The sequence below is a fragment of the Kitasatospora sp. NPDC049285 genome (genome assembly GCF_040678815.1).
Lineage (GTDB): Bacteria > Actinomycetota > Actinomycetes > Streptomycetales > Streptomycetaceae > Kitasatospora.
The window spans coordinates 1-45,221 of record NZ_JBFAQR010000061.1; the positions used below are offsets into that span (position 1 = coordinate 1).

Here is a 45,221-nt window from a genome sequence, read left to right on the forward strand (position 1 = left end):
TGGAGGCGGCCCGGTACGCTTTCGGGCGTCAGTGGCCGGGGGTGGCCCCCGGGCTGGTCGGCCTGGCGGCGGTGCCGTCGGTGCTGGACTGACTCCCTCGCCCCGGATGGACCCCCGCATGCCCGAACGCCTGACGCCGCCCGCCCGTGGATCCGCCCGGGACCGGTGGGATCCCGGGGCGCGGTCGGGGTCGACGGTGCTGGCGGCGGGCGCGGTGCTGTGGGTGCCCGGGCCGCTGCGCAAGGACGGCAAGGGGCGGAAGAAGCCGCGGATCGCGCTGGTGCACCGGCCCAAGTACGACGACTGGAGCCTGCCGAAGGGGAAGTTGGATCCGGGGGAGGGCTGGCGGGCGGCGGCGCTGCGCGAGGTGCGCGAGGAGACCGGGATGAGCTGCGTGCTCGGTCCTGAGCTGCCGACCCAGCACTACCTGGCGCAGGGCCGGCCGAAGGAGGTCCGGTACTGGGCGGCGGTGCCGACCGGCGGGGCGTTCCGGCCGAACCGGGAGGTGGACCGGTTGGAGTGGCTGCCGCCGCGCAAGGCGCGTGAGCGGCTGACCCACCCGCGGGACGAGGTGCTGATCGACGCCCTGCTGGCGGTCCTGCTGGGCTGAGTGATCTGCCCGCGTTCCGGCCGTGACGCAACCGTTACTACCGACCTCAGTTTCCTGACATCCGTCCGAGGTTCACTCCCCGTTCATTTGCGACCGGCTGACGCGTCACCTGCCCTGCTTAACTTCGGGACTACCGGAGGGCCGTAAGGGCCCCGGACCACAGCAAATCCGGATCAGGTCTGATCCGGCATTGCCTCAGAAAGGGACACCCTGTGAACCGCTCCAAGGCCCTCGCCATCGGTGCCGTGGCGCTCGCCTCCACCCTGTCGCTCGCCGCCTGTGGTACGGACGACAACTCCAACAAGAGCTCGGGCGGCGCCTCGGGTTCGGCCAGCGCCGCCGCCATCGCGTGTGCCGACAAGGGTGGCCAGCTGCTGGGCGCCGGTTCGACCGCCCAGGGCCCCGCGATCGACGTCTGGAAGGCCGCTTACAGCGCCGCCTGCTCCAGCGCGACCCTGACCTACAGCGGCGGCGGTTCGGGTGCCGGTGTCACCCAGTTCAACCAGGGCAAGGTCGCCTTCGCGGGCTCCGACGCCGCCCTGAAGCAGTCCGAGATCGACAGCTCGAAGCAGGTCTGCACCGGCGGTCAGGGCATCGACCTGCCGATGGTCGGCGGCCTGATCTCGATCGTCTTCAACGTCCAGGGTGTCGACAAGCTCGTCCTCGACGGCCCGACCCTGGCGAAGATCTTCGACTCGCAGATCACCAAGTGGAACGACCCGGCGATCGCCGCCCTCAACGCGGGTGTCAACCTCCCCGCCGCGGACATCCAGGCCATCCACCGCTCGGACGACTCGGGCACCACCGCCAACCTGACCGCGTACCTCGCGAAGGCCGGCGCCGGTGCCTGGAAGTACCCGGCCGCCAAGACCTGGGCGGGCCAGGGCGGCCAGTCCGCGAACGGCTCCGCCGGTGTCGCGGCCCAGGTCAAGCAGGTCCCGAACTCGATCTCCTACGTCGAGCTCTCCTTCGCCCAGACCAACAAGCTGACCAGCGCCGCCATCAACACCGGCGCCTCCAAGCCGGTCGAGGCGACCGCGGCCAACGCCGCCACCACCCTGGCCAACGCCAAGGTCGTCGGCACCGGTGCGGACCTGGCGCTGAGCATCGACTACGCGACCAAGGACGAGGGCGCCTACCCGCTCACCCTGGTCACCTACGAGATCGTCTGCGACAAGGGCAACAAGGCCGACAGCCTGCCGGTCCTGAAGTCCTTCCTGCAGTACACCGTGAGCGACGCCGGCCAGCAGGCCATCGGCGCCACCGGCTACGTCCCGCTGCCGAAGGACCTGGCCGCCAAGGTGAAGACCCAGGTCGACGCCCTCGCCTGAGGCTGAGTGACGACCGGCCGGGCGGCCCCCACTGGAGGGGGGAGGGGCCGCTCGGCCGGACCATTCGTCCGTCTTTCCGTACCACCCACCAAGAACGTCCGGGGCACCGCCGCCATGGTGCCGCCCTCCGCGGGGCTGCACCGCCAGACCGGAGTAAACGATCATGACTTCTGCCACCCCCGCCGAGGCGCGGGGACGGACCCGCCGACGCCGAGGCGACAGCCGCCGCGGCGACGCCGTGTTCTTCAACTTCTCCCGGGGCTCGGGCATCCTGCTGCTGGTCATCATGGCCGCCATCGCGGGCTTCCTGGCCTACCGCTCGGTCATCGCCATCAGCAAGGACGAGGCCAACTTCTTCACCACCTTCGAGTGGCTGCCGGACGCCACCAAGCCGGTCTTCGGCATCGCGGTGCTGACCTTCGGCACCCTGGTGAGCGCGTTCATCGCGATGGTCATCGCGGTCCCGATCGCGGTCGGCATCGCGCTGTTCATCTCGCACTACGCGCCGCGCCGGATCGCCCAGCCGTTCGCCTACCTGGTCGACCTGCTGGCCGCCGTCCCCTCGATCGTCTACGGCCTGTGGGGCGTCCTCTTCCTGGTCCCGCACATGAACGGCCTGGCCAGCTGGATGGACCAGTACCTCGGCTGGACGTACATCTTCAGCCAGAGCAGCTCCGGCGTGCCGCCGCGCACCCTGTTCACCGTCGGCATCCTGCTGGCGATCATGGTGCTGCCGATCATCACCGCGGTCTCCCGCGAGGTGTTCCGGCAGGTCCCGCGGATGCACGAGGAGGCGGCGCTCGCGCTCGGCGCGACCCGCTGGGAGATGATCCGCACCGCGGTGCTGCCGTTCGGCCGCCCGGGCATCATCTCGGCCTCGATGCTGGGCCTGGGCCGCGCCCTCGGTGAGACCATCGCGGTCGCCACCGTGCTGTCCACCAACAGCAAGCTGTCGCTGCACCTGCTGGACCCGGGCGGCGGTACCTTCGCCCAGAACATCGCCCTGAAGTTCAACGAGGCCCAGCCGCTCGGCCGGGACGCCCTGATGGCCTCCGGTCTCGTCCTGTTCGTGATCACCCTGCTGGTGAACGGCGCGGCCCGCATGATCATCGCCCGCCGCAAGGAGTACTCGGGGGCCGCCGCGTGAGCGCCATCTCCACCGTCACCGACGCCACGCCGCCGCAGCTCAGCCACCGGCTGACCGCGGCCCGGCTGCCGCGCTGGGCGCCGGCCGCCGTCGCGGCCGTCTCGATCGCCCTCGGCTGCGCCATCGGCGCGCTGGGCGGCCTGAAGAGCCACCTGCAGTGGGGCCTGATCTCCGCGCTGCTCTTCCTGCTGATCGGCTACCTGGCCTCCGCCCAGGTCGAGGGCCGCCGCCAGGCCAAGGACCGCTTCGCCACCTCGCTGGTGTGGGTCGCGTTCATCTGCGCGGTCGTCCCGCTGGTGTCGCTGACCCTCTACACGGTCCAGCAGGGCATCAAGGCGATCAACATCAACTTCCTGACCCACTCGATGAAGGGCGTGGTCGCCACCACCACTCCGGACGGTGGCATCTACCACGCGATCATCGGCACCATCGAGCAGGTGCTGCTGGCGACCCTGATCGCCGCGCCGATCGGCCTGCTCACCGCCGTCTACCTGGTGGAGTACGGCCGCGGCCGGCTCGCCAAGGCGGTCACCTTCTTCGTCGACGTCATGACGGGCATCCCGTCCGTCGTGGCCGGCCTCTTCGTCCTGTCGCTCTGGAACATCGCCCTCGGGTTCGAGTACTCCGGCTTCTCCGGCAGCCTCGCGCTGGCGATCCTGATGATGCCGGTCGTGGTCCGCTCCACCGAGGAGATGCTCAAGCTCGTCCCGAACGAGCTCCGCGAAGCCTCGTACGCGCTCGGTGTGCCGAGGTGGAAGACGATCCTGCGGATCGTGCTCCCCACGGCCGTGGGTGGTATCACCACCGGTGTGATGCTGGCGGTCGCCCGCATCACCGGTGAGACCGCTCCCGTGTTGATGCTGGTGTTCGGCGCCGACTTCATCAACTCCGACCCGTTCAACGGACCGCAGCAGTCCCTGCCGCTGTACATCTGGCAGCAGTACTCGATGGTCAACAACGACTACGGCTACACGCGTGCCTGGGGTGCCGCGCTGGTGCTGATCGCCTTCGTGATGGGGCTCAACCTCATCGCGCGGGGCATCGCCCGCTGGCGTTCGCCCAAGGCCGGGCACTGACACCGACTGACGTACGAGAAGACACGGAAGAAGAGAAAGATCATGGCCAAGCGCATCGACGTCAGCGGACTGTCGGCCTACTACGGCTCCACCAAGGCCATCGAGGACATCTCGATGACCGTCGAGCCCCGCTCGGTGACCGCCTTCATCGGCCCCTCCGGCTGCGGCAAGTCCACCTTCCTGCGCACCCTGAACCGGATGCACGAGGTGATCCCCGGCGCCCGGGTCGAGGGCAAGGTGATGCTGGACGACGAGAACCTGTACGGCAGCAACGTCGACCCGGTGGCGGTCCGCCGCTCCGTCGGCATGGTGTTCCAGCGCCCCAACCCCTTCCCCACCATGTCGATCTACGACAACGTGGTGGCCGGCCTGAAGCTGGCCGGCGTGAAGAAGAAGTCCGTGCTGGACGGCGTGGTGGAGCGCTCGCTCCGCGGTGCCAACCTGTGGAACGAGGTCAAGGACCGGCTGAACAAGCCCGGCGCCGGCCTCTCCGGCGGTCAGCAGCAGCGTCTGTGCATCGCCCGCGCCACCGCGGTCGAGCCCGAGGTGCTGCTGATGGACGAGCCCTGCTCGGCCCTCGACCCGATCTCCACCCTCGCCATCGAGGACCTGATCGGTGAGCTGAAGGCGCAGTACACCATCGTGATCGTCACCCACAACATGCAGCAGGCGGCCCGCGTCTCCGACCGCACCGCCTTCTTCAACCTGGCGGGCGTCGGCCAGCCGGGCAAGCTGATCGAGCTGGACGACACCCAGCGGATCTTCTCCAACCCGTCGGTCCAGGCCACCGAGGACTACATCTCCGGCCGCTTCGGCTGATCGGACCGCCACCCAGGATCTGCTTCGCGGTGCTGCATGGCGGTGCCGCCGCGGAGCAACAGAAGGGCCCGCCCCCGTGCTGTGGGGGCGGGCCCTTCGCCTTCCCGCGTCCTACCCGGTGATCCCACCGGGTGCACCACCCGCTCGTTCCATCCGGGCTGACGCCGGGTCAGAGGAAGATCAGGTGGACGATTCCGTACATCCCGGCGGCCACCAGGGCGGCGGCCGGCATGGTGATGAACCAGCCGAGCACGATGTTCTTCGCGACACCCCAGCGCACCGCGCGGATCCGCTTGGTGGCGCCCACGCCCATGATCGCCGAGGTGATCACGTGGGTGGTGGAGATCGGGGCGGCGTAGACGAACGAGGTGACGTACATGACCGTCGAGGCGGTGGCCTCGGCGGCGAAGCCCTGCGGCGGGTCCAGCTCGATGATCTTGCGCCCCAGGGTGCGCATGATCCGCCAGCCGCCCGCGTAGGTGCCCAGCGACAGCATGGTCGCGCAGGAGAGCTTCACCCAGATCGGGATGTCGTTGCCGGTCTGGTGGCCGGAGATCACCAGCGCCATGACCACGATGCCCATGGTCTTCTGGGCGTCCTGCAGACCGTGCGCCAGCGCCATCGCGGCGGCCGAAGCGGTCTGCGCCACCCGGAAGTTGCGCTTGGCCTTGTGCGGGTTGGTCCGCCGGAAGATCCACAGGATCGCCAGCATCACCAGGAAACCGCCGGCCAGGCCGACGATCGGCGAGACGAACATCGGGATGATGATCTTGTCGATCACGCCGTGCCAGATCACCCCGGTGCCGGCCGCCAGCGCCGCGCCGACCAGGCCGCCGAACAGCGCGTGCGAGGACGAGGAGGGCAGGCCGAAGTACCAGGTGACCAGGTTCCACGCGATCGCGCCGACCAGGCCGGCGAACAGGATCGCCATCCCCTGCGAGCCGGACGGGGTCTCGATGATGCCCTTGGAGACGGTCTTGGCCACCCCGCTGCCGAGGAACGCGCCCGCCAGGTTCATCACCGCGGCCATCGCCAGCGCCGCCCGCGGGGTGAGCGCCCGGGTGGAGACCGAGGTGGCGATGGCGTTCGCCGAGTCGTGGAAGCCGTTGGTGTAGGTGAAGAAGAAAGCCACGCCGATGACGACGATCAGTGCTGCCATGTCCACGGAGGTCAGGACTCCTTGACCGCGATGGTCTCCACCGTGTTGGCCACGTGCTCGAACGCGTCGGCGGCCTCCTCCAGGACGTCGACCACCTGCTTCAGCTTCAGCACCTCGATCGCGTCGTACTGGCCGGAGAACAGGTGCGCCAGCAGCTTGCGGTGGATCTGGTCCGCCTGGTTCTCCAGCCGGTTGATCTCGATCCAGTACTCGGTCAGGTTGGACATCGACCGCAGGTGCGGCATCGCCTCCGCGGTCAGCTCGGCGGCCCGCGCCAGTACCTCGATCTGCTGCTCGATCCCCTTCGGGAGGGTCTCGATGTCGTACAGCACGACCAGGTCGACGGCCTCCTCCATGAAGTCCATGATGTCGTCCAGCGAGGACGCCAGCGCGTAGATGTCCTCGCGGTCGAACGGCGTGATGAACGAGGAGTTCAGCTGGTGGAAGATCGCATGGGTGGTGTCGTCCCCGGCGTGCTCGGCGGCGCGCATGCGCTCGACGATCTCCGCGCGGGTGGACACGTCTGATCCCAGCAGCTCGAGCAGGAGCTTCGATCCCACGACCAGGTTCTCCGCGGCGGCGGCGAACATGTCGTAGAAACTCGTCTCCTTCGGGGTCAGGCTAAAACGCACGGAGCTCTCCGATGTGCGGGGGCTGGACTGAACGATGCTAGGCGCACGCTGTTCGGGAAGAGGAAACGGGGTCTTGACGCGCCCTAAGTGTCGCCCACCGTGGGCCCGTTTGCGCCTGCCCTGCACGGGGATCTGTGACCTGACGCCCGGACGGCGGAACACCGGACCCCGGCGGCGTGTTGGAGAATGGGCCCGAGAAGCGAGGCCTGGAGGGCGGACCGGATGACCACCATCGACACCCCGAGCAGCGAGACGGCTCCGGCGTGCCACGGGGCGCAGGAACCCCAGGGACCGCACGGCTACAGCGCGGAGAAGGAGGCGCACCTCAAGCGGCTGCGCCGGATCGAGGGCCAGATCCGCGGCCTGCAGCGGATGGTCGACGAGGACGTCTACTGCATCGACATCCTCACCCAGGTGTCCGCCTCGACCAAGGCGCTGCAGTCCTTCGCCCTGTCCCTGCTGGAGGAGCACCTGCGGCACTGCGTGGCCGCCGCGGCGGAACAGGGCGGCGACGAACTCGACGACAAGGTGGCCGAGGCGACCGCGGCGATCGCCCGCCTGCTGCGCACCTGACCGGCCGGGCCCCGCACCTGACGGTCGGGGCCGCGGGACTGACGGATGGTCAGTCCGGCTGCTCGGGGCCGTCCTCGGGGGGCTCCGCCGGGCGGTGCTCCAGCAGCACCTGGTCGATCTGCTCGGCGGCCAGCCGGTCCGCGTCGCTCGCCGAGGCGGCGATCATCAGCTCGCCGGCCAGGTCGATCTCGTCCAGCGCGGTGCGGTCGTGGCCGCCGGTCTGGCTCTCCCCGGACGACATCTGCCCTCCACCCCTTCCCGCGCCCCGTCCGTCGCCGGGACACCGGCCCGGCCCGTCCAGCCTAGGCAGCGGTGAGCCGCGCCACATGGCACGGACGGGTCATCTCTGCCGCCCGAAACGGGTGGGCCGGGCCGCCCGCGGTCACTTCGGCGGGGCGGCCGCCTTCATCGAGTAGATCTCGGAGGCGGCGGGCTCGGCGGCCTCCACCGGCTTGCCGAAGTCGTGGAGGGTGAGCGTGGAGACCACCTTGACCTGGTCCTTCGGCGCCTTGGAACCGGCAACCCCGGCGAAGCCGAAGGTCTCCACCACCTTGTGCATCCGGCCCTGGGCGTCCAGCCACACCTCGAACGGCACCTCCTTGACCGTGAAGGTCTGCGCGGCCATCCGCAGGCCGTCCGCGCCGCGGCCGCCGGTCGCGTCGGCGGCCGCGGCGAGGTCCAGGGTGCCCTTGTAGTGCTTGAGCTCCACGCCTTCGACGGTCTCGGCGCCCACCAGCTCGGCGTGCTGCGCGCCGCGCAGCGCGCCGGCCGCGGTGGCCGGGTCGGTGGCGCCGCTGCTGACCAGGTTGCCGTCGGGGAGCTGGCGGACGTCCAGCTTGACCCACTTGCCCTCGGGGATCTTCGCGCCGGAGTTCTGCAGGTAGACGGTGCCGGGCAGGACCACCTCGGTGATCTTGCCGGTGGTGGCGGCGCCGGGCGGGACGTCCACCTCCAGGCGGCCGAGCCGCTTCACGTAGTCGTAGCCGCCGCTGCCGTTGAACACGGCCTTCTTGTCGGCGGACTCGGTGACCAGCTCGGTGACCGCGTGCGCCGAGCCGGTCCGGCCGGTGATGTCGGCGGTGGAGCGGACCGCGGTGAGCGGGTCGGCCGACAACTGGTCGGCGGAGCTCCCGCCGCCCTGCTGGGAGCCGGCCGAACAGGCGGTCAGCACGGCGGCGAGCAACGCCGCGGCGGCGGCCTGGTTGAGCTTCGTCACTTCTCCACTACCCCCTCGGGCCCCGGTGACCCGGCAAGCAGCTGCCCCGGATGGGCAGAGCTCTTGTCCGGCAAACGAGTTGGGGCCGCGGAGGTTACGGCGCCCGGTGGCCGGACGTGTTCACCGTCCGTTCCGCCGGGCGGGTTACCGTGAAGGAGTGGCAGACCAGCGGCCGGAGGCGAGCGACGCGGCGGCGTCGGCTCACCGGGCTGAAGTGGTGGAGCGCGGATCGTTCAGCTTCGCCGAGTGCAGCTGCGGTTGGTTCGCGCCCGGCCGCCGCTCGCGGGACAAGTCGCGGCGGGACGCCGCCGAGCACCTGGCCGAGCATCGGCCGGGCTGACCCCTCCTCCGTCCGACGGGCCGTCAGGCGGCCAGGTCGGAGTCCCGGTTCGAGTCGCCGCGCCGGCGCAGCGGGCTGCCGGAGGACCGGGCGGTGCGCCGGGCGGCCCGGCCGACGGGGCGTCGGCCCTCGGCGGGGGCGGCGGCGACCAGCAGCGGGCGCAGCGCGGTGCGGCCGGCCGCGTGGCAGAGCGGGACCAGCACGGCCATCGCGATCGGGGCGAGCAGCAACACCACGGCGGTGGCCAGCGCGTAGCCGCCGAGCACGTCGGTCGGGTAGTGCACGCCGACGAACAGCCGGCAGAAGCCCTGCAGCACGGCGAGCGCGCCGGCCGCGACGCCGAGCCGGCGGTCGACCAGCAGCAGGGCGACGGCGACCGCCATCGACATCGCCGAGTGGTCGCTGACGAAGGACAGGGTGCCCTCCTTGCCGCCCACCAGGACGTCCAGCTCGGGGTGGTCGACGAACGGGCGGGGCCGCGAGACGATCGCGGAGACCGGGAGGTTGGCGAGTTCGGTGAGCGCGACGCCGAGCGGCGCCCAGAGCACCGCGGCGATCGCGGTGGGCGCGTCCGGCCGGCGGCGGGCGGTCAGCCAGGCGGCCAGCCAGAGCGCGGTCAGGCCGAGCAGGACGCCGTACTCGCCGGTCCAGGCGAGCAGCGAGTCCAGCCAGGGCGGCGCCTCGGCGGCGAGGCCGTTGACGGCCTTCAGCAGCCCGAAGTCGGGGTCGCTCGGGTCGGCGAGCAGCACGGGCACGCCGCACCTCCCTGTCGGTGTCCGCGAGTGTCCCGGTGAGTGTGCTTCCGGGTGCGGACGACCGGCAGCCAGCTCAGACAACTCCATCAGCGGCTTCGAGGTTTCCGATGAAACGCGCTGTTATGGAAACTTGACTGACCGTCCACCCCGCATGCACATGCCGAGCCGACGGTTCGTCAGGCCTTCGCCGGTGCTTGACTCGAGGTGATGGTGCCGTCGTTCAGGTTCCGGGTCGGCAGCGCGGCGGCGCCGTCCGGGGTGACCCGGGTCGCGCCGATGTAGTCCTTCTGGTCGATGGTGTCGTAGCGGACCTTGGCGCCGGTGTGCGGGGCGTCGATCATGTAGCCGCCGCCGACGTAGATGCCGACGTGGTGGATGGTGCGCGGGTCCTCCAGGTCGTTGGCGAAGAACACCAGGTCCCCGGGCCGGAGTTGGTCGCGGGCCGGGTGCTGGCCGGCGTACCACTGGTCGTTGGCCACCCGGGGCAGCTCGATGCCCACCGACTCGTACGCCGCCTGGGTCAGGCCGGAGCAGTCGAACCGCCCGCTCTCCCAGGCCTGCCCGGTGCCGCCCCACAGGTAGTCGGTGCCGAGCTTGCTCTGCGCGAAGTAGATCGCCCCCGCGGCCTGCTTGGACAGCGCCGGCTGCGCGCCCGCGCTCACCGGGGCGGTGAAGGACTTGGCCAGCGACTGGATGGAGCGCACGTACCCCTGGGTCTCGCGGTACGGGGGGACGCCGTTGTTGCTTATCACCGCGTACGGGCCGGCGTTGTAGGCGGCCAGCATGTTGGCCTGCCGGTCGCCCGGCACCTTGGCGACGTCCCGGGCCAGCGCGCAGTCGTAGGTCGCCGCGGAGGCGATCGCGTCGGAGGCGTTCCAGATGTCCTGCCGGCCGTCGCCGTCCCCGTCGGTGCCGTAGACGGCCCAGGTGCCCTCGAGGAACTGGGCCATCCCGTAGGCCTTCGCCGGGCTCTTCGCCGTCGGGTCGAATCCGCTCTCCTGGTACAGCTGCGCGGCGAGCATCGGCGGCGAGATCTCCGGGCAGAGTTTCCCCCACCGCTCGATCAGCGGCCGATAGGACGCGGGCACCGTTCCGCCGGACAGCGCGAGGTCGTTGGAGGCGCGTCCGGGAATCCCACTGGCCGCATACGTCCCGACCGTCACCACGCCGACGAAGCCGAGCGAGACGACCGTTGCCGCGGCGGCCGCGAGCCGAGCCTTGCGGAGTACCATCAGCACCATCCCGACGGGGCGTCAGCGGCCGTGTCCTGTTGCGTTATTGCCCGGTCCAATCATCACAGATACCAACGGACCGCAGTATCCTCGAACCACCGGACATCCTGGCTCAGATGACCGGGGCGCCACGAGCGATCCGCGAGAAACGGCCAAGTCGACGCCAGATCTGGCCAAGAATGGGACCTGCCCCTTCGCTCGACCGTGGTCCGGGGCCTTGAATTTTCCTGAGCGGGCGGTGAGATGGGATGAACCTGAGCGTGGACAGCAAGGTGATCGGGTACCTGGCGGAGGATCCGCCGAAGAAAGCCAACATCGACACCATCATCGGCGGCATCGCGCCGGACTGGGGCCCGTTCGCCTCGCTCGGCTCCTCGGCCCGCGTGATGGTCCAGGTCGTGATGGCCGTCGCCATCCTGGTCTGCCTCGCCCTCGCCATCTGGGGCGCCGCCAAGCAGCGGATCGGCGCCACCGCCATGCGTGACACCTTCAGCGCCGAACAGGGCAAGGGACTGATCATCGCCGGGCTGACCGGCGTGTTCATCATCGGTTCGCTCGGAACCCTGTTCACCATTGTCTACGGCATGGCGATCTGACGATCGGACAACTCCCGTAGCCTCCGCAGGCGTCCCGCCAGCCGCACGCCCGGACGCCTCCCACCACCACGCCGCCAGACCGTGAACCCTCCCCCCGGCCATCGGGCGGGGGGACCCCCTCGCCACCGCGCGCCCCGCGCGGTGGCGCCGCACCAGGAGGGCCGCCGTGCCGTTGTCCGACGACCAGCCGCACACCCGTACGCGGCTACCGGTCGCCGAACAGACCCCCGCCGCGGGCGGGCGGCAGGCCCGGCCCCTGCGGACCCTGCTCACCGTCATCGCCGTGGTCACCCTGCTGGTCGTCGCCATCGCCGTCGCCAACCGGAACAAGCCCGACCCGGTGCGGGGCGGCGGCGCCGCGTCCGGCGACCACGCCACCCCAAGCGCCCCCGCCGCCGACCGCACCGCCGCGAGCGGCCAGCAGCCCGTCACCACCACCGCGAACGGCATCGCCACCGGCTACCCCCACACCGACCAGGGGGCGCAGTCGGCCGCCGCCAACTACGCCGTCGCGCTCGGCTCCGCCGACATGTTCCGCACCGACACCCGCCACACCATCCTCACCACCCTCGCCGACCCCACCGCCCTCCCCACCCTCCAGTCCCGCCTGGACCAGGCGTTCTCGGCGGAGACGGTGGCCCGGTTCGGCCTGGACGCGCAGGGCCACCCCCCGAAGGGGCAGACCTTCGTCAGCCGGATCGTCCCGGTCGGCAGCCGGACCACCAACGGCGCCGACACCGCCACCAAGGTCGAGGTCTGGTGCACCGGGCTGTACGGGCTGGCCGGTGACGCCTCCACCAACCCGGTCACCCAGGACTGGTACACGCTCACCGTCACCATGCGCTGGACCGGCAGCGACTGGAAGCTCACCGACTACTCCCGCGCCGCGGGCCCCGCCCCCCTCCCGGGCGACCAGCAGGCGGCCACCGCGAAAGAGATCGCCGATGCCGTCCAGCAGTTCGGAGGGTTCCGCTATGCCCGCTGATGCGTCCAGACTCCGGTTCCTGCGCCGGGCCGGAGCGCTCGGCACCGCGCTGAGCGGTCTTCAACTCACCGCGCTGCTGGCCGCGCAGCGGGTCTTCGCCGCGCCGTCGCCGAGCCCGAGTCCCAGTCCGAGCGTCTCCAAGTGCGCGGGCCAGGACGCGACCGTCCTCGGCGCGGACAAGCTCTGCGCTCCCCCCGGTACCACCGTCATCCCCGGGGGGGATTCGGTGGGGTCGGTGGCGGATCCTTTGGGGTCGTTGGCCAAGGGGTGTGCGACGGCGGCGGCTTGGGTGGTGCGGAAGCTTTCGGGGGCGATCGACGGGACGACGCAGGTGGACTTCACCAATGCGGCGTTCCTGCAGCAGTACGCGGTGGTGTTCGCGGTGTCGACGGTGGTCACGTTGGTGCTGTGGCTGCTGGCGGTGACGAAGCGGGCGGTGCGAGGGGCGCCGTTGGGGCAGGCGTTCGGCGAGGCGGTCGGGTTCCTGTGGTTGACGGTGATCGCCTCGGCGTTCACGCCGTTGATCCTGTACACGGTGGTGAGCGTCACCGACGGGCTGACCGAGGCGATCTCGGTCGGGACGAAGTCGGACACCGGGACGTACCTGGGCGCGTTCGCGGACACCCTGGAGAAGGGGAGCCTGGGCGGCGGGCCGCTGATCCTGATCATCGTGTCGCTGGTGGCGGTGCTGGCCGCGGCGGTGCTGTGGATCGAGCTGGTGATCCGGGCGGCGATGCTGTACGTCGGGGCGCTGCTGGGGACGGCGGTGTACGCGGGGCTGGTGGACAAGCAGCTGTGGAAGCACGTGCGCCGGTGGGCGGCGATGATGCTGGCGGTGGACCTGGCGAAGCCGATCATCGTGATCATCCTGGGGCTGGCGAGCGCGGTGGCGACGGGGGCGGGGGCGGACGACGACTTCGCGCGGGTGCTGAGCGGGTTGGCGATCCTGTTCCTGTCGATCTTCGCGAGCGCGACGGTGTACCGGTTCGTGCCGGGCTTCGGGGACGAGCTGATGGCGATGCGGCGGGCCCGGTCGAGTGCGGTGCAGGCCGGCAGCGCGATGATCAACGGTCCGGCGAACTTCGTGAAGCAGGGCATCTCGACGCACGGCTCGCGCGGTGGCGCGCAGACCGCGAACGCCTCGCCGGGGGCGGGCGGCGGCGGGGTGGCGCCGGGGATCGCGGCCCACGCGGCGCGTCCGGCGAACTCCGGTCGGGCGGCGGGGCCGCCCGCGCAGGCTCCGGCCCAGGCTCCGGTCAACAACCCGAAGGGAGGGTGACGGGTAGATGAGCAGCGATCAGCTCGGCCAGTACGGTGCCCAGTACGCCCAGCCGTACGTCCATCAGCGCCGCAGTTACCTGATCGGCAAGGCGCGGCCGAACGCGCCGATCGGGCGCAACCGGGAGACCGGCGAGATCGTGCTGATCATCGCGGGTGCGGGCCTCGGCATGCTGTGGGGGCTGGCCCTGCCGATCCTGCCGCTGCGGATCGCCGGACTGGTGGGCTTCCCGCTGCTGGCGATCATGGCGGTGTACGTGCCGTACCGGCGGCGGACGTTCTACAAGTGGGTGGAGATCAACCGGACCTTCCGGCGGACGGTGCGCAGCGGCCGGGCGGTGTGGCGGCCGGACGTGCACGAGGCCGGGACCAGGCTGGACGGGCGCGAGGTGGAGGTCGGGCCGCCGCCGGGGGTGGGGCGGCTGCGCTGGCTGACCGCGCCGTTCGGGCCGGACGAGGTCGCGGTGCTGATGCACCTGGAGCGGCGTACGGTGACCGCGGCGATCGAGATCGAGGGCCCGGGCGTGGGCCTGCGCGACTCGGAGGACCAGGAGGCGCTGGTCGACCGGTTCGGCACGCTGCTGAAGCACGTCGCCAACGGGGACGGCTTCGTGACGCGGCTGCAGATCCTGGCCCGGACGCTGCCGGCCGACCCGGACGCGCACGCCAAGGACGTGGAGCGGCGCGGTGACCACCACGCGCCGCGCTGGCTGCAGGACAGCTACGACCAGTTGCAGTCGATGGTGTCGACCTCCTCGGAGCAGCACCGGGCGTACCTGGTGGCGTGCATGCACTACACCCGGGACCTGGCGTCCGAGGCGCACGCGATGGGGCGCACCGCGTACGGGTCGCGGGAGGCGCGGGCGGACCGGGACGACGTCGGTCTGGCCACCGTGATGGCCCGTGAGCTGACGGACATCTGCGCCCGGTTGGCGGAGGCGGACATCCGGGTGCGGCAGCCGCTGGGGCAGGCCAGGCTGGCGTCGCTGATCCACTCGATGTACGACCCGGACCACCCGATCGACCACCTCCAGGCGATGAGCCGGCGCAACGCCTGGCCGGCCGAACTGGACGCCACCCACCCGCAGTTCCTGCAGGCGAAGACCCGGGAGGCGGAGACCCGCGACCCGTGGTGCCACGCCACCGCGTGGATCAAGGAGTGGCCGCTGACCCCGGTCGGGGTGAACTTCCTGGCGCCGCTGCTGGTGCACACCCCGGACGTGATCCGGACGGTGGCGGTGACGATGGACCTGGAGCCGACCGACGTGGCGATCGAGCGGATGCTCACCGAGAAGACCAACGACGAGGCGGAGGCCAGCCGGGCGGCGAAGATGAACCGCACGGTGGACCCGCGCGACCTGGCGCACACCGGCCGGGTGGACCAGCGCGGCGACGACCTGGCGTCCGGCGCGGCCGGGGTGAACCTGGTCGGCTACCTGACGGTCTCCTCGCGCAATCCGGAGGCGCTGGCCCGGGACAAGCGGACCATCCGGGCGTCGGCGGGCAAGAGCTACCTGAAGCTGGAGTGGTGCGACCGCGAGCACCACCGGGCGTTCGCCAACACCCTGCCGTTCGCCACCGGCATCCGCCGCTGACGCCGCTGATCCCCGGAGGCCCGTCGATGCTCGGCAAGCTCACCGATTCCTTCACCAGCACCCTGTTCGGCCGGGTGGAGACCACCCGGTTGCCGGTGCGCACCTCCAGCGGGCAGGCGCAGGCGGTCTACCTGCCGACCGCGGCGCCGGGCCTGGGCGACTCCGGGGTGATCATCGGCCGCGAGGTGTACAGCGGCAAGGGCTACGTCTACGACCCGTTCCAGCTGTACGGCCAGCAGCTGCCGGCCCCGCACTGGTTGGTGCTGGGGGAGTCCGGCAACGGCAAGTCGGCGCTGGAGAAGACGTACGTGCTGCGGCAGTTGAGGTTCCGCGACCGGCAGGTCGTGGTGCTGGACGCGCAGGGCGAGGACGGCGTCGGCGAGTGGAACCTGATCGCGAACGCGCTGGGCATAAAGTCGATCCGGCTGGACCCGATGGCGGCCCGGGACGGCGGGGTGAAGCTCAACCCGCTGGACCCGGCGATCACCACCACCGGGCAGCTGTCGCTGCTGCGCACCATCATCGAGGTGGCGATGGGCCGCCCGCTGGAGGAGCGGGCCGGCTTCGCGCTGAAGGCCGCGCACGCGTACGTGCACGGCACGGTGAAGGACCGTCAGCCGGTGCTGAACGACATCATCGACACGCTGCGCAGCCCCGACCTGTCGGCGGTGGAGTCGCTGGGCGTGGAGGTCGGCGAGGTGCAGTCCTGGGGCCTGGACGTGGCGCTGGTGCTGGACCGGCTGGTCGACGGCGACCTGCGCGGGATGTTCGACGGCCCGACCACGGCCGGCATCGACCTGGACGCGCCGCTGATCGTCTTCGACCTCTCGCACATCGACCGCAACTCGATCGCGATGCCGATCCTGATGGCGATCGTCGGGGTGTGGCTGGAGCACACCTGGCTGCGGCCGGACCGGGTGAAGCGGATCTTCCTGGTCGAGGAGGCCTGGCACATCATCAACAGCCCGTTCGTGGCGCAGCTGTTCCAGCGGCTGCTGAAGTTCGGGCGCCGGCTGGGCCTGTCGTTCGTGGCGGTGGTGCACCACCTGTCGGACGTGGTGGACGGGGCGGCGGCGAAGGAGGCGTCGGCGATCCTGAAGATGGCCTCCACCCGCACCATCTACATGCAGAAGGCCGAGGAGGCGAGGTCCACCGGCCGGGTGCTGGGCCTGCCGCGCTGGGCGGTGGAGATCATCCCGACGCTGTCGCCGGGCATCGCGGTGTGGGACGTCAACGGCAACGTGCAGGTGGTCAAGCACATCATCACCGAGACCGAGCGCCCGCTGGTGTACACCGACCGCGCGATGACCGAGGACGCGGTCGCCGAGCGGGAGCGGGCCGACCAGCAACTGGCCGCCCAGCCGAGGATCTGACGGGCCGTCGGAGAGGCGTCCGTCAGCCGGTGGACGCCCGTCCTTTACCCCGGAGTTCCTGACAGCTACGCGCGTTGACCCTAAGCTGCCTCCAGACAACGCCAGGCCGCCTTCTGCCGCGGCCCCCGACGGTGCAGGGGACAGCCATGCCCATTTCCGGTTCCACCGGCCGCCGCAGGACCGCGCTCGCGGTCGCCGCTGCCGCCGCCCTGTTCGGCACGATGGCCCTCCCGGCCACCGCCGAGGCGCACGGCCACGGCCACGACAAGCCGGCCTACGAGGACCTCCAGCTCCTCGCCATCAACGACCTGCACGGCAACCTGGAGCCCCCGGCCGGCTCCTCCGGCAACATCAACGAGATCGACCCGGCCACCGGCAAGACCGTCGCCACCCCGGCCGGCGGCGTCGAGTACCTGGCCACCGCGCTGCGCCAGGCCCGCGAGGGCCACCGCAACAGCGTCACGGTGGCGGCCGGCGACATCATCGGCGCCAGCCCGCTGATCTCCGGCCTGTTCCACGACGAGCCGACCATCGAGGCGATGAACAAGATCGGCCTCGACGTCAGCTCGGTGGGCAACCACGAGTTCGACGAGGGCTCGGCCGAGCTGCTGCGCATGCAGAAGGGCGGCTGCCACCCGGTCGACGGCTGCTACGAGGAGGGCCGCGAGTTCGAGGGCGCCGACTTCCGCTACCTGTCGGCCAACGTGACCAGCGAGAAGACCGGCAAGCCGCTGCTCAAGCCGTACTGGGTGAAGAACGTCCACGGCGTGAAGGTCGGCTTCATCGGCGTGACCCTGGAGGGCACCCCGAACATCGTCACCGCCGAGGGCGTCAAGGGCCTCAAGTTCGCCAACGAGGTCGAGACGATCAACAAGTACACCGCCGAGCTGAAGCACCAGGGCGTCAACTCGGTGGTCGCGCTGATCCACGAGGGCGGCTACCCGGCCAGCAACGTCTACAACTACGACTGCGGCGCGGGCGGCTCCGGCATCTCCGGCCCGATCGTGGACATCGCCAAGCGGATCGACCCCGCGGTCGGCGCGATCGTCACCGGCCACACCCACAACGCCTACGCGTGCATGATCCCGGACCCGAACGGCGTCCCGCGCTCGGTCACCAGTGCCGCCTCCTTCGGCCGGCTCTACACCGAGATCGACCTCAAGCTGGACAAGCACAACGGCACCATCGTCCGCCCGTCGGTCACCGCCGCCAACCACGTGGTGCGCCGCACCGTGGACAAGGCCCCGGACATGACCCAGCTGATCGACCACTACCGCACGCTCTCCGCGCCGATCGCCAACCGCGCGGTCGGCTACATCTCCGCCGACATCAACGGCCGCGGCTCCACCGCGCTGGAGAAGCCGCTCGGCGACGTCATCGCCGACGCCCAGCTGGCCGGCCTGGCCCCGGCCGACAAGGGCGGCGCGCAGGTCGCCTTCATGAACCCCGGCGGCATCCGCTCCGACCTGGTCTTCAAGGCCAGCGGCAGTGAGGGCGACGGCGTGGTGACCTACGGCGAGGCGTTCACCGTCCAGCCGTTCACCAACATGATGCAGGTCAAGACGCTCACCGGCGCCCAGCTGGTGCAGCTGCTCCAGCAGCAGGTCAGCGGCCTCAACGACGCCGCCCCGAAGATCCTGCAGCCCTCCGCCAACCTGGCCTACACGCTCGACATGAGCAAGACCGGCGCGGCCCGCGTGGTCGTCGACTCGATCAAGCTGAACGGCGCCGCGATCGACCCGGCCGCCTCCTACCGGGTCGCCGCCAACGAGTTCCTGGCGGGCGGCGGCGACGGCTTCCCGGCCTTCGCCGCGGGCACGAACAAGCTGGTCGGCGCCTCCGACCTGGACCTGTTCACCGCCTACCTCGGCAGCCACAGCTCGGTCACCAGCCCGCTGACCGTCCCGGCCCAGACCCGGATCAAGGTCCTCGGCAACGGCACCGACGTCGACTGACGCACCGTCACCACCCGGAGGGCGGGGCGCCGCACGGCGCCCCGCCCTCCGGCGTCCCCGGCCTCACTTCACTGCACGGCGCCCGGCTGCCCCGGCAGCACCAGGACCGCCTGGGCGCCCGGGCCGCCGTCGGTGGCCGGGCCGAGCGAGACCTGGCCGCCGGAGTCCTGGACGGTCTGCGCCACGATCGACAACCCCAGCCCGGAGCCCGGCAGCTGACGGGACGACGGGGAGCGCCAGAACCGGTCGAAGACGTACGGCAGCTCCTCCGCCGGGATGCCCGGGCCGTGGTCCCGCACCGTCAGCCGGCCGTGCCGCAGCGACACCTCGATGGTGCCGGCCGGCGGCGAGTACTTCACCGCGTTGTCCAGCAGGTTGATCACCGCCCGCTCCAGCGCCGCCGGGTCGCCGTGCACGTACCAGGGACGCACGTCGGTGGCGAAGACCAGGCCCGGGCCGCGCAGCCGTCCGCGCTCCAGCGCCCGCTCCACCGTCTCGTGGAACGGCACCACGGTGCGCACCGCCTCCGGGTTCGGGGTGTCCGGCCGGGACAGCTGCAGCAGGTCGCCGATCAGCACCGTCAGCTCCTGCATCTGCGCCTTCATGTTGCCCAGCATCCGGGCCCTGGTCTCCGGCGGCAGCGCCCGGCCCTGCGCGTCGGAGCGGATCAGCAGGTCGACGTTGGTGCGCAGCGAGGTCAGCGGGGTGCGCAGCTCGTGCCCGGCGTCGGCGATCAGCCGGGTCTGCCGCTCGCGCGAGTTCGCCAGCGCGGTCGACATCGAGTTGAACGAGGTCGACAGCCGGGCGATCTCGTCGCTCCCGTGCACCGGGATCGTGGTGCCGACCTCCTCCGTCCGCGCGATGTGCTCCACCGCGTCGGTCAGCTGGTCGACCGGCTTGAGCGCCGACCGCGCCACCACCCGCCCGGCCACCCCCGCCCCGATCACCCCGAGCCCGGCGACACCGGCCATCAGCAGCGCGAGGCTGTTGAGCGAGTTCTGCATTCCGCCGGTGGGCAGCGCGGTGAGCAGCACGGCGGTCTGCTCGACGCCCTGCACCCGCACCGTGGTGTTGGTCTGGCGCACCAGGGCCGAGTCGCCGTTCAGGTAGCTGCCGTCGCGGTAGGCCACGTGCTTGCTGTCGGTGCTCGGCGGAAGGTCGCTCGCCACCACGTTGATGCCCCGGCTGGCGTCGCCGAGGAAGCAGACGGTGCCGTCGTTCAGCAGGATCTGGAAGTCGTACTTCTGTGGGCCGAAACGGTCGCCGAAGGCCCCGGCGGGCACGGTGGCCAGGGCCCCGGCGGTGGTGCTGCCGCAGTACAGTGCGGGGTTGCGGGCGGGCCCGAGCGGACCCGTCCTGGGCGCCTGGTCGAGGCTGTCGTGCACCTCCTGGTAGAGCTTCTCGCGTACCAGCAGCCAACTGGCGATCGACACCACCGCGATGGCGACGGCGACGGCGGCGGCGGTGAGCATGGCCAGCCGGCTGCGCAGCGATCGGCTGCGGAACCAGCCGGTGAGCCGGCGCAGGAGCTTCACGCCGCCGCGCCGGTCGCGGTGCGCAGCGCGTAGCCGACGCCGCGGACGGTCTGGATGATGCGGGGCATGCCGCCCTGCTCGGTCTTGCGGCGCAGGTACATCACGTAGACGTCGAGGGAGTTGGAGGACGGCTCGAAGTCGAAGCCCCAGACCGCCTTGAGGATCTGCTCGCGGGTCAGCACCTGGCGCGGGTGGGCGAGGAACATCTCCAGCAGCATGAACTCGGTGCGGGTGAGTTCGATCGGCTTGCCCGCCCGGGTGACCTCGCGGGTGGCGGTGTTCATCCGCAGGTCGGCGAAGGCCAGCACCTCGCCGCCGTCCTCGTCGGCGGCGGTGCGCGCGGCGGCCTCGGTGGCCAGCGCGTTGCGGCGCAGCAGGGCGCGGACCCGGGCGAGCAGCTCGTCGAGCTCGAAGGGCTTGGCGAGGTAGTCGTCGGCGCCGACGTCCAGGCCGGTGACCCGGTCGCCGACCGCGTCGCGGGCGGTGAGCATCAGCACCGGGACGGAGTCGCCGCGCGAGCGCATCCGGCGGACCGCGGTGAGGCCGTCCATCCGCGGCATCATGATGTCCAGCAGCACCAGGTCGGGGTGCTCGCGCTCGACCGCGGTGAGGGCCTCGAAGCCGTCGGTGGCGGTGGTGACCTGGTAGCCCTCGAAGGCGAGGCTGGATTCCAGAGCGTCGCGCAGTGCGGGCTCGTCGTCGACCACGAGGACGCGGGCGCCGGCGCCCTGGGCCTCGGCGGGAGTGCGGTCGTCGGCGGGGGGAGTCATCGGCGCGGGCCCTTTCTGAGTCCGGTGCGGTCGAGGCCATTCTCCGTCCGGCGGACGGATTCGGCGGGGTACTGCGGGGCTTGCCGTGCCTACAGGGTCCTGCCGGCCTGCATCTGCGGGAGCACCTGCTTGACGGAGTCGATCGGGATGGCGAAGCCGAGGCCGACGCTGCCGGCGTCGGAGCTGCCGGTGGAGGTGGAGCCGCTGGCCGAGTACATCGCCGAGTTGAGGCCGATCACCTGGCCGGAGGCGTTGATCAGCGGGCCGCCGGAGTTGCCGGGGTTGAGCGCGGCGTCGGTCTGCAGCGCCTGGTAGGTGGCGGTGTCGGAGCCGGACGCGGTGCCGGAGCCGCGGCTGCCGGGCAGGTTGGGGAAGCCGAAGCCGCCGTTGCCGCTGGTGGTGCCCTCGTCCACCTGGACGGAGACCTTGCGGTCCTTGGCGGAGATGATCCCGGAGGTGACGGTGCCGGTCAGGCCCTCCGGGTTGCCGATGGCCACCACCGAGTCGCCGACCGCGACCGCGGAGGAGGAGCCGAGCACGGCGGGGGTGAGGCCGCTGACCCCGGAGGCGGTGATCACGGCGGTGTCCAGGGACTTGTCGGTGCCGGTCACGGTGGCCGACGCGGTCTTTCCGTTCTGGAAGGCCACGGTCATCTGACCGCCCGTCACCGCGCCTGCGATGACGTGGTAGTTGGTGAGGATCTGGCCGTCCGCGGTGAGGACCACGCCGGTGCCGGTCGCGGTGCCGGAGGAGGTCTTCACGGTGATCTGCACGACGGACGGGGAGAGCGCGGCGGCGATCGCCGAGACGTTGGCGGTTCCGTCGGAGTTGGCCGACACCGGGCGCACCAGGGTGCTGGAGGCGCTGCTGGAGCCGCTCTTGGCCTCGGCGAGCACGCCGCCGGTGACGCCGCCGAGCAGCGCGGCCGCGGCGGCCACGGTGGTGACCAGGGCGAGGCGGCTCTTCAGCAGGGTGCGGCGGCCGCGGTGGCCGGTGGGGGGCTGCTCGGAGGCGCCGGGCGGCTGCTCCGCGGCGGACGCCGGGTCGGCGAAGGCCGCGGGGAGGGCGCCGGCCGGTTCGGGCGCGGGCGGCAGGTACGGGTGGACGGGCGGCTGCGGCGGGGGCCAGCCCGCGCCGCCGTCCTGGTGGGCTTCGTGGGTGCTGCGGTGCTGGTCGCTCATGACGACCAAGTTCCGCCCGCTTCATGAACGTGCGATGAGAGGGCGGTATGAGCTCTCCGAGAAGCCTGTCAGGTTCTCATAAAGCCTGGTCAGGCCGGAGACGGCGGGCCGTCTCCGGTGCAGCCGCAGGAACGCCGCACGACCAGCCGGGACGGGAACTGGCGGACCCGTTCGGTGTCGCTGCCGGGCACCATCAGCGAGTCGTCCAGCACCAGGTCGACGGCGGCCCGGGCCATCGCGTCCCGGTCGGAGGCGACGGTGGTCAGCGGCGGGTCGGCGAAGGCCGCCTCGGGGATGTCGTCGAAGCCGGCCACCGCGAGGTCGTGCCCGACCCGCAGGCCCAGCTCGCGGGCGGCCCGCAGCACGCCGATCGCCTGGTCGTCGGTGGAGCAGAAGATGGCCGGCGGGCGCCGGTCGGAGGAGAGCAGCTCCAGGGCGACCTGGTAGGCGCCGTAGCGGTGGAACGGGGCGTCCACCAGGTGCGGCTCGGTCGGCAGGCCGTGCGCGGACATCGCGAGCTCCCAGCCGGCCACGTGGTCGATCACCGGGTCGCCGGGGGCGGGCGACTCCACCGGGCCGCCGAAGCAGACCACGTACGGGTGCCCGTGCACCTCCAGCAGGTGACGGACCGCCAGCTCGGAGCCGCCCACGTCGTCGGTGACCACCGCGACGTCGTCGATCGCCTCGGGGCGGCGGTGCAGCAGCACCACCTTGGCGCCCTCCATGGCGGCGAACTCCTCGGCGGCGCGCTGCGAGGGGCCCTGGCTGACCAGGATCAGGCCGGAGACCCGCATGCCCAGGAAGGCGCGGACGTAGTGCACCTCGCGGTCGTCCACGTAGTCGGAGTTGCCGATCAGCACGAGCTTGCCGCGCTCGGAGGCGGCACGTTCCACGGCGTGCGCCATCTCGGCGAAGAACGGCTGCCGGGCGTCCGGGACGACCATGCCGACCAGGTTGGTGCGCCGCGAGGCCATCGCCTGGGCGACGCTGTTCGGCCGGTAGCCGAGCTGCTCGATCGCGGCCAGCACTTTTTCCCGGGTGGCCGGGGCGACCGGCCGGGGTCCGTTGTTGATCACATAGCTGACGACCGCGGTCGAGGTCCCAGCCAGTCGGGCTACATCGTCGCGCGTCACCTTGGCCACGGAGGGAGTCTACGCGGGTGGCCTGACGCTCGGAGCGGGGGTGACACCCCGGGTGGTGCGGCAATTCGGGCCGATCCGGTCAAGCCGGGCGGGCGGCACCCCGCCCGGCTCCGAATCAGCGGTCCTGCGTCATCCCGGCCCGCGGCTGGTCGGCCGCGCGCTCGCCCTTGTCGCCCTTCTCCGGCACCACGAACCGGTAGCCGACGTTGCGGACGGTGCCGATCAGCTGCTCGTTCTCGACGCCGAGCTTGGCCCGCAGCCGTCGCACGTGGACGTCCACGGTGCGGGTGCCGCCGAAGTAGTCGTAGCCCCACACCTCCTGGAGCAGCTGGGCGCGGGTGAAGACCCGGCCCGGGTGCTGGGCGAGGTACTTCAGCAGCTCGAACTCCTTGAAGGTGAGGTCGAGGACGCGGCCCTTGAGCTTGGCGGAGTAGGTGGCCTCGTCGACCGACAGGTCGCCGTTGCGGATCTCCATCGGGCTGTCGTCGCTGGCCACCTGGAGCCGGCCGGTGGCGAGCCGCAGCCGGGCCTCGACCTCGGCCGGGCCGGCGGTGTCGAGCAGGACGTCGTCGATGCCCCACTCGGCGGTGACGGCGGCCAGGCCGCCCTCGGTGACCACCAGGATCAGCGGGCAGCCGATGCCGGTGGAGCGCAGCAGTTGGCACAGGCTGCGGATCTGCGGCAGGTCACGGCGGCCGTCGACCAGGATCACGTCGGCGCTGGGGGTGTCGACCAGGGCGGACCCCTCGGCGGGGGCCACCCGGACGCTGTGCAGGAGCAGGCCGAGAGCGGGCAGCACTTCGGCGGAGGGTTGCAGCGCGTTGGTCAGCAGGAGCAGAGAACTCATACCCGGTAGTCCCCTTTCCGGGTCGTCGCGGTCACGGCCGTCGTCCGGACGGCGGCCGCGGGGCAGGGTGGTGGGAGCGCCGCAGCTCCGGCGGGGGCGTCGGTGGGCGCGGCGGCGGCGGTGTCCGACCCGGGGTCCCGCAACCCCGGGTCCACCGCTACTGCCTCGCCCATCGGCGTACCCTCCGGTCTGTCCCGCCGGGCCGACACCTCGTCGTGCGGCCGGCGGCGGGGGCGTTCCGGCGCTCCGGTGCGGGTGGGGCACCGATTCGCAAGAACGTCCGTACTGGCGTCCTGAAAGCACAAAAGGACCCGGGGGCGACTCTGCCCGGATCCCTCTTGAGGATCGAGAATAGCCGACCGGCCGCGGCTTAGGGAGAGGCGCGGGCGGGGCGCGTGAGTCGGTACGCCGTTTCGGGGGCGTGAGATGCGGCACCCCGCGCGCCCGCCGCGGCCTGGGATGTTTGCCTCGGGGTGGGGGGCGCGGGCGATGATGGGGGCCGCACCGGCCGCACCGTACGTGTACACCTGTTTCGGGTGGGCCGGCCGGCACCGGGCCGGCCGCCGTACCGGGCGAGGACGACGAGAGGGGTTGCCGTGACCGCGACCGCCGATGCCCGTACCGCGCCGCAGTCACCCGCGCGGGTGAGCGGGACGATCCGCTACTGGGCTGCCGCCAAGTCCGCCGCCGGGGTGGCCGAGGAGCCGTACCTGGCCGGCACGCTGGCCGAGGCGCTGGCCGCCGTGCGCGCCGCGCACACCGGACGGCCGGAGCTGCTGCGGGTGCTGACGATGAGTTCGTTCCTGGTCGACGGCGATCCGGTGGGCGCCCGGGACCACGCCGCGGTGGCCCTCACCGCGGGCGGCTCGGTGGAGGTGCTGCCCCCGTTCGCCGGGGGCTGATCCGCCGCCGCGGTGAAGGCGTCCGTCAACTCGGCCACCGGAACCGGCACATGCGTGCGATCGTCCTATCTGCGGACAGTCAGGGCTCCGGCACCGGAAGGCTCAGGGGAGAGTGCGATGCGTGGCGCGGTGAAGCTGCTGATCGGTCTCGGGGTGGTGGGCGCGCTGCTGGTCGGCGCGGACCGGCTGGCCGTCGGGGTGGCCGAGGACCAGGCCGCGGACGCGGTGGTCTCCTCCGGCTGGATGACCACCAAGCCGGAGGTGACCATCGACGACGTCCCCTTCCTCACCCACGCGGTGGCCGGCGAGCTCGACAAGGTGCGGCTCAGCTCGGATGGGATGACCGTCACCGACGGCCGGGAGCGGGTCACCGTGCACTCGTTCCAGGCCGAGCTGTCCGGGGTGAAGTTCTCCGACTCCTACCGCAGCGTCACGGTCGGCAGCGGCGGCGCCCGGGGCCTGGTCAGCTACGCCGACCTGGCGAAGTTCGTAAGCGGCGGCCAGCTGCTCGGCCTGGAGTACGGCGGGCCGGGCAAGGTGAAGGCCGCGATGCCCGGCGGCGCGATCGAGGGCGACCTGCACGCCGAGAACAACGCCGTGGTCGTGGACAACCTCCAACTCACCGGCATGGCCTCCCTGTTGAAGGGCGTCGCACAGGACAGACTGAAGCCGCAGCGACTCCAGCTGACCGGCCTGCCGAGCGGCCTGACGCTCTCCGCGGCGAGCCCGCAGCCGGACGGAGTGCGGCTGGAGTTCGCCCTCTCCAAGGGCACCCGGCTCGGCAGCTGACCCGCCGGACGGCCGTCCGCTTGGCGAGACGGCCTGTCCATCGCCGCCGCCGAAACGGCCCCGCGAGCCCGCTCGGCCGGTCCCCGTACGGGCGGCGGCCCGATCGGCCTACGACGGAAAGCGGCCGAATCCCAGTATCCGGATGATCGGGTCTCACTATTCGACACGCTGATGACAGCGGGGTCGCGGAGTCCCTAGCATCGTCGTCATGAAGCGACAGGCGGACCTCACGAAGCGGCGGGCGGTAGACCACTGCCGCGTGTCGAGCTGCCTCTGTCGCATGCGCTGACCGGACAATTCCGACCGGTAGTGCCCGCGTGTCCGCCCGCTGGAGCGGGTCTCAGCCGCACCGGTACGTCGGACGCGACGCGATCACACCTCTGATTCACCCCCGGCCCAGCCGTATCCCATGCCGTCCCACCATGCGGACAGGCGTGCGGACGGGCGGGTCCGGGCGCCTCCCCGAATCCCCGCAGTACCCACAGCCCCTTCCGCCAACCGCCCCCGGATGGAGAACACCCCATGAGCCGCAGCGACGTCCTGGTCGACGCCGACTGGGTCCAGGCCCGCCTGGACGAGCCGAAGGTCGTCATCGTCGAGGTCGACGAAGACACCGCCGCCTACGACAAGAACCACATCCGCAACGCGGTCCGGATCGACTGGAAGAAGGACCTCCAGGACCCGGTCCGCCGCGACTTCATCGACCAGGCCGGCTTCGAGGCGCTGCTGTCCGCCAAGGGCATCGCCAACGACGACACCGTGGTGCTGTACGGCGGCAACAACAACTGGTTCGCCTCCTACGCCTACTGGTACTTCAAGCTGTACGGCCACGGCGACGTCCGCCTGCTGGACGGCGGCCGCAAGAAGTGGGAGCTGGACTCCCGCGAGCTGGTCGTCGAGCAGCCCGAGCGTGCCGCGACCCAGTACACCGCGCAGCCGGCCGACTCCTCGATCCGCGCCTTCCGCGACGACGTGGTGAACGCGATCGGCACCCTGAACCTGGTCGACGTCCGCTCGCCCGACGAGTTCTCCGGCAAGCTGCTCGCCCCGGCGCACCTCCCGCAGGAGCAGTCGCAGCGCCCGGGCCACGTGCCGAGCGCGAAGAACATCCCGTGGGCGAAGAACGCCAACGACGACGGCACCTTCAAGAGCGACGAGGAGCTGACGGCGCTCTACCAGGCCGAGGGCGTGGACCTGGCGGTCGACACCATCGCCTACTGCCGGATCGGCGAGCGCTCCGCGCTCACCTGGTTCGTCCTGCACGAGCTGCTCGGCCAGCAGAACGTCAAGAACTACGACGGCTCCTGGACCGAGTACGGCAGCCTGGTCGGCGTGCCGATCGAGCTCGGCAACTGAGCCCCGGCTCGCGCTAAGCAAGGGAAGAGGAAGACAGACATGTGCGGTGCGAAGGCCGGCGGCCCGGACCTGGCAGGAGTTGACGTGGCGAACGAGACGATCATTCAGGGGTCCGTGACCCGGGGCGACGAGCCGGTCAACGGCTACGTGCGGCTCCTGGACGAGAACGGCGAGTTCACGGCCGAGGTGCCCACCTCGGCGACCGGGCAGTTCCGGTTCTTCGCCCGCCCGGGCAAGTGGACCCTGCGGGCCCTGGTGCCCGGCGCCACCGTGGACCGCCAGGTGGTCGCCACCCAGGGCGAGTTCACCGAGGTCGCGATCGCGGTCTGATCCGCGGCGACCCGCAGTGCCACCGGGGCCCCGGCCGTCTCCACGGCCGGGGCCCCGCGGCATACGCTGGAGGGGTGCAGGCACACCGGCGGCATGTGCGGTACTTCGTGATGATGGGCGTCTGCCTGGGGCTGTTCGTCCTCGCGTGGGGAGTGGTGCGCTTCTTCTCGGTGGGCGCGGCGATCGGGCTGTGCGTGGTCGCCATGGTGATCCCGCCGCTGGCCGCGATCCTGGCCAACCGGCGGGACCGGGACGACGACTGGTGGAACGACCCGCGCTGGGACGACCCCCGCTGGGAGCAGCCCGGCCACGACCGCGACCGCCCGGACCGGGAGGGACCGGACCGCGGGCGGCCCGACCGGGACGACGAGCGGGACGGCGGATGGGGCTGACTGGCCGTCAGTACACCAGCGCCTTGGCCTCGTCCGCCATCACCTCGGAGAGGAAGACCTGCGCGCCGGCGATCCGCACCCCGTCGATGACGTCCGCCTGGCCGATGTCGCGGCGCGCCGCGCACTGGGTGCACAGCGTCACGGTGCCCGCCGCGAGGATCGCCTCCAGCAGGTCGGGCAGCGGCGCGGAGTGCGGCAGTTCGAACTCGGCGGCCCGGCCCGGCAGCGCGAACCACGCGGATTCGCCGGTGAGCCAGAGCGAGACCTCGACGCCGCTGGCGACGGCGACCGACGCCACCGTGAACGCCTGCGAGCAGCGCTCCGGCGCGTCCGCCCCGGCGGTGACCTTGATGACCAGCTTCTTCGACATGCCCCAGAGACTACGGGCGCGGGGGCCGCCGGATAGACTCCACCGCGTAGTCACACCCCGTCGACGCCGCCAATGGGAGCGCCCCGTGTCCGGTCTTGAGATCGCCTTCGACAGCCTGCTGGCTCTGATGGCCGTGCTGATCACCTGGTTCGCCATCTTCTCCGTCATGAAGCTCTACCAGGGCCAGCGCTGACACTGCCGTACGGTTGATCCGGTAACCGCCCGACGACAGCAGCCAGGACCATGATCGAGATTCCTTCCGACCTCCACCAGGACGTCGTCCCGCTCGCCTTCCTCCTCGGCACCTGGGAGGGCGCGGGCGTCCACGACTTCCCCGGTGCGGAGAAGTGCAACTTCGGCCAGGAGATCGTCTTCCGCCACGACGGCCGGCCGTTCCTCGAGTTCCGCTCCCGCACCTGGGTGCTGGACGAGCAGGGCGAGAAGGTCCGCCCGCTGGAGATGGAGCACGCCTTCTGGCGGGTGACCAGCAACCAGCACGGCACCAGCGGTGAGCGCGAGATCGAGGTCTCCTCGGTCCGCGACGACGGCACCGTGGAGATCTGGTACGGCAAGCTGCACGACGGCAAGCCGCAGATCGACCTGGCCACCGACGCGGTCGCCCGGATCGAGGGCGCGGCCCCGTACAGCGGCGGCAAGCGGCTCTACGGCCTGGTCAAGGACGAGCTGCTGTGGGTCGGCGAGAAGGCCGCCCCCGAGGTGCCGCTGCGGCCGTACATGTCGGGTCAGCTGAAGAAGGTGCTCAACCCGGCGCAGCTGATCAAGGACGTCAACGACCTCCCGGACGACGGCATCGCCTTCTTCCGCTGAGCGCAGCAGGGACCTTCGGGTGGGGGCCGACCGGTCGGTCGGTCCCTACACTTGTCGGCACGACGTCGAACCGGGCAGGGACACCACCGTGGCGAACAGCGACACCACCGACTGGAAGGCCGACCTGCGCGAGCGCGGGTACCGCCTGACCCCGCAGCGCCAGCTGGTGCTGGAGGCCGTCGACGTGCTCGACCACGCCACCCCGGACGAGATCCTGGCGCAGGTCCGCAAGACCGCCAGCGGCGTCAACATCTCCACCGTCTACCGGACCTTGGAGCTGCTCGAGGAACTCGGCCTGGTCTCGCACGCCCACCTCGGCCACGGCGCCCCGACCTACCACCTGGCGGGCCGGCACACCCACCTGCACCTGGTCTGCCGCGACTGCGACAAGGTCACCGAGACCGACACCGCGATCGCCGCGCCGCTCATCGACAGCCTGCGCGACGAGCACGGATTCGACACCGACCTGAAGCATTTCGCCATCTTCGGCCGCTGTGCCGACTGCACCGCCAAGTCGGAGCGGGACCGGTCGTAAGCTGGCCGGTATGAAGAGCCCGCTGCTTGACCTGCCCGGCGCCGTTGCGGCCGAAGGACCCGACGAGGGCGTCGCCGCCCACTACGGCGACCTGTTCCGCGAGCAGCGCGCGCTGGCGGCGGGCCGCGGCTTCACCGACCTGTCGCACCGCGGCGTGGTCACCGTCAGCGGTCCGGACCGGCTGACCTGGCTGCACGCGCTGCTCACCCAGCACGTCAGCGAACTCCCGGCCGGCCGCGCCACCGAGGCGCTGGTGCTCTCCCCGCACGGGCACGTGGAGCACGCGCTCTACCTGGTCGACGACGGCGCCACCACCTGGATCCACGTCGAGCCGGGCACCGCGCCCGCGCTGGTGCGGTACCTGGAGTCGATGAAGTTCTGGAGCCAGGTCGAGATCGCCGACGCCACCGCCGACTACGCGGTGCTCTTCCTGCCGGCCGGCTCGACCGCCTCCGCCGAGGGGGCCGCGGCCGTCCGGGAACTCCCGTGGGGGCGCGACCTGTTCGTGCCGCGCGCGGAACTCGCCGCGGTGGCCGCGGAGTTCGGCCCGGCCGCGGGGATCTGGGCGTACGAGGCGCTGCGCATCGAGGGGCACCGGCCGCGGCTCGGCTTCGAGACCGACCACCGGACCATCCCGCACGAGGTGGACTGGCTGGACAGCGCGGTGCACCTGAACAAGGGCTGCTACCGCGGCCAGGAGACCGTCGCCCGGGTGCACAACCTGGGCCGCCCGCCGCGCCGGCTGGTCTTCCTGCACCTGGACGGCACCGAGGAGAAGCTGCCCGCGCACGGCGCCGAGGTCCGGGTGGAGGGCCAGGACCGCCCGGTCGGCTTCGTCACCTCCGCGGCCCGGCACCACGAGCTCGGCCCGATCGCGCTGGCCCTGGTGAAGCGCAACACCCCGGTGGACGCGGTGCTGCTGGCCGACGGTGTGCCCGGCAGCCAGGACGTCATCGTCCCGGCCTGACCGGGCCGCTGACGGGGGCTCAGACCTCCAGCAGCACGGTGAACGGGCCGTCGTTGACCAGCGACACCTTCATGTCCGCGCCGAACCGGCCGGTCTCCACCTTGGCGCCGAGCGCCCGCAGCTCGGCCACCACCGCGTCCACCAGCGGCTCGGCGACCGGGCCGGGCGCGGCGGCGTTCCAGGTGGGGCGGCGGCCCTTGCGGGCGTCGCCGTAGAGCGTGAACTGGCTGATCACCAGCAGCGGGGCGCCCAGTTCGGAGCAGGACCGCTCGGGCTCGCCGGGGAACAGCCGCAGCGTCCACAGCTTGCGGGCCAGCTGCGCGGCCCGCTCCGCGGTGTCCTCGTGGGTGACCCCGACCAGGACGCACAGCCCCGGGCCCTCGATCGCCCCGACCGTCTCGCCGTCCACCACCACGGCCGCCTCGGCGACCCGCTGCACCACTGCTCGCATGCCGCCATTGTGCCCGCAGCCCCCCACCGGGGGCGCACGGCCTCCGCTTGCGCGCGGGGGTCGCGCGTGGAGCGCCCCGATCCGTGCAGGTGAACCCGGCGCACGGATTCGTCGTACTAGCCACGGCCTTACGCCATGCGGCCGTTCGGGTACTCGGGCGTGCGGCCGAAGGTCCCGGGGTGGCACGCTGTCGGACGGCGCGGGCCGGCGACGCCCCCCAGGGGGCATCCGCCGTCCCGGCGAACCGCGTCACCCGCACGAGTGGCGTCGCCCGCAGGGGGGAACCCTGGGTGGCGTGCGTCCGTGCTACCGGGCGGGCACTGGGGACTACGGCAGGTGGTTGGGTTGATGGACGTGAGCGGTACCGCGGTCGACGGCCTGCCCGGCCTCGCGCTGGAGGAACTGCGGGTCCGGCGCCGGGACGCCCTGGAGCAGGAGGCCGACCTGTCCTACCTGCGCCGCCTGCTGCACGGCCGGCTGGACATCCTGCGCGCCGAGCTGGACCGCCGCGAGGTGCCGCTGGCCGGCGCCAGCGAGGCGCAGTGCGCGCTGCTGGAGCGGCTGCCCGCGATCCTCGCCGACGCCCCGTCCGCGACGCCCCGTCCGGCCCGGCACGTCACCCTCGGCCCGCCGCGCGGCGAGCGCTACCAGCAGGAGGCGGACGCCCTGATGGGCGACGTCCGGCTGGCGGACCTGGCCGCGCACGCGACCGCCGACCTGCTGGCCGCGATCGAGCGCCTGGCCGAGCACGAGCGGGAGGTCTCCGGCCGCCGCCAGGCGCAGCAGCGCACCGCCGACGACTGCGGCGCGGAGATCACCCGCAGGTACCGTGAAGGGGAGGCCCGGGTCGACGACCTGCTCAGCGGAGGCTGAGCGGCAGGACGCGGCAGGGGCCCACCCACCCTCACCGCACGTCGTCCTGGAGTCCCCCCGTGTCGCAGTTCGCCCTGCCCGCCCTCGCCGAGGTCATACGCTCCGGCTTCACCGAGGGCCGCCACCGCGGCTCACTGGTCCTGCTCGGCGCCGACGGCGGCGTCGAGTTCGCCCTCGGCCGTCCCGAGGACCCGGTCTTCCCGCGCTCCACCGCCAAGCCCTTCCAGGCCGTCGCCACCCTGCGGGCCGGACTGGGGCTGCGCGGCGAGCAGCTGGCGCTGGCCGCCTCCAGCCACTCCGCAGAACCGTTCCACCGCGCCGCGGTACGGAGGATCCTGGCCGACGCCGGGCTCACCGAGGCCGCCCTGCAGACCCCCGCCGACCTGCCGCTGGACCAGGTCGAGGCGGAGGAGCTGCTGCGCTCCGGCGGGGAGCGCGCCCCGATCATGATGGACTGCTCCGGCAAGCACGCCGGCTGGCTGGCCGCCTGCGCCGCCAACGGCTGGGACCTGGACGGCTACCTGGACGCCGAGCACCCGATCCAGCGGCTGGCCCGCACCGCGCTGGAGGAGGCCGTCGGCGAGCGCGCCGCGCACACCGGCACCGACGGCTGCGGCGCCCCGCTGCTGGCCGTCTCGCTGACCGGCCTGGCCCGCGGCTACCGCGCGCTGGTGCTGGCCGGGTCCGACACCCCGCAGCGGCAGGTCGCCGACGCGATGCGCGCCCACCCCGAGTACGTGGCCGGCACCCGCCGCGCCGACACCTGGCTGATGCGCGCGGTGCCCGGCGCGCTCTCCAAGATGGGCGCGGAGGCGGTCCAGGTGGTCGCCCTCGCCGACGGCCGGGCCCTCGCCTTCAAGATCGAGGACGGTGCGGAGCGCGCCCGCGGCCCGGTGCTGGCCGCCGCGCTGGCCCGGCTCGGCGTCGACGACCCGGTGCTGGAGCGGATCGGCAGCGCCCCGCTGCACGGCGGCGGCGAGGTGGTCGGCGCGGTCCGCGCGGCGTTCTGACGCCCCGTCGGACGCGGCCGGGATGCCCGCGCGGGCGGTTCGGTGCACGGTGGACGGCGGGGGAGTGCCCAACCCACCGCCGCACAGGGAGAAGTCGCCATGACCGACCACGTCTACCGGGTCACCGAGATCGTCGGGTCCTCGCAGGAAGGTGTGGACGCCGCCATCCGCAACGGCGTCGCCCGCGCCGGCCGCACGCTGCGCAACCTGGACTGGTTCGAGGTGGTCCAGGTCCGCGGCCATCTCAAGGACGGGGAGATCGAGCACTACCAGGTCGGCCTGAAGGTCGGCTTCCGGCTCGACGACGAGGACTGAGGCCCCCGGGGCCCGTTCGACAACGCAGGGGCGGGAGTCCGGTCCGGACTCCCGCCCCTGGTGTGCACGGGGGGACGACGGATCAGTGGCCGCCCTGGTCCTGGAGGCGCTTGATCGAGGCCTCGATCTCGGCCTCGGCCTCGGCCCGGCCGACCCAGTCGGCGCCCTGGACGGACTTGCCGGGCTCCAGGTCCTTGTAGACCTCGAAGAAGTGCTGGATCTCCAGGCGGTCGAACTCCGACACGTGCTGGATGTCCTGCAGGTGCTCCCAGCGCGGGTCGGTCGCCGGGACGCACAGCAGCTTGTCGTCGCCGCCGGCCTCGTCGGTCATGTGGAACATGCCGATGGCGCGGCACTTGATCAGGCAGCCGGGGAAGGTCGGCTCCTCCAGGATCACCAGCGCGTCCAGCGGGTCGCCGTCGTCCGCGAGGGTGCCCTCGACGTAGCCGTAGTCGGCCGGGTAGCGGGTCGAGGTGAAGAGCATGCGGTCCAGACGGAGGCGACCGGTCTCATGGTCGACCTCGTACTTGTTGCGCGAGCCCTTCGGGATCTCGATCAGGACGTCGAACTCCAACGGTTCCTCCAAGGGTTGGGACTGACAGAATCCAAGTGTCTCCTACGGCAAGGTGTGCTCAGGAAAGGGGCCGGTCGGTGAGATCAGGGGCAGGGGCGGGACGCGGACGCAGAGCCGCGCTCGCGGGTGTGCTGGGGGTCGCGCTGGCGGCCGGCGGGCTGACCGTCGCCGATCCGGCGCTGGCGCAGCCCTCACCGGGGCCCAGCCGCTCGGACGGGCACGCCAAGAAGGCCGGGGACGGCGACTCCCAGGGCGGCAAGGGCGGCGGCGGCAACGGGCACGGCGACGGGCAGTCGAACCACCGGAACGCCCGGCGCCGCGCGGTGCCGCTGAAGGGCCCGGTGCTGAGCGCCGGGGACGGCGCGGACAGCAAGGCGCCGAGCGGCGCCGGGCTGCAGTCCGCGCTCGGCGCGACCGTGCAGGACAAGTCGCTGGGCGCGCTCAGCTTCGCCGTCGCCGACTCCGCCACCGGCCAGTTCCTGTTCGGCTCGCAGGAGACCAGCCCGGCCACCCCGGCCTCCACCACCAAGCTCGCCACCTCGGTCGCCGCGCTCGCGCTGCTGCCCGCCGACCACCGGATCGCCACCACCGTGGTGCGCGGCGCCAACCCCGGCGAGATCACCCTGGTCGGCGGCGGCGACCCGACGATCACCGCGCTCCCCGCCGACCAGGTCAGGGTCGGCGGCGCCCCGGTCGACCCGGACAGCGCGCCCGCCTCGATGGCCGAGCTCGCGCACCGCACCGCCCAGGCCCTGAAGGCGGCCGGCACCACCTCGGTGAAGCTGTCGTACGACACCTCGCTGTACACGGGTCCGCTGCTGCACAAGGACCACGACGCGATGAACATCGCCGCGGTCACCCCGCTGATGGTCGACGAGGGCCGGATCGACCCGCGCTCGCCCGACGAGGCCCCGGCCCGGGTGTTCGACCCGGCCGGGCAGGCCGCCGACTCCTTCGCCGCGTTCCTGAAGGCCGAGGGCATCACCGTCCAGGCCAAGCCCGCGCAGGCGACCGCCCCGGCCGGCGCCGCCGAACTGGCCCGGGTGGAGTCGCCGACCATCCAGCGCCTGGTGGAGCGGCTGCTCACCACCTCCGACAACACCCTGGCCGAGGCGGTGGCCCGGCAGACCGCGATCGCCGCCAAGCAGCCCGCCAGCTTCGACGGCGGCGTCGCCGCGGTCACCGGCGCGCTGACCAAGCTCGGCGTGCCGCTGGCCGGCGTGGTGCTCACGGACGGAAGCGGCCTGGCCAAGGCCAACCTGATCCCGCCGATCACCCTGGTCAAGCTGCTCGCGGCGGCCGCCTCCCCGGACCACCCGGAGCTGCGCCCGGTGATCACCGGCCTGCCGATCGCCGGGTTCACCGGCACCCTGGTCAACCGCTTCGGCGCCAAGTCCGGCGCCGCCGAGGCGGCCGGCATCGTGCGCGCCAAGACCGGCACCCTGCAGGGCGTCAACACGCTGGCCGGCACCGTGGTCGACGCGGACGGCCGGGTGCTGGCGTTCGCGCTGATGACCAAGACCACCGCCGACCCGAACACCGCCCGGGCCGCGGTCGACCGGATCGTGGCCCGGATCGCGGCCTGCGGCTGCGGGTGAGCCGGCGATGATCCGGCCGGTCCGGTTCCCTCCCCCGCGCGGGGACGAGCACGTACGGTGAGGGCATGACGAGCGCGAGCGGCGGTGCGGAGATGGTCGACTGGGAACTCGCGGTCGCGACGGCGACCCGGTTGGCCAGATCCGGGCCCCAGATCGGCCGCGAGGAGGCCCGCACGGCCGTCGCCGAGCTGCGCCGGCACGCGGTCGAGGCCGAGCGGCACGTGCGCGCGTACACGCAGCTGGCGTCGACCGGGCTGGCCGACGGCCCGGGTACGCCGGTGCTGGTGGTGGACCGGCCCGGCTGGGTGCGGGCCAACGTGGCGGGTTTCCGCACCGTGGTCCGGCCGCTGGTGGCCAAGCTCGCCGCCCGTCGCAGCGAGGGGCAGACCGCGGCGGTGTTCGGCGCCCTCGGCGCCAAGGCCACCGGGGTCGAGCTCGGCGCGGTGCTGGCGATCCTCTCCGGCAAGGTGCTGGGGCAGTACGAGACCTTCGCGCCGGCCGAGCTGCCGAGCGCCCCCGACAGCCCGGCCGGCCTGTTCGACCAGCCCCGCCGCGGCCTGACCACCCCGCCGGGGCGGCTGCTGCTGGTCGCGCCGAACATCGTCCAGGTCGAGCGGGAACTGGACGTCGACCCGCACGACTTCCGGCTGTGGGTGTGCCTGCACGAGGAGACCCACCGCACCCAGTTCACCGCGGTGCCCTGGCTGCGCGACCACATCCAGTCCGAGGTGCAGGACTTCCTGCTGCAGACCGACGTCGACCCGGCCGCGGTGCTGGAGCGGCTGCGGGACGCCCTCGGCGGCATCCCCGGCCTCGGCCCGCGCGGCAACGGCTCGGCCGGCGGCGGCCTGACCGAGCTGGTGCAGACCCCCGCCCAGCGGGAGATCCTGGCCCGGCTCACCGCGGTGATGTCGCTGCTGGAGGGCCACGCGGACGTGGTGATGGACGGTGTGGGACCCGCGGTGGTGCCCTCGGTGGCGGAGATCCGGGAGAAGTTCCAGCGCCGCCGCGACCGCGGCAGCGGCCGGCTCGACCTGGCGCTGCGCCGGCTGCTCGGGATGGACGCCAAGCTGCGGCAGTACCAGGACGGCGCGGTGTTCGTGCGCGGCGTGGTGGAGCGGGTCGGGATGACCGGCTTCAACCGGGTGTGGACCTCCCCGAACACGCTGCCCACCAAGGACGAGATCCACGACCCGGCGGCCTGGGTGGCCCGGGTGGTGGGCTGACGGGGCGCACCACCCGCTCGCACGGCCGACTCGTACACCTGGCGGCAGGCGTAACGTTTCTTCATTCACCCGTACGTGGGACGGTGGATACGCCGTTGGCGCGGGTGTCGTGGCCGGTCGCCGGAGTCTGCGACCATCTGTGAGCGCCTGGTGACCGAGAGCTGACAGGCGGTCCCGTACTTCCCTCCGCCAAGGAGAGCACACCCATGGGCCCACACCCCGCTGTCGCGGCGATACGCCTCGCCGTCCGCCGCACCCTCGCCGAACTCGCCGCCGAAGCGGGCGTCACCCCCGGCGGCCCGGTCCGCGCCCGCGGCGTGTCCGCCGCCGTCGCGGCCGCGCCGATGCCCGCGCTGGCGGGCACCGCCGCCGCGCCGACCACGCTGATCGGCAACGCCCGCCGCCACCCCTCCGGGCTGCCCCGCACCCCCGCCGCGCCGGGCTCCCCGCTGGTGCTGGTCGCGGTCTCGGGCGGGGCCGACTCGATGGCGCTGGCCACCGCGACCGCCTTCGAGGCCCCCAAGCTCGGCCTGCGGGTCGGCGCGGTCACCGTCGACCACGGCCTGCAGGACGGCTCCGCCGAACGCGCCGAGCAGGTCGCCGTCCGGCTGCGCGAACTCGGCCTCGACCCGGTGGAGGCCGTCCCGGTGCTGGTCGGCCGCGAGGGCGGCCCGGAGAACGCCGCCCGGGAGGCCCGCTACGCCGCGCTGGACGCCGCCGCCGAGCGGTACGGGGCGCTGGCGGTGCTGCTCGGCCACACCCGCGACGACCAGGCGGAGACCGTGCTGCTGGGCCTGGCCCGCGGCTCCGGCGCCCGCTCGCTGGCCGGGATGCCCGCGCAGAAGGGCCGCTACCGGCGCCCGCTGCTGGAGCTCGACCGGGCCGCCACCCGGCAGGCGTGCACCGCGCAGGCCATCCCGGTGTGGGACGACCCGCACAACACCGACCCCGCCTACACCCGTTCCCGGGTCCGCCACGAGGTGCTGCCGGTGCTGGAGAAGCACCTCGGCGGCGGCGTGGTGGAGGCCCTGGCCCGCACCGCCCGGCTGTTCCGCGACGACGCCGACGCCCTCGACCAGTGGGCCGCCCTGGCCGAGCGCGACCTCCGAACGGCCGAGGGCGCCCTGGACGTCGGCAAGCTCGCCGAACTGCCCCCCGCGGTCCGCCGCCGCGTGCTGCGCCGGGCCGCGCTGCGCGCGGGCTGCCCGGCCGGCGACCTGTTCGCCCGGCACCTGGAGAGCGTGGACCTGCTGGTCACCGGCTGGCGCGGCCAGGGGCCGCTGCACCTACCCGGGGGCGTCGAAGCCGTCCGCCGGTGTGGCACGCTGGTGTTTCGGCGGCAGGGCGACTGAGCACGAACCGGTCGTACCGCCGCCGCCGAACCCGACTCCGAGCGTTTGAGGACGTATCCCCGGTGGACCAGAACGACATGGGCGCAGACCTCGCGAAGGTGCTCATCAGCAAGGACGAGATCGACGCCAAGCTGGTGGAGCTGGCCGCGCGGATCGACCAGGACTACGCCGGGAAGGACCTCCTGCTGGTCGGCGTCCTGAAGGGCGCCGTGATGGTGATGGCCGACCTGGCCCGGGCCCTGCACAGCCAGGTGACCATGGACTGGATGGCGGTCTCCTCGTACGGCATGGGCACCAAGTCCTCCGGCGTGGTGCGGATCCTCAAGGACCTGGACACCGACATCGCCGGCAAGGACGTGCTGATCGTCGAGGACATCATCGACTCCGGCCTGACCCTGTCCTGGCTGCTGGGCAACCTGGGCTCGCGCGGCCCGGCCTCGCTGAAGGTGTGCACCCTGCTGCGCAAGCCGGACGCCGCCAAGGTGGAGATCGACGTGGAGTACGTCGGCTTCGACATCCCCAACGAGTTCGTGGTCGGCTACGGCCTGGACTACGCCGAGAAGCTGCGCAACCTGCCGTTCATCGGCACGCTCGCGCCGCACGTCTACGGCGGCTGAACCGTTCGGGCGACGGGTGGGAACAGTGCCCTGTTCCCACCCGTTGTGCGGGGGTAGGAAAATAGACCGCACCGTAGTGGCCCCGCCGCAAGCGGGGGTGCCTGCGGTACGGTCCAATCAACCGCTCGTCTTACGAGCACATACCGGATGCGCCGAGGCCCACAGCCGTACAGCGCCCGTTGAATGGCAGGAGGGACGGGGCGGCGACGCCCCGCATGGATGGACGTCAAGCGATACTTCCGTGCGCCGATCATGTGGGTCGTGCTGGCCGCCCTCGCCGTGTTCGCACTGATGCAGCTCGTCTCGGATTCGAGCGGCTACAAGACTGCGGACACCGGGCAGATCGTCAGCGCGATCGACAACAACCAGGTGAAGTCGGCGCAGCTCACCACTGGTGACTCGAACCTGATCAAGATCCAGCTGCAGGACGGCCAGAAGCTGAAGGCGGGGGGCAACGGCAAGTCGCCCTCCGGCACCCGCTTCCAGGCCTCCTACACCGGCGACGGCTCGGCCACCCAGCTGTCCCAGAAGCTGCAGGACAAGTACGCCGCCGGGCAGATCAGCGACGGTTACACCGTCAGCCCCGAGAAGCAGTCGACCTTCGTCAGCCTGCTGTTCTCGATGCTGCCGATCGTGATCATCGTCGTGGTCTTCCTGTTCCTGATGAACCAGATGCAGGGCGGCGGCTCCCGGGTCATGCAGTTCGGCAAGTCCAAGGCCAAGCTGCTCACCAAGGACACCCCGAAGACCACCTTCGCGGACGTCGCGGGCGCCGACGAGGCGGTCGAGGAGCTCCACGAGATCAAGGAGTTCCTGCAGGAGCCGGCCAAGTTCCAGGCGGTCGGCGCCAAGATCCCCAAGGGCGTGCTGCTGTACGGCCCGCCCGGCACCGGCAAGACCCTGCTGGCCCGCGCCGTCGCGGGCGAGGCGGGCGTGCCGTTCTACTCGATCTCCGGTTCCGACTTCGTCGAGATGTTCGTCGGCGTCGGCGCCAGCCGGGTCCGCGACCTGTTCGAGCAGGCCAAGGCCAACGCCCCGGCGATCATCTTCGTCGACGAGATCGACGCCGTCGGCCGGCACCGCGGTGCGGGCCTCGGCGGCGGCCACGACGAGCGCGAGCAGACCCTCAACCAGCTGCTGGTCGAGATGGACGGCTTCGACGTCAAGGGCGGCGTCATCCTGATCGCCGCCACCAACCGCCCCGACATCCTGGACCCGGCGCTGCTGCGCCCCGGCCGCTTCGACCGCCAGATCGCGGTCGACCGTCCGGACCTCCAGGGCCGCCTGGACATCCTCAAGGTGCACCAGAAGGGCAAGCCGATCGCGCCCGACGTCGACCTCTCCGCGGTCGCCAAGCGCACCCCCGGCTTCACCGGCGCCGACCTGTCGAACGTGCTGAACGAGGCGGCGCTGCTCACCGCGCGCTCCGAGAGGAAGCTGATCGACAACCAGATGCTGGACGAGGCGATCGACCGCGTCGTGGCCGGTCCGCAGAAGCGTTCGCGGATCATGTCCGACAAGGAGAAGAAGATCACCGCGTACCACGAGGGCGGCCACGCCCTGGTCGCGGCGGCCTGCAACTACTCCGACCCGGTGCACAAGATCACCATCCTGTCCCGGGGCCGCGCCCTCGGTTACACGATGGTGCTGCCGGACGAGGACAAGTACTCGACCACCCGCAACGAGATGCTCGACCAGCTCGCCTACATGCTGGGCGGCCGGGCGGCGGAGGAACTGGTCTTCCACGACCCGACCACCGGCGCCTCGAACGACATCGAGAAGGCCACCGGCACCGCCCGGGCGATGGTCACCCAGTACGGCATGAGCGAGCGCCTCGGCGCGATCAAGTTCGGCTCCTCCGACTCCGAGCCCTTCCTGGGCCGCGAGATGGGCCACCAGCGCGACTACTCGGAAGAGGTCGCCGGGCTGGTGGACGAGGAGGTCAAGAAGCTGATCGAGACGGCGCACAACGAGGCCTGGGAGATCCTGGTCGAGAACCGCGACGTGCTCGACAACCTGGTCCTCGAACTGCTGGAGAAGGAGACGCTGAACAAGGAGCAGATCGCCGAGATCTTCACTCCGGTCATCAAGCGTCCCCCGCGTCCGGCGTGGACCGGCTCGGCCCGCCGCACCCCGTCCACCCGGCCGCCGGTGCAGTCGCCGAAGGAGCTGGCGCTGACCAACGGCGCCGCGCCGAGCTCGGTGGACCCGGTCGACGTGGTCAAGCTGCCGCCGGTCGACGGCGGCCAGGTCGAGAGCTGATCGTTCGACCACCTGTTCGGAATGGATGCCGCGTTTCCCGGGTTTGTACCCTGGAGGCGCGGCATTCGTGCTGCACGGACCTTTGATCCCGACTGACGAGCAGCGAGGCACGCATGATCGACCCGGTGACGCTCGACGGTGAGTCGACCGTCGGCACCTTCGACCAGAAGCGGGCCGAGAACGCCGTCCGCGAACTGCTGCTCGCGGTCGGCGAGGACCCGGACCGCGAGGGGCTGCTGGAGACCCCGGCCCGGGTGGCCCGCGCCTACAAGGAGATATTCGCGGGCCTGTGGCAGGAGCCGGAGGACGTCCTCACCACCACCTTCGACCTCGGCCACGACGAGATGGTGCTGGTCAAGGACATCGAGGTGTTCTCGACCTGCGAGCACCACCTGGTGCCGTTCCGCGGCGTGGCCCACGTCGGCTACATCCCGTCCACCAGCGGCAAGATCACCGGCCTGTCCAAGCTGGCCCGGCTGGTCGACGTGTTCGCCCGCCGCCCGCAGGTGCAGGAGCGGCTGACCAGCCAGGTCGCCGACTCGCTGATGCGGATCCTGGAGCCGCGCGGGGCGATCGTGGTGATCGAGTGCGAGCACATGTGCATGTCGATGCGGGGCATCCGCAAGCCGGGCGCGAAGACGCTGACCTCCGCGGTCCGCGGCCAGCTGCGCGACCCCGCCACCCGCGCCGAGGCGATGAGCCTGATCATCGGGCGCTAGGCGTCGTCCGAAGGGCGCGCCCCAGGCAGGCGGCCGGGCCGTCAGCTGCGCGGTTCGCGGTCCTGCGGCGGTGCGAGGTGGTCGCTGAGCCACTCCAGGGCGGCTGGCAGCTCGCGGCGCCAGGTCTCGAAGGAGTGGCCGCCGTCGGGCAGCAGCAGCGAGTCGACCTGGAACTCCGGGTGCGCGGCGGCGACCTGCCGGGCGGTGGCGAGGAACTGCTCGGTGGCCGGGTAGTCGTCCTCGGTCCTGGTGGAGACCACCAGCAGGCCGACCCGCGGCGCGGGCAGGTTCTTCAGCCGCCAGCCCAGGTCGGACTGCCGGGCGGCGGCGGCGTCGCCGCGGAACAGGTCGCCGTCGGTCCACCGGTCGTCGGGCACGGTGTAGTCGGCGTGCAGGCCGGCCGCGCTCTCGTACGAGCCGGGGTAGCGCATGGCCAGCCGCAGGGCGCAGCTGCCGCCGGTGGAGTAGCCGAGCACGCCCCAGGAGCCGGCCGCCCGGCCGACCCGGTAGGCGGAGCGCACCGCGGTGGGGATGTCCTTGGCGAACCAGGTCTCGGTCTTCGGGCCGCCGGGGACGTCCACGCACTCGGTGTCGCGGGGCGGGGCGACGGTGGGGCGGGCCATCACGATGACGGTGGGGGCGAGCCGGCCGGTGCGCTGGAGGTCGGCGGCGGCCTGCGGCAGCTTCAGGCTGTCGAGCAGGTGCAGCGAGGGGCCGGGGTAGCCGGCCAGGGCGAGGATCACGGGGAAGCGCTCGCGGGCGTAGCGGGGGTTGAAGTACTCGGGCGGCAGGTAGACGAAGACCTGGTCGGACAGGCCGGACTCGGGGCCGGTGATCCGCACCGAGTCGACCCGGCCGACCTCCTCCGGCTTGCCGGGCGGCAGCACGTCCGGCACGGCCTCCAGGCCGCCCTCGGCGGTGGGCTGGACCAGCGCGGTGTGGTCGGGCGCCGCGCCGGGGGAGTGGGCGGCCAGGGCGAGCGGGGCGCCGCCGGGGCGCAGCAGGTCGTTCCAGGAGGTGTAGAAGCCGTAGCTGTTGTTGACCGACAGCAACAGCACGGAGAGCACCGCGAGTTGGGTGACCGTCAGCAGGGCCAGCCGGCCCAGGACGGGGAGCGGGCGCTGGCGGGCCAGCCGGGGCCACAGCCAGAGGGTGGCGACCAGTCCGGCGGTGGCCGCCGCGATCAGCGTGTACACCAGTGCCCGGCTGGTGAGCTCCATGCCCGGTCCCTCCTCGACGGCCGCCCGGCAGAGGATCATCGTCATCTGACGAACCGTCGGTAGCCACCCGTAGTACTCTGACCGGGCGTCGGAAACCAGTGCGAACCAGCGCCTGTGCCGACCGCAACCGAGGCTCTAGAATGCGGCGTCCATCATGTGGGACGTCCGGCCCGAGTGGCTCTTGAACGTTCTATGGACGCCCCTTGACGTGCGGATTGCCAGACAAAGGAACAGTCATGAAGGTCCATCACGGCCCCGCTCGCGGGGTGCGCGGCCAGTGCCCGGGTGCCTCTAGGCTGAGCTTTTATGAGCGTAACCGTGCCCGCTGAGACGACGTCCGAGGAGCCCCGTCCCAGGGGTCTGCGAGCGCTGCGCAGCCAGGCGGCCGCGGTGCCGCGGCCGTGGCTGCCCGGCGTGGTCGGGTACGCCACGATGCTGATCGGTCTGATCGACATCGCCTGCGCGATCTTCCCCAAGCTGCGGTTCACCCGGATGCACAACTGGGCGGGCCAACTCCCGGGCGGCACCACGTCGTTGGCCGCCGCCGGGACGCTGATGGTGGGCATGCTGCTGGTGCTGCTGGCGCACGCCCTGCGCCGCCGCAAGCGCCGCGCCTGGCGGGCGGTGTGCGTGCTGCTGCCGATCGGCGCCGCGCTGCACCTGCTGCGCTGGCACCAGGTCGGGCAGGCCGTGATCTCGCTGGCGCTGCTCGTGGTGATGGTGGTCCACCAGCGCGAGTTCTACGCCAAGGCCGACCCGCGCACCCGCTGGCGCGCCGTGGTCAACTTCCTGGTCCTCGGCACCGTCTCGGTGCTGCTGGGCCTGCTGATCGTCTCGATGCGCTGGAAGGCCGAGGTCGGCGACCCGTCGCTGTTCGCGCGCCTGGAGCACGTCGGCTACGGCCTGTTCGGGTTCGAAGGACCGATCCACTACACCTCCGACCGGATCGGCGATCTGGTCGCCTACTCGCTCGGCGCGCTCGGCCTGGTGACCGCGTTCACCACCGCCTACCTGGCGCTGCGCCCCGAGAAGCCCGAGCCGTTCCTCACCCCCGAGGACGAGCTGAAGGTGCGTGACCTGCTGGCCCGGCACGGCCGCCGCGACTCGCTCGGCTACTTCGCGCTGCGCCGCGACAAGTCGGTGCTCTTCTCGCCCTCCGGCAAGGCGGCGATCTCCTACCGGGTGGTCTCCGGCGTGATGCTCGCCTCCGGCGACCCGGTCGGCGACGTGGAGGCCTGGCCCGGCGCGATCAAGGTCTTCATGGCGATGGCCCGTGAGCACGCCTGGGTGCCCGCCGTGATGGGCTGCTCCGAGGTCGGCGGCGAGGTGTGGACCCGGGAGGCCGGGCTGGACGCGCTGGAGCTCGGCGACGAGGCGATCGTCGACACCGCCTCCTTCTCGCTCTCCGGCCGCGCGATGCGCAACGTCCGCCAGATGGTCAAGCGGATCGAGCGCAACGGCTACTCCTGCAAGGTCCGCCGGGTCGGCGACCTGACGCTGGAGGAGAAGCGGCAGATCGGCGACGCCGCCGCCCGCTGGCGCGGCACCGACACCGAGCGCGGCTTCTCGATGGCGCTGGGCCGCTTCGGCGACGTCGGCGACGACGAGTGCGTGGTGGTCACCGCGCACAAGGCCGACGAGCCCGCCGCCGACGGCGCGCCCGCGGCCGCCGGGAGCGACCTCAAGGCGGTGCTGCACTTCGTGCCGTGGGGATCGGACGGCATCTCGCTGGAGCTGATGCGGCGCGACCGCGAGGCCGACCCGGGCCTCAACGAGCTGCTCATCGTGGCGGCGCTGCAGGAGGTCGGCGCGATGGGCGTGCGCCGGGTGTCGCTGAACTTCGCGATGTTCCGCTCCGCGCTGGCCCGCGGCGAGCGGATCGGCGCCGGACCGGTGCTGCGCGCCTGGCGCGGCCTGCTGGTCTTCCTGTCCCGGTGGTTCCAGATCGAGTCGCTGTACAAGTTCAACGCCAAGTTCCAGCCCAGCTGGGAGCCCCGCTTCCTGGTCTACAAGCAGACCCGCGACCTGCCGCGGATCGGCTTCGCCGCGATGCAGGCCGAGGCCTTCATCACCCTCGGCATGCCCCGCCTGGGCCGCAAGCGCCAGCGGCAGGGCCTGATGCCCGAGCCCGCGGCGCAGCTGCACGAGGCGGCCTGAGCGGGCGTCCGATAATGGGCGTATGAGCGAGCACCTTCCCGGCCTTCCCGTCCTCGACCGTTGTGCGGTGATGGGGGTGGTCAACGTCACACCCGACTCGTTCTCGGACGGGGGGCTGTGGCTGGATCCGGCGAAGGCGGTCGCACACGGACTGGACCTGGTGGCCCGCGGGGCGGACCTGGTCGACGTCGGCGGCGAGTCGACGCGGCCGGGCGCCCAGCGGGTCACCGA

47 protein-coding genes are annotated in these 45,221 nt (G+C 72.0%); 32 read left to right on the forward strand and 15 right to left on the reverse strand.

Going from position 1 to position 45,221, the window contains the following annotated elements; translation table 11 throughout:
- Window positions 1-118 precede the first annotated feature (118 nt).
- The 5 genes from AB0K51_RS28535 to pstB all read left to right on the forward strand — a co-directional run bounded on the left by AB0K51_RS28535 (window position 119) and on the right by pstB (window position 4,983).
- Window positions 119-610 carry an NUDIX hydrolase gene (locus AB0K51_RS28535; protein ID WP_363460036.1) on the forward strand — a complete coding sequence of 164 codons (492 nt, stop codon included), beginning with the start codon at window positions 119-121 and terminating at the stop codon, window positions 608-610.
- A 212-nt stretch (window positions 611-822) separates the two neighbouring features.
- Entirely contained in the window at window positions 823-1,941 is a 1,119-nt protein-coding gene (gene pstS / locus AB0K51_RS28540; RefSeq protein WP_363460037.1) for a phosphate ABC transporter substrate-binding protein PstS, read from the forward strand.
- A 163-nt stretch (window positions 1,942-2,104) separates the two neighbouring features.
- Entirely contained in the window at window positions 2,105-3,088 is a 984-nt protein-coding gene (pstC, locus tag AB0K51_RS28545; RefSeq protein ID WP_363460038.1) for a phosphate ABC transporter permease subunit PstC, read from the forward strand.
- Between the two features lie 5 nt (window positions 3,089-3,093).
- Window positions 3,094-4,164, forward strand: coding sequence for a phosphate ABC transporter permease PstA (pstA, locus tag AB0K51_RS28550; RefSeq protein ID WP_363460090.1), 1,071 nt, complete (start codon window positions 3,094-3,096; stop codon window positions 4,162-4,164).
- A 42-nt stretch (window positions 4,165-4,206) separates the two neighbouring features.
- Window positions 4,207-4,983 (forward strand): phosphate ABC transporter ATP-binding protein PstB, encoded by a 777-nt coding sequence (gene pstB, locus AB0K51_RS28555; protein ID WP_363460039.1) that lies wholly within the window; start codon window positions 4,207-4,209, stop codon window positions 4,981-4,983.
- A gap of 169 nt (window positions 4,984-5,152) precedes the next feature.
- On the opposite strand, the gene AB0K51_RS28560 is transcribed toward pstB, so the two are convergent.
- Both AB0K51_RS28560 and AB0K51_RS28565 read right to left on the reverse strand, forming a co-directional pair.
- A complete protein-coding gene (locus tag AB0K51_RS28560; RefSeq protein ID WP_363460040.1) occupies window positions 5,153-6,148 on the reverse strand; it encodes an inorganic phosphate transporter in 996 nt (331 codons plus the stop codon).
- Window positions 6,149-6,153: 5 nt separating this feature from the next.
- Window positions 6,154-6,774 (reverse strand): DUF47 family protein, encoded by a 621-nt coding sequence (locus AB0K51_RS28565; RefSeq protein WP_363460041.1) that lies wholly within the window; start codon window positions 6,772-6,774, stop codon window positions 6,154-6,156.
- A gap of 222 nt (window positions 6,775-6,996) precedes the next feature.
- Here AB0K51_RS28565 and AB0K51_RS28570 point away from each other — a divergent pair, with 222 nt between their 5' ends.
- Window positions 6,997-7,347 (forward strand): metal-sensitive transcriptional regulator, encoded by a 351-nt coding sequence (locus AB0K51_RS28570; RefSeq protein ID WP_363460042.1) that lies wholly within the window; start codon window positions 6,997-6,999, stop codon window positions 7,345-7,347.
- Between the two features lie 49 nt (window positions 7,348-7,396).
- Here the strand turns inward: AB0K51_RS28570 and AB0K51_RS28575 are convergent, their stop codons facing one another.
- Both AB0K51_RS28575 and AB0K51_RS28580 read right to left on the reverse strand, forming a co-directional pair.
- Window positions 7,397-7,588 (reverse strand): hypothetical protein, encoded by a 192-nt coding sequence (locus AB0K51_RS28575; protein ID WP_363460043.1) that lies wholly within the window; start codon window positions 7,586-7,588, stop codon window positions 7,397-7,399.
- Between the two features lie 141 nt (window positions 7,589-7,729).
- Window positions 7,730-8,563, reverse strand: a complete 834-nt coding sequence (locus AB0K51_RS28580; protein WP_363460044.1) for a hypothetical protein — start codon at window positions 8,561-8,563, stop codon at window positions 7,730-7,732.
- A 157-nt stretch (window positions 8,564-8,720) separates the two neighbouring features.
- Here AB0K51_RS28580 and AB0K51_RS28585 point away from each other — a divergent pair, with 157 nt between their 5' ends.
- On the forward strand, window positions 8,721-8,903 hold the full coding sequence (locus tag AB0K51_RS28585) for a hypothetical protein (protein ID WP_363460096.1): 183 nt from the start codon (window positions 8,721-8,723) through the stop codon (window positions 8,901-8,903).
- Between the two features lie 23 nt (window positions 8,904-8,926).
- On the opposite strand, the gene AB0K51_RS28590 is transcribed toward AB0K51_RS28585, so the two are convergent.
- Window positions 8,927-9,658, reverse strand: coding sequence for a phosphatase PAP2 family protein (locus AB0K51_RS28590; RefSeq protein WP_363460045.1), 732 nt, complete (start codon window positions 9,656-9,658; stop codon window positions 8,927-8,929).
- A 176-nt stretch (window positions 9,659-9,834) separates the two neighbouring features.
- Complete coding sequence (locus tag AB0K51_RS28595; RefSeq protein ID WP_363460046.1) at window positions 9,835-10,890, reverse strand: bifunctional lytic transglycosylase/C40 family peptidase; 1,056 nt, start codon at window positions 10,888-10,890, stop codon at window positions 9,835-9,837.
- A 248-nt stretch (window positions 10,891-11,138) separates the two neighbouring features.
- Here AB0K51_RS28595 and AB0K51_RS28600 point away from each other — a divergent pair, with 248 nt between their 5' ends.
- The 6 genes from AB0K51_RS28600 (at window position 11,139) to AB0K51_RS28625 (ending at window position 18,672) form a co-directional block, all read left to right on the forward strand.
- Entirely contained in the window at window positions 11,139-11,486 is a 348-nt protein-coding gene (locus AB0K51_RS28600) for a hypothetical protein (protein WP_363460047.1), read from the forward strand.
- 166 nt (window positions 11,487-11,652) lie between these two features.
- Window positions 11,653-12,471, forward strand: a complete 819-nt coding sequence (locus AB0K51_RS28605; RefSeq protein ID WP_363460048.1) for a hypothetical protein — start codon at window positions 11,653-11,655, stop codon at window positions 12,469-12,471.
- Window positions 12,461-13,750: a hypothetical protein gene (locus AB0K51_RS28610; protein ID WP_363460049.1), complete on the forward strand. Its 1,290-nt coding sequence runs from the start codon at window positions 12,461-12,463 to the stop codon at window positions 13,748-13,750. Before AB0K51_RS28605 ends, AB0K51_RS28610 begins: the two co-directional genes overlap by 11 nt.
- A 7-nt stretch (window positions 13,751-13,757) precedes the next feature.
- Window positions 13,758-15,344 carry an SCO6880 family protein gene (locus AB0K51_RS28615; protein WP_363460050.1) on the forward strand — a complete coding sequence of 529 codons (1,587 nt, stop codon included), beginning with the start codon at window positions 13,758-13,760 and terminating at the stop codon, window positions 15,342-15,344.
- A 26-nt stretch (window positions 15,345-15,370) separates the two neighbouring features.
- Complete coding sequence (locus AB0K51_RS28620; RefSeq protein ID WP_363460051.1) at window positions 15,371-16,717, forward strand: ATP-binding protein; 1,347 nt, start codon at window positions 15,371-15,373, stop codon at window positions 16,715-16,717.
- A 221-nt stretch (window positions 16,718-16,938) separates the two neighbouring features.
- A complete protein-coding gene (locus AB0K51_RS28625; RefSeq protein ID WP_363460092.1) occupies window positions 16,939-18,672 on the forward strand; it encodes a bifunctional metallophosphatase/5'-nucleotidase in 1,734 nt (577 codons plus the stop codon).
- A 68-nt stretch (window positions 18,673-18,740) separates the two neighbouring features.
- On the opposite strand, the gene AB0K51_RS28630 is transcribed toward AB0K51_RS28625, so the two are convergent.
- The 5 genes from AB0K51_RS28630 to AB0K51_RS28650 all read right to left on the reverse strand — a co-directional run bounded on the left by AB0K51_RS28630 (window position 18,741) and on the right by AB0K51_RS28650 (window position 24,147).
- On the reverse strand, window positions 18,741-20,207 hold the full coding sequence (locus AB0K51_RS28630) for a HAMP domain-containing sensor histidine kinase (protein ID WP_363460052.1): 1,467 nt from the start codon (window positions 20,205-20,207) through the stop codon (window positions 18,741-18,743).
- The gene (locus AB0K51_RS28635; protein WP_363460053.1) at window positions 20,204-20,977 is read right to left on the reverse strand and encodes a response regulator transcription factor; all 774 of its coding nucleotides are present in this window, start codon (window positions 20,975-20,977) and stop codon (window positions 20,204-20,206) included. The genes AB0K51_RS28630 and AB0K51_RS28635 overlap by 4 nt, the downstream gene beginning before the upstream one ends.
- Window positions 20,978-21,066: 89 nt before the next feature.
- The gene (locus AB0K51_RS28640; RefSeq protein WP_363460054.1) at window positions 21,067-22,158 is read right to left on the reverse strand and encodes a trypsin-like peptidase domain-containing protein; all 1,092 of its coding nucleotides are present in this window, start codon (window positions 22,156-22,158) and stop codon (window positions 21,067-21,069) included.
- Window positions 22,159-22,247: 89 nt separating this feature from the next.
- Window positions 22,248-23,300 (reverse strand): LacI family DNA-binding transcriptional regulator, encoded by a 1,053-nt coding sequence (locus AB0K51_RS28645; RefSeq protein WP_363460055.1) that lies wholly within the window; start codon window positions 23,298-23,300, stop codon window positions 22,248-22,250.
- Between the two features lie 115 nt (window positions 23,301-23,415).
- On the reverse strand, window positions 23,416-24,147 hold the full coding sequence (locus tag AB0K51_RS28650; protein ID WP_363460056.1) for a response regulator transcription factor: 732 nt from the start codon (window positions 24,145-24,147) through the stop codon (window positions 23,416-23,418).
- A gap of 656 nt (window positions 24,148-24,803) precedes the next feature.
- On the opposite strand from AB0K51_RS28650, the gene AB0K51_RS28655 reads away from it, so the two are divergent.
- The 5 genes from AB0K51_RS28655 (at window position 24,804) to AB0K51_RS28675 (ending at window position 27,916) form a co-directional block, all read left to right on the forward strand.
- Complete coding sequence (locus AB0K51_RS28655; RefSeq protein WP_363460094.1) at window positions 24,804-25,049, forward strand: MoaD/ThiS family protein; 246 nt, start codon at window positions 24,804-24,806, stop codon at window positions 25,047-25,049.
- A gap of 117 nt (window positions 25,050-25,166) precedes the next feature.
- Window positions 25,167-25,838 (forward strand): DUF2993 domain-containing protein, encoded by a 672-nt coding sequence (locus tag AB0K51_RS28660; RefSeq protein ID WP_363460058.1) that lies wholly within the window; start codon window positions 25,167-25,169, stop codon window positions 25,836-25,838.
- 522 nt (window positions 25,839-26,360) lie between these two features.
- Entirely contained in the window at window positions 26,361-27,194 is an 834-nt protein-coding gene (locus AB0K51_RS28665; protein ID WP_363460059.1) for a sulfurtransferase, read from the forward strand.
- A gap of 39 nt (window positions 27,195-27,233) precedes the next feature.
- The gene (locus tag AB0K51_RS28670; protein ID WP_363460061.1) at window positions 27,234-27,524 is read left to right on the forward strand and encodes a DUF1416 domain-containing protein; all 291 of its coding nucleotides are present in this window, start codon (window positions 27,234-27,236) and stop codon (window positions 27,522-27,524) included.
- A gap of 74 nt (window positions 27,525-27,598) precedes the next feature.
- Window positions 27,599-27,916, forward strand: coding sequence for a DUF3099 domain-containing protein (locus AB0K51_RS28675; RefSeq protein ID WP_363460062.1), 318 nt, complete (start codon window positions 27,599-27,601; stop codon window positions 27,914-27,916).
- 7 nt (window positions 27,917-27,923) lie between these two features.
- Here the strand turns inward: AB0K51_RS28675 and AB0K51_RS28680 are convergent, their stop codons facing one another.
- A complete protein-coding gene (locus AB0K51_RS28680; RefSeq protein WP_363460063.1) occupies window positions 27,924-28,286 on the reverse strand; it encodes a DsrE family protein in 363 nt (120 codons plus the stop codon).
- Window positions 28,287-28,529: 243 nt separating this feature from the next.
- On the opposite strand from AB0K51_RS28680, the gene AB0K51_RS28685 reads away from it, so the two are divergent.
- From AB0K51_RS28685 to AB0K51_RS28695, 3 genes are all read left to right on the forward strand, one after another.
- The gene (locus tag AB0K51_RS28685) at window positions 28,530-29,114 is read left to right on the forward strand and encodes an FABP family protein (protein WP_363460064.1); all 585 of its coding nucleotides are present in this window, start codon (window positions 28,530-28,532) and stop codon (window positions 29,112-29,114) included.
- A gap of 88 nt (window positions 29,115-29,202) precedes the next feature.
- Complete coding sequence (locus tag AB0K51_RS28690) at window positions 29,203-29,649, forward strand: Fur family transcriptional regulator (protein ID WP_363460065.1); 447 nt, start codon at window positions 29,203-29,205, stop codon at window positions 29,647-29,649.
- Window positions 29,650-29,659: 10 nt separating this feature from the next.
- Window positions 29,660-30,616 carry a glycine cleavage T C-terminal barrel domain-containing protein gene (locus AB0K51_RS28695; RefSeq protein WP_363460066.1) on the forward strand — a complete coding sequence of 319 codons (957 nt, stop codon included), beginning with the start codon at window positions 29,660-29,662 and terminating at the stop codon, window positions 30,614-30,616.
- Window positions 30,617-30,635: 19 nt separating this feature from the next.
- Here AB0K51_RS28695 and dtd read toward each other — a convergent pair whose 3' ends face one another.
- Window positions 30,636-31,067 carry a D-aminoacyl-tRNA deacylase gene (gene dtd, locus AB0K51_RS28700; RefSeq protein ID WP_363460067.1) on the reverse strand — a complete coding sequence of 144 codons (432 nt, stop codon included), beginning with the start codon at window positions 31,065-31,067 and terminating at the stop codon, window positions 30,636-30,638.
- 348 nt (window positions 31,068-31,415) lie between these two features.
- On the opposite strand from dtd, the gene AB0K51_RS28705 reads away from it, so the two are divergent.
- From AB0K51_RS28705 to AB0K51_RS28715, 3 genes are all read left to right on the forward strand, one after another.
- Window positions 31,416-31,940 (forward strand): ABC transporter substrate-binding protein, encoded by a 525-nt coding sequence (locus AB0K51_RS28705; RefSeq protein ID WP_363460068.1) that lies wholly within the window; start codon window positions 31,416-31,418, stop codon window positions 31,938-31,940.
- A 59-nt stretch (window positions 31,941-31,999) separates the two neighbouring features.
- Window positions 32,000-32,950, forward strand: a complete 951-nt coding sequence (locus AB0K51_RS28710; protein WP_363460069.1) for an asparaginase — start codon at window positions 32,000-32,002, stop codon at window positions 32,948-32,950.
- A gap of 99 nt (window positions 32,951-33,049) precedes the next feature.
- Complete coding sequence (locus AB0K51_RS28715; protein ID WP_363460070.1) at window positions 33,050-33,265, forward strand: dodecin; 216 nt, start codon at window positions 33,050-33,052, stop codon at window positions 33,263-33,265.
- A gap of 82 nt (window positions 33,266-33,347) precedes the next feature.
- Here the strand turns inward: AB0K51_RS28715 and AB0K51_RS28720 are convergent, their stop codons facing one another.
- On the reverse strand, window positions 33,348-33,839 hold the full coding sequence (locus AB0K51_RS28720; RefSeq protein ID WP_363460072.1) for an inorganic diphosphatase: 492 nt from the start codon (window positions 33,837-33,839) through the stop codon (window positions 33,348-33,350).
- A 128-nt stretch (window positions 33,840-33,967) separates the two neighbouring features.
- On the opposite strand from AB0K51_RS28720, the gene dacB reads away from it, so the two are divergent.
- The 6 genes from dacB (at window position 33,968) to folE (ending at window position 41,613) form a co-directional block, all read left to right on the forward strand.
- Window positions 33,968-35,437, forward strand: coding sequence for a D-alanyl-D-alanine carboxypeptidase/D-alanyl-D-alanine-endopeptidase (gene dacB, locus AB0K51_RS28725; protein ID WP_363460074.1), 1,470 nt, complete (start codon window positions 33,968-33,970; stop codon window positions 35,435-35,437).
- A 65-nt stretch (window positions 35,438-35,502) separates the two neighbouring features.
- Window positions 35,503-36,663 carry a zinc-dependent metalloprotease gene (locus AB0K51_RS28730; RefSeq protein ID WP_363460076.1) on the forward strand — a complete coding sequence of 387 codons (1,161 nt, stop codon included), beginning with the start codon at window positions 35,503-35,505 and terminating at the stop codon, window positions 36,661-36,663.
- A 206-nt stretch (window positions 36,664-36,869) separates the two neighbouring features.
- Window positions 36,870-38,015: a tRNA lysidine(34) synthetase TilS gene (gene tilS / locus AB0K51_RS28735; RefSeq protein ID WP_363460078.1), complete on the forward strand. Its 1,146-nt coding sequence runs from the start codon at window positions 36,870-36,872 to the stop codon at window positions 38,013-38,015.
- Window positions 38,016-38,077: 62 nt separating this feature from the next.
- The gene (hpt, locus tag AB0K51_RS28740) at window positions 38,078-38,632 is read left to right on the forward strand and encodes a hypoxanthine phosphoribosyltransferase (RefSeq protein ID WP_014137464.1); all 555 of its coding nucleotides are present in this window, start codon (window positions 38,078-38,080) and stop codon (window positions 38,630-38,632) included.
- A gap of 219 nt (window positions 38,633-38,851) precedes the next feature.
- A complete protein-coding gene (ftsH, locus tag AB0K51_RS28745; RefSeq protein ID WP_363460080.1) occupies window positions 38,852-40,894 on the forward strand; it encodes an ATP-dependent zinc metalloprotease FtsH in 2,043 nt (680 codons plus the stop codon).
- Between the two features lie 113 nt (window positions 40,895-41,007).
- Window positions 41,008-41,613, forward strand: a complete 606-nt coding sequence (gene folE / locus AB0K51_RS28750; protein ID WP_363460082.1) for a GTP cyclohydrolase I FolE — start codon at window positions 41,008-41,010, stop codon at window positions 41,611-41,613.
- Between the two features lie 41 nt (window positions 41,614-41,654).
- Here the strand turns inward: folE and AB0K51_RS28755 are convergent, their stop codons facing one another.
- A complete protein-coding gene (locus AB0K51_RS28755) occupies window positions 41,655-42,878 on the reverse strand; it encodes an alpha/beta hydrolase-fold protein (RefSeq protein ID WP_363460084.1) in 1,224 nt (407 codons plus the stop codon).
- Between the two features lie 273 nt (window positions 42,879-43,151).
- Between AB0K51_RS28755 and AB0K51_RS28760 the strand changes: the two genes are divergently transcribed.
- A complete protein-coding gene (locus tag AB0K51_RS28760) occupies window positions 43,152-44,990 on the forward strand; it encodes a phosphatidylglycerol lysyltransferase domain-containing protein (protein ID WP_363460086.1) in 1,839 nt (612 codons plus the stop codon).
- 22 nt (window positions 44,991-45,012) lie between these two features.
- Window positions 45,013-45,221 (forward strand): dihydropteroate synthase (locus AB0K51_RS28765; RefSeq protein ID WP_363460088.1); only part of this gene is annotated, 209 nt, incomplete at its 3' end.

Coding starts and splice junctions, on each gene's coding strand:
- AB0K51_RS28665 (WP_363460059.1), top strand. CDS start 26,361: ATGAGCCGCAGCGACGTCCTGGTCGACGCCGACTGGGTCCAGGCCCGC.
- AB0K51_RS28660 (WP_363460058.1), top strand. CDS start 25,167: ATGCGTGGCGCGGTGAAGCTGCTGATCGGTCTCGGGGTGGTGGGCGCG.
- AB0K51_RS28600 (WP_363460047.1), top strand. CDS start 11,139: ATGAACCTGAGCGTGGACAGCAAGGTGATCGGGTACCTGGCGGAGGAT.
- pstB (WP_363460039.1), top strand. CDS start 4,207: ATGGCCAAGCGCATCGACGTCAGCGGACTGTCGGCCTACTACGGCTCC.
- AB0K51_RS28695 (WP_363460066.1), top strand. CDS start 29,660: ATGAAGAGCCCGCTGCTTGACCTGCCCGGCGCCGTTGCGGCCGAAGGA.
- pstC (WP_363460038.1), top strand. CDS start 2,105: ATGACTTCTGCCACCCCCGCCGAGGCGCGGGGACGGACCCGCCGACGC.
- AB0K51_RS28680 (WP_363460063.1), bottom strand. CDS start 28,286: ATGTCGAAGAAGCTGGTCATCAAGGTCACCGCCGGGGCGGACGCGCCG.
- tilS (WP_363460078.1), top strand. CDS start 36,870: ATGGGCCCACACCCCGCTGTCGCGGCGATACGCCTCGCCGTCCGCCGC.
- AB0K51_RS28610 (WP_363460049.1), top strand. CDS start 12,461: ATGCCCGCTGATGCGTCCAGACTCCGGTTCCTGCGCCGGGCCGGAGCG.
- AB0K51_RS28570 (WP_363460042.1), top strand. CDS start 6,997: ATGACCACCATCGACACCCCGAGCAGCGAGACGGCTCCGGCGTGCCAC.
- AB0K51_RS28715 (WP_363460070.1), top strand. CDS start 33,050: ATGACCGACCACGTCTACCGGGTCACCGAGATCGTCGGGTCCTCGCAG.
- AB0K51_RS28705 (WP_363460068.1), top strand. CDS start 31,416: ATGGACGTGAGCGGTACCGCGGTCGACGGCCTGCCCGGCCTCGCGCTG.
- AB0K51_RS28755 (WP_363460084.1), bottom strand. CDS start 42,878: ATGACGATGATCCTCTGCCGGGCGGCCGTCGAGGAGGGACCGGGCATG.
- AB0K51_RS28730 (WP_363460076.1), top strand. CDS start 35,503: ATGACGAGCGCGAGCGGCGGTGCGGAGATGGTCGACTGGGAACTCGCG.
- AB0K51_RS28670 (WP_363460061.1), top strand. CDS start 27,234: ATGTGCGGTGCGAAGGCCGGCGGCCCGGACCTGGCAGGAGTTGACGTG.
- AB0K51_RS28650 (WP_363460056.1), bottom strand. CDS start 24,147: ATGAGTTCTCTGCTCCTGCTGACCAACGCGCTGCAACCCTCCGCCGAA.
- folE (WP_363460082.1), top strand. CDS start 41,008: ATGATCGACCCGGTGACGCTCGACGGTGAGTCGACCGTCGGCACCTTC.
- AB0K51_RS28625 (WP_363460092.1), top strand. CDS start 16,939: ATGGCCCTCCCGGCCACCGCCGAGGCGCACGGCCACGGCCACGACAAG.
- AB0K51_RS28615 (WP_363460050.1), top strand. CDS start 13,758: ATGAGCAGCGATCAGCTCGGCCAGTACGGTGCCCAGTACGCCCAGCCG.
- ftsH (WP_363460080.1), top strand. CDS start 38,852: ATGGACGTCAAGCGATACTTCCGTGCGCCGATCATGTGGGTCGTGCTG.
- AB0K51_RS28640 (WP_363460054.1), bottom strand. CDS start 22,158: ATGAGCGACCAGCACCGCAGCACCCACGAAGCCCACCAGGACGGCGGC.
- AB0K51_RS28635 (WP_363460053.1), bottom strand. CDS start 20,977: ATGACTCCCCCCGCCGACGACCGCACTCCCGCCGAGGCCCAGGGCGCC.
- AB0K51_RS28595 (WP_363460046.1), bottom strand. CDS start 10,890: ATGGTACTCCGCAAGGCTCGGCTCGCGGCCGCCGCGGCAACGGTCGTC.
- AB0K51_RS28575 (WP_363460043.1), bottom strand. CDS start 7,588: ATGTCGTCCGGGGAGAGCCAGACCGGCGGCCACGACCGCACCGCGCTG.
- AB0K51_RS28685 (WP_363460064.1), top strand. CDS start 28,530: ATGATCGAGATTCCTTCCGACCTCCACCAGGACGTCGTCCCGCTCGCC.
- dtd (WP_363460067.1), bottom strand. CDS start 31,067: ATGCGAGCAGTGGTGCAGCGGGTCGCCGAGGCGGCCGTGGTGGTGGAC.
- AB0K51_RS28620 (WP_363460051.1), top strand. CDS start 15,371: ATGCTCGGCAAGCTCACCGATTCCTTCACCAGCACCCTGTTCGGCCGG.
- AB0K51_RS28535 (WP_363460036.1), top strand. CDS start 119: ATGCCCGAACGCCTGACGCCGCCCGCCCGTGGATCCGCCCGGGACCGG.